Below are 56945 nucleotides of genomic sequence, written 5' to 3'. Positions count from 1 at the left end.
GCGGACGATCGCGATCGGCAGCCAGGTCTCCATCGCTTGCCTCAGCGCCGCTACCGGCTTGCCGGACAGCCGCGCGTATTCGGATTGCGCGGCCGCATTGACCGCAAGCGGCCGCTGCGGATTGTCGGCGACGTCGAGGGCAAACTCGGTCAGGCTGATGTGAGTGAGCCCGTGATCGAGGGCCGCAGGCGCGCGGATCGAAAAGGTCCAGTCGATCAGCCGCGGACCGTCCGCCGTCATGATCACGTTGCCAGGATGGATGTCGCCATGGCACAGCCCGTCCCCCGGCTGCTGCAGGCGGTCGATCAGCGCGAGGATGCCTGAGGCGATGTGCTTGGGCACGATGTCGCCCGAGAGCCTGAAGGCGTTGTCCATCCAGCTGCGCAGATGGAAGGCCTCCAGCGGCGGCGACATTCTGTGAACGGACAGGCCGAGGGATGCAAGGATCGCACCCGCCTGGGCGAACGTCACGGCGCCACTGCGCGTGACCTGCAGCAGTGTCGGTCCGTCGAGGCGGCCGAGCACGATGCCGAAGCGTCCGTCGAGCGTCACATCGCCCAACACCTCCGGCGCCGGCACGCCGGCGACGAAGACTGCCTGGATCATCCGCGCCTCTTGCTGGCCGACCCGCGGCGGGAAACCTCTCCTGAACAGTTTTACGACCTGACCTGGCGCCCAGGCGTGGATGTCCGCCGTGCCGCCCTGGTTGATCTTCTCCCCGAGGGATCCCCGCATCGCATGTACTCCTACCGGTCGCAACCAAATGCCGCGGGCGGGCAAGAGAGAACGCTCCCGTCATCTTGGCTGCCAGCCATGGTCGTGGCTTGTCCGCCGGAGAGGGCGCCGCGCGCATCGCAACCTCGATGCGAGGCGAGGTAGGCGATTTCGCTGCGCGCAATACCGATATCCATCAGCTCCCTGTCACTCAGGGCGCACAACTTGGCCAGTAGAGTCTGGCGTTTGCGCCACTCCTGAAACGCATCCCAATATGGTTCGAGAGGACTGTAGACCTGCCGCCTTGCGGTTAACGCTCCCAGCTCAGTGGTCCCGCGGATCGTGCTCATCAGGGCGTGTCCTGTCTGGACTGTTAGGTTATTGTTTGAGCATGATCTTTTCGGAAAACCGCTGCGCACTTTGCGCTAACGCGGCCCTTCGGGTCCGGACCATGCTCTAGGCAGAAGTTGCCGCAAGATGAGCGGGCGCGCTTAACTGGCGGGTTACATTTCTCTTACCGGCGGCATATTCTTGATGCGCTGGTACAGAGGCGACCCCGAGAAGGAACGGCAGCTTGCGCTATCTTTTCGAGGAATATGCATTCGATACCGACCGGCGCGAGCTGCATCGGGGGACTGAAGCGGTGTCGATCGCACCGCAGGTTTTTGACCTGCTCGATTACCTGATCCGCAACAGGGAGCGGGTTGTCAGCAAGGACGAGCTCATCAAAGCCATTTGGAATGGGCGCAGCGTATCTGACGCGGCGCTGACAACCCGCCTGAACGCCGCCCGGGGTGCAATCGGCGATTCCGGCGAGGAACAGCGCTTCATCAAGACACTGCCGCGCAAGGGCTTCCGCTTCGTCGGACAGGTGCGGGAGGCGCGAGACGTTGCGGGCCCAGACCCGGGCGATGCGCCCGAGAGCGCTCCTGCAGTGCCCGACAAGCCCTCCATCGCCGTGCTGCCGTTCGCGAACATGTCTGGCGATCCCGAGCAGGAATACTTTGCGGACGGGATGGTTGAGGAGATCACGACCGCGCTGTCGCGGTTCAGATGGTTGTTCGTGATCGCTCGCAATTCGAGTTTCACCTTCAAGGACAAAGCCGTCGATATCAAGGAGGTCGGACGCAGGCTTGGAGTCCGCTATGTGCTTGAGGGAGCCGTGCGCAAGGCTTCGGGGAAGGTTCGCATCACGTGCCAGTTGATTGAAGCGGCCACGGGCGCGCACATTTGGGCGGATAGGTTCGAGCGTGACATGACAGATATTTTCGCGTTGCAGGACGAGGTCACGCTCGCCGTTGTCTCAGCTATTCAGCCGAAGTTGTTTCAAGCAGAAATTGCACTGGCGACGCGGCGGCGACCGGAAGACCTCACCGCATATAATCTTTATCTCCAGGCTGTACAGCAAGCCGACCGATCGTCCCGCGAAAGCTTGGTCGAGGCACTTCGACTGGTCCAGCGCGCCCTGGAGCTTGACCCAGGATTTGCGGCTGCGGCCGCTTTGGCAGGTGCCTGTCATATGGAAAACGTTCTTAGGAGCTACGCGACTGACCCACAATTCGAACGCAAGGAAGCCGTTCGGCTCATGCGCCTAGCACTGAGCCTCGACGATCATGACCCAAACACGTTAGCAACTGCTGCATTGATCACCGCTTTGTTGGTCGGCGATTTTGAAACTGAAATTGAGCTGGCCGATCGTGCGGTCGCGCTCAACTCAAATTCATCTCACACATGGAACTGCAGAAGCTGGGTCTACAAGATTGCGGGGCAGCCGGAGGAAGCGATCCGGAGCTTTGAACGCGCCATGCGAATGAGCCCGGTGGACCCGCAACAATTCACAGCGTTAACCGGGATGGGGTATGCCTTTATTGAGCTTCGTCGCTTTGACGAGGCCATCGTTGCAGGAAAGAAAGCCCTGCGTCAGAATCCGTCCTATCCAGGACCATATCGCTGTCTCGCCTCCGCTTTCGCCCATCTCGGGCGTGACGCTGAGGCCCGTGAGGCGGCGGCCGGTATGCTTGAGGTCGACCCCGCTTTTACAATATCGGCGTGGATCGCTCGGAGCCGGCTACCAATAAATGCGAAGCTGATGATTGAGGGTTTTCGCAAAGCGGGGTTGCCCGAGTAGCCTCACATGTAGACGAGGTGATCGAATACCAGCACTCTTCTGCGGCGCATCAGTCCGGAGTTGGCCCTTGATTGTCATTCGTCTCAAGCGCCTGAACGTCGGTTTTCCGGCCGCGAGCGGACCAGCTATAACCCCAGCGCGACCTCGGCCCATTTCAACATGCGCTCGCTGTTGAGGAACGCCAGCACCGCCGGCTCCAGTGACGCGGGCGCGCCCGGTCCAACCACAGCCGTCGCGGCCACCATGTCGCAGCGCTGATTGAAGGCGAGTGAGAGCGCGGTGTTAGGATTTCCCTCGATGCGATAGGCCCGGCTGCGGCCGCGCATCGGGCCGACGATGATCTCTCGACCGGCACCGGTCGGCGTTGCCTTGCCGATCAGCACCAGGTCGCCCATCTGCTCGAGGTCGCCATCGTCGGCGACGCCGGTGGCGCAGTTGCAAAACCCGAGCTTGGCGCGAACGTAGAGCAGGACCTCGCCGCCGCAATCGGCGGCCTTGCAGCGGAACGCCTTGCCTTTCCCCCAGGGATCTGCGGCGAAAGGCCAGTCGGTTTCCGTCCACACCGGGCGGATCTCGCCCGATGCTGCCGTTGCGCGTGCCGGATCGCCGGATCGCGATATCCAGATCGCCGCGGCTGCGCAGAGCAGGAGGGTGGCTGCGCTGATCGCGACGAATTTGCTTGTCAGGCGCATGGAAGCCGCCGCGGCACTTTTGCTAATTGCGAGCCATGAATTGCTAATTCTGAGCCATGAACTTTCGTGCGGCCGCGAGGTCCTCCCGCGAGGAGTCGCCATTTCGTGCCATGTCGACGACCTTTGCGTAGTACTGGCGTGCCTTGGCGGCATCACCCGCTTTCTCGGCGGCGTGAGCGGCGCCAATCGTCGCGCCAAAGCGGTTCGGCTCCTTGCGCATGGTGCTTTCGAACGCGGCCAATGCCTCTGCCGCCATGCCGCGTTCGAGCAGCATGGTTCCGTAGAGCTCGCGTGCCGGGGCGAGCGGTCCCGGCGTCACGATGGACTTTTCGGTCTTGTCCTCGGCATCGGCGGCAAGGCGCATCGCCTCCAACGCCTCCGCCTGTTTTCCCTGGGCATTGAGTTGCCAGGCCGTGGCGACCTGCCGCTGAATGTCGACGATCTCGGCCCAATAGGCGTCCTTGTCCTGCTGCAGCTTGTCCCGCAACTCCGCCAGCTTGGCGATGTCCGGCGTCGCTGCGTCGGCATTGCCGGAGCGCGCGGCGCCGAGGGCGCGGGCGAAATAGGTGATCGCATCGACATAGGCAAACCGGCTCGGCTCGACCTTCAGCGCGGCAGCGCCCTGCCAATCGCCGCGTTCGACCATATAGCGCGCCTGGCTCGCCGCTATCGCGTAGGGACCGGCGCGGACGGCCGGCGCATAGCCCGTGGTCGCAACCATGTCCGCGATGACGTCGCGGGCTCGGCTGTCCTGCGCAAGCTGGAGCAGGGCGTAGACCATATAGTCGTCGGCATGCAGCTGCTCGCTGGGGTCCTTGCCCTCCTTGGCAGCCTTGGCTGAACGGCTATTGGCGTCGATGGATTCGTTCCAGTAGCCGACGCGTGTGAAGATGTGCGAGGGCATATGCAGAGCGTGCGGCGCCGCCGGCGCGATCTCGGAATAGCGCTTGGCGGCGTCGAGACCCTGCGCTGCTATCGCCGGATAGTCGTAGAGGTGGATCAGGTAATGCGCGACGCCGGGGTGCCGCGGCTGCCGCTTGAAGATCGGCTCCAGGATGGCCGCGCCCTTGAGCTGGTTGGCATAGGTCTTGTCGTTCGGTGAGGCCGTGACATTCAGCGTGATGGCGTAGGCGATCTGCGCCTCGTCATCATCGGGATAGCGCGCGGCGACGGCTTCGGTCGCCTTGAGATAGGCCTGCGCGCGTTGGCCAAACGTCGTCTTGTCGTCGCCCGAATAGAAGGCCAGCAGCGCGTCGATATAGTCGCGTTCGCGTTCGCTCTTGGCGCCGAGTGCCTTGGCCTTCTGCAGCGCGGCGAGGCCCTGGGCGAGGTTTTCCTTCGGCGCGGGGAAATGCGGATTGTACAGCAGGCTGAGGGCAATGCCCCAATAGGCGATCGCGCATTCCGGATCGGCCTGCAACGTCTCCTCGAAGATCTCTTTCGCGGGCCGGTACCAGAACGAGTGCTGATAGCGCATCCCGCGGTCAAAGCGCCGCTGCGCCACCTCGTTGCAGGTGGTCTGGAAATGAACCTTGCCAAACTGCTCGTCGGTCCCGTCCTCCGCGCGTGCGGCAGGCGAGGCGGAGATCGAGCCGAGGGTAGCGAGGGCGAGAAGAGAGACTGTTCTCAAGGCGAGCGCACGCATCGGCCCCTCCGCTTCTGTTTCGAAAAAATTTGGTCAGATGGCGCCGATAAAAGCCGGGCGCCGAATTTCGTAACTCTGAGATCGACAATGGCAAATTGCGTTGCTGGAAGGATTTGCCCATTCGCGATGCGAGTCAATAGGACGCGGGCGGATTTGCGTTAGGGAAGCACGCCTGTCTGGCTCTCAGCGCGCGCGATCGCAGCCGAAGCGGGCTTGGATCACGCCACAGGGCTAATGTGAGGGATTGCAGCTCAGTTCCTTGATCCTTCCGGCGGCGTCAAAGGCAAAAAGCGCGCTCATGACACCGGCATTGGTGAGGTAGGAGATAATGGTCCCGTCGGTGTGCGAGGGATTGAGATCGTCCAACTTGCCTGCCGGGTGCTCTCGGAGGCGATCGATCCAATAGGCACGAAGCGCCTCACGGCTCGTAATGGTTCTGACGGCGCAGCCGCAGCCGCAATGAACCACGGCATCTTCGGCATGCATGTCCAGGATCGCCTCGATATCGCCGGCACGGTAGGCATCGAGCCAGTCAATCGCAGCCGCCATCGGGTCAAATGACATATTTTCTCGCCCAAATGCCCTCAAAGCTCGCGGTTCCAATGTAACGTTAACCCCCTAAGCCTCTTTCTTCGTTCGATTAATTGTATTTTAATATCTCGCCCGGTCTCGGCCATATGCCGAAGTACATAGATGGCCGGGCCGAGGCAGTGTCCATGTTAGACGTGTCTGCGAACCAAGGCATATTTCAGCGCAACCGGATTGTGATCGTCGATCGACAGCCGATCGTTCTACAGGGGCTGAAATCGATACTCGGAGCACAGCAGGACTTCGACGTTGTCGCATCATGCCGCGATGCGACAAGCGGTCTCGAAGCCATCAGGAAATTGACACCCGACGTCGCGCTGATTGCCGACACCCTGCCGGACCTGACGGTCACCGAGATCCTGGCGATTACGAAGGCCGAGACTGTTCCAACGCGCCTGGTGTTCTTTACCGAGGGCGAAGCCAACCACGAACTAGCCGCCGCGATTGCTGCCGGCGCCTGCAGCGCAATTTCGAAATACGTCTCCCCCGACACCATGCTGCGACTGCTGCGGCTGTTGACGAAGCATGGTGTGTCGCCCGAGCATTTCGATCTCTCGCCAACCGGCAAGCATGCCGTCGGCGCCGGCAAAATCGAAACGAAGCTGGAGCTATTGACGCACCGCGAACGTCAAATCGTTCGACTGGTGTCAGAAGGAATGTCGAACAAGGAGATCGCGCGCGCGCTAAAGGTTTCACCAGGGACCGTCAAAGTACACCTGTACAATATTTTTCAGAAGCTCGAGGTCACCAACAGGACCGTGCTCGCGGCCCTCGCGTTGTTGAAGCATCCCTCCGGCTTCGGCACGCTCGCGCTGGCTTTTCTGGCGATCGCCATTGCGGACGAACTCAAGGCGTCGGAAGCGAACGATACGCTTCCGGATGACGACAGCATCGGCCACGCGGGAGAGCACGCCGGGCACGAGCACTATGAGCCTTGGAAATATGAGCCCTGGAAAAAAGCCATTCTGCGGCACCTCATCGTCTGGGAAGCCGGTGAGACGCACCTGCTCAGCCAGAGAGACTTTTTGGCCAAGCTGAGCCAGGTCGCGAACGCGCCGGCGGCAATGGAAGCGCTGCGCGCAGCCGAGCAATCTGCGGACTCGAAGCCGTCGAAAATCGACGGCCCTGTTGGATCGGGCGCGCCGCATCTTCCTGCGCCTCTGCAGCGAGCAACCAGCGACACGCAGATGGCCGGTGACCTGACCGCGGATCATCATTTCCCCCGGCTTGCTTCCAATCCGATGTCGATTCCGGGAGGGTATGGCACCTTCGCCACTCTCGCCGGTGCGTTGATCTACGCACTGCACGATCCCCATCACGCCGTGCAGGCGCATGAGCTGGGTCAGGCGTCGATCGAGAGCTTCGTTTCCGTCGCCGGAGAGAATGCGACCACAAAACTGGCCGCGATCCCTCATGTCGACGCCAATCATGTCGACAACTCGGCCCCGGGCCTGCCTTCGCACGATGCCCGCCTGTCTTCCGCGCATGTGACCACTGGAAACGAAAGCGTCGCTGCAGAAGACGCTCGGATCCAAGTGAGTCCTGGCGTGAGTCACGGTGCCGAGGGTGATTCACTCCAGAAACCTGTTGGCCTGGTCGACGCCGGTCACGATGCCAGTGTTGACGGACAAAGCCGCGGTCAATTAATGGGCGGCGGCAGCGTTGATGGAAACGTTGTTCATCGCTCCTCGACCGATTCCAATTCTACCTCGTCTCAATCCGCCTTCGATTTCGCTTCCGGGTCGGGCAGGATCAATCTTGCGGCTTTCGGAGCGCTTGCGTGCCTGCATATGACCGCAGCGAGCAAGTCCATACCGCCACATACCCTCGCCTGGATCTACGACGCCGCAAGCAATGAAACGATCGTCTACGTGAATCCGACCGATCATGTCCTTGATATCGGGGATCGCAGCCTGCTGGAAATCCATCTGCAGGGGATTGTGTCCGTCGCGGAATCGGATGTCGTCGACCAGCGAGACGGCGCACCTGTCGCCATCACCTTGGAGAAGCTCGAAGAAGCGCTGACATCGGCAAGCGCCATCGATGAGGCTGTTCTGAGCAAGGACAGTGCCGAGGCCCGCATCGAGGCGAGCGAGAGCACGCTCGGGACGGCTGGAGTTTGGGCCATGCTGGCCGACCGCGGCTCGATGTTCCAGTTCGCGCACACTCGGACCGGCCCAGAGGGAACGGCAAGGTTCAGAACCTCCACGGGCGAGTCGGCGGAAGCAACGGCAGAAAGCAATGGTGCATCTGCCGAACCGGTTCGCGTATCATCGATCGTGCATGCTCATAGCGCGGCGGCTCCGGCGGTTGGAAACGTCACATCGAACAGTGGTCCGATCAATGCGGACACCGGCGTTTCGTCGCCGGGGTTGAACGTGACCGTCCAACCGGGCGTTGCAGTAGCCGACAGCGCGGACCGCGGTAACTCGCAGCACACTTCGGAGCCAGCACCTGCACAGGCGGCGGCCCCGGAAGCGACTGAAGCTGACTCCAAATCGGGCAATGACGTCGACAATGGCGCCGAGGATGACGCTGCGGCTTCGGACGTTCCGCCAGGGTTAGCGAAGAAGGCAGAATCAAGCGGAGCTGAACACGGCAACTCGCGGCACTCAAAATCGACAGATGCGACTGACGCAGCCGAGAACGTTCCGGACGTCGCAAAGACCGACAGCGCGGAACACGGCAACTCGCAGCACGCTTCGGAGAAGGGGTCTGCAAAGGCGGCAGCCACGGAATCGACTGAGGCTGGCGTCAAGCCGGGCAAAGGGGTCGGCCATAACGCCGAGCATCACGCTGCGGCTTCGGACGTTCCGCGAGGGTTAGCGAAGAAGGCAGACTCAAGCGGCGTCGAACATGGCAACTCGGGGCACTCAAACTCTGCAACGGCGTCGGACGCAGCCGAGATCGATCCGGCCGTCGCAATTGCCGCCACTGCGGGCCATGGCCACTCGCAGCACACTTCGGAGAAGGGGGCGGCAAAGGCAGCAGCCACGGAATCGACTGAGGCTGGCGTCAAGTCGGACAAGGGTGCCGAGCATCACGCTGCGGCTTCGGACGTTCCGCGAGGGTTAGCGAAGAAGGCAGACTCAAGCGGCGTCGAACATGACAACTCGGGGCACTCAAGCTCCACAAACGCGCCTGACGCAAGCGAGATCGATCCGACCGTCGTGACGGCCGCCGGCGCGGGCCACGGCAACTCGCAGCACACGTCGGAGCCAGGGGCTGCAAAGGCGGCAGCCACGGAGTCGACTGAAGCTGACTCCAAGCCGGGCAACGGCGTCAGCAATGGCGCGGAGCATCACGATCCGGCCTCGGACGTTGCGGGGGCGGCAGGAGCAGTGAAGACGGCAGAACCGGTCGCCGTGGAACACGGCAACGCGGAGCACGATCTGCACGCAACCCCTGCAAACGCACCGCAAGCAGCCGAGATCGTCGATCCGAGCGTCGCAACCGGCGGCAACGCCGGACGCGGTAACTCGCAGCACGCTTCGGAGCCTGGGCCTGCAAAGGCGGTAGCAACGGAGCCGAGCCAATCCGACTCCAAGCCGGGCAACGGCGTCGGCAATGGGGCCGAGCAACATGCTCCGGCTTCCGACCCTGCGAGCGCGGCAGCGGCAGTGAAGACGGCAGAAACGGCCGCCGTGGACCACGGCAATTCGGGGCACTCAACCGCCGCGAACACACTGGAAGCAGCCGACATCGTCGATCCGAGCGTCGCAACCGGTGGTAACGCCGAACGCGGCAACTCGCAACACCCTGCGCAATCTGCTGCAATCGCATCTGACGACGCGCAGCCGGCCAAAGCCGCAGCCGTGACAGGCGGTGCAGATCAAGAACAGGTGTTCCGCTTCGATAGCGAGGCAGCTCCATCCACTCTCGTTGCGATCGTCGCGCCTAAGAAACTTGATGACCCGCTCGATCAACACGTTCCGCCCGGTCAGCAAGCGGACCTCGAGGCGATCGCCAAAATGGTCGCGATTGCACCGGACGAACACGCGAACAACCACGGCAATGGTGGTCCGCATCACGCCATTGTACCTGCGCATCATGACCTTCTGGTTTAAATCTGGAAGATGTCTTTGAATCAGGATCCAGTACTTCAGCGCAGATCGGTTGATGGGATGTGAAGGGGCGGATTACATTACGAGCCTTTCTCAATCTTCACCCAGAGTGCACTCCCCAGCTTCGATGAATTCCTGGCGGCGTACGCCCATGCCGGGAAGCGTGTTGGTGACAGCGCAAGTGCAACCAAAGCCTGCGTAATCCGCTGCGCTTTGGCAACGATCAGCAAGAGCTTCGCGATCGGGCAGGCAGGAACGAGGACTGCTCCTCGCTCGAGCGGCAGACGCCTATCGCGGCCACGACGCCATGACGGTCGCCTTCACGGAGACGGTCAGGGGAAGGCGCAGTCCGCGCGCCAACGCCGGGGGTCTGAATGCGGGCTGCCTTTGGGGCAGCTTGCCAAAATGCGAGAGCGTTTGCACCAGCGCGGATCTGACGGCCGGCTCGACCTTCGCGCAAATGAACCAGCAGACCAGGACCAGCATGCCCAGCGCGATCCATACGGCCGCGGTGGCATCCAGGCCGGCCTCGACCAGCGTACGAATGATCGCCGAGCCAATGACGTTGTGGGTGAGATAGAGCGGATAGGTGATCAGTCCGAGCGTTCTCAAGTAAGCCGGTGCTTCAGGGGAAGTGGTGCCCGCAGAGCGCCTGCTCCGGTTCGCGGCACGGGCAATCAGGAGCACCGCAGCCGCCCAGACCATGATCGGCACAAGGGCTGATTGATCCGCGATGGCGGGTATGGACGTCAGGAAGAACGAGGCGAAGAAGTAGATCTCTGCGGCGCCTGAAAGACAGGCGACGGCAATGGCGGCCAGCTCGAGCGCCGTCAATTGCCTGTTCGCGGAAATGAACAGCCAGATCCCCAGCGCAAAGAAGCAGCCGTGGGTCAACAGGAATGCCGCGCACGGCACCCGAAACATCAGAATGATCAGATAGGGCAGATCGGACGGTGTCATGCTCGACAGCACGAGCAGCGCGACGGCGTTGAACACTGCGCTGTAGATAGTGAGACCGAAGGTGAGGTGCCGCAGGGTGATCCTCTTCGTGAGCATCGCGCAAAACACGAGGCCATAAAACGCCGTCTCGGCGGCTAGCGTCCAGTAGACCTCGTCGAGCCATTGACCTGTGACGCCCTTCGGCACCATCAGCATGGCATGGATGTAAGGCAGGATGAGTTCGGATGCCGGTCCACTCCCGAACAGAAGCAGCACGAGGAAGGTCGCGGTGGCGCATATCCAGACCGCGGGATAGAGCCTGAGTGCGCGGCCAAGCAGAAACGCGCCCGGCGAAGACTGGCTCGCCGAGTTCGCGATGACGAAACCGGAGATGACGAAGAAGATCTCGACGCCGACCCAGCCGAACCATGTGAAGGGCGCGGCGGACGGGTACAGCACGTCGGCGGCGACGGTGCGCTCGAAGCCTGGGACGCCGATCGAAGCCCAGGCCCAGGACCAGAACATCTGGTGAAAAATGGCAACTCCGAGCGCGGCTGCGAAGCGCAGCGGATCCAGCAACGGCAAATGGCTTTTCACGGGAATGGACCAGGTTCATGCAACAATCCCGCTGGAGATATTGAATCCCTTCATGACGTTCTTTGAGGTGGGTCACACTTGGTCGGCCGGCGCTGCTGTTGCTGAACCGGCCGCCGCAGCCACTCGCTCCAGTGTCGGAGCCGGCGCGGGGCGCGCGGTCGCAAGCGTCCGCTGAGGATGTTCTGCGGACGCCGTGCTGCCTTGTGATCAAGTCTGAGAGAGGTGTGGACTAGCGACGTCCCGGCCGCTTGAGCTCTGCGACCTTGAACCTGTTGCCGGCCTGCAGGCTGCTGCAAAACCAGTGGGCTCTGTTGCGAAACTCGCCCAGGAACACCTTCGTCTCGACGCAATTCTCGTAGGATGTATGGGTGATGGTGTCTCGGCACGTCGGCGAGAAAGGTCCATAGTTCAGGCCGCCGCCCGACTCGCTGCATCCAACCCAGGGCTCTTTGCCGTGTGGGAAGCTTGATGCACAGCCACCGTTGCAACTGCTGGCGCGTGCCTCGAGGCTGGCAATCCTCCCCATCACAGAACCCGGCGCATACGAAGGCGTCCGTGCGACTGAAGACGTTCTTTGGGCGGTTGACGCAGTCCGGCGCGATGACTGCCCCGTGGATGCCGTTGGCTCCTGCCTATGCGGCCTTGCCGCCTGCTTCGGCGCGTCGACCGTAACAGGAGGAAGCGTGGCGCCGGAGCCTGTTGGAATTTGTGACGCTGCCGGAGCGCATAGCAGGATCGTAGACAAGGCAGCGACGGTTGAAGGCACGACAAGGCTTGATGACAATCTCATGACCATGTCCTTCCCGAACCCGGGCCGGAAATGCCGCCCGGTAAGTGCACGCTAACATACATTTGGGATTGCGCAATCGAGGGTTGCGAGGATGTCAGCTCAATAGTTCACCATCGAATTGTCGCTCAAAAAGCCGGCGCGATGCTCGCCGGTGAAATGCCGGGCGGCTCGCCAGGCTTCGGCGTACCGCTCGATCAGGCGACATCGCTGAGGCGACGGGACAGAAATAAAGCGGGCCCATCGGGCCCGCAAAAGTCTTTCAGCACCGTGCGACCTGCCTAATCCCGGATTCGCAGAATTCGACGCGTCTGCAGCTTGCTGGAGCTACGGACTAGCGACGTCCCGGACGCTTGAGATCGGCGACCTTAAACCTGTTGCCGGCCTGCAGGCTGCTGCAAATCCAGTGGGCCTTGTTTCGATGCTCACCCAGGAACACCTTCGTCTCGACGCAATTCTCGTAGGATGCATGGGTGATGGTGTCTCGGCACGTTGGCGAGAAAGGTCCATAGTCGATGTTGCCGCCCGACTCGCTACATCCAATCCAGGGCTCCTTGCCGCTTGGGAAGCTTGATGCACAGCCACCGTTGCAACTGCTGGCCCGTGCCTCGAGGCTGGCAATCCTCCCCATCACAGAACCCGGCGCATACGAAGGCGTGCGAGTGCCTGACGTTGACCTTTGAGCAGTTGACGCAGTGCGACGTGATGACGCCCCGGCGCTTGCCGTTGGCTCCTGTCGATGCGGCCTTGCCGCCTGCTTCGGCGCGTCGACCGTAACAGGAGGAAGAGTGGCGCCGGAGCCTGTTGGAATTTGTGACGCTGCCGGAGCGCACAGCAAGACAGTTGACAAGGCCGCGATGGTTGAAGGCACGACAAGGCTTAATGATGATCTCATGACCATGTCCTTCCCGAACCCGGGCCGGAAATGCCGCCCGGTGAGTGCACGCTAGCATACGTTCGGGATTGCGCAATCAAGGGTTGCGAAGATGTCCGCTCAATAATCCACCAGCGACCTGTTCGCTCAAAAAGCCAGCGCGATGCCCGGCAAAGCGGGTGATCACCTGCGTCAATCCGAACAGCTCAAAATGGCTGATCAGGAAGGTGCTGTAGAGCACGATAAGCCAGCCTAAAACGCCGCCCGTCATCGCGGTCGCAGCACAAACAGGAGATCCGATGTTCCAGACGACCGCAGGCATCGGCTGCCACTGCAGCAAAATCAGGCTCGGGGATCATCCCGCGCCTGCCGGGCGGCCAAAGCGGCCTGACGAGCGATTGCCGCCGTAGCGCCTGCATTGAACAATCGCCTGAGCCGCGCAGCCAGCCGCAGTATCTTCTTCCTCATGGTCGGCGTCGTCGCCGGCGGGAGGGATGCGAGTGCCCGCAATGAGCCGCGATGGGTTACAACCGCAAACCATCTGGCGGACTGTCGGTAGAGATGAAAATCAGGTGCCCGGATCATGTGGCATCTCCGGTTGAACGATGATTGACCGGTCTCTAAACTCGACTGATCCCTCACGCTTGGCGGAGTTCTTCGGGAGACGTTTGTTTTTCCTGAATTGCAGACTCGACCACGACGCGAAACGGGAGGCGAGCCTCGGTAGGGAAGCGGGTGATGGTAACAAAATACCGATTTTCGGGTTTTGAGGTCGACCTGAGCCAGCAAGAGCTTCGACGTGAAGGTGCGCCCGTCCACATTGAGCCTCAAGTCTTCGATCTCATCGTTCATTTGGTGCGCAACCATGATCGGGTTGTGAGCAAGGATGAGTTGATCGACATCGTCTGGAATGGCCGGATCATCTCCGAGGCCGCGTTCTCCAGCCGCATCAATGGCGCCCGGCGCGTGCTCGGCGACAACGGAACAGAGCAGCTTTTCATCAGGACGCTGCATCGGCGTGGCTTCCGGTTTGTCGCTCAGGTCCAGGCGATCGAGGGGGCTGATGCCGACGCAATCCGACTCGCTCCGCACCACGGCGCGGCCACCGACGTTCGCCGACAAGCGTCGATTTCCACCGACGTGTCGCATCTCGACGACGTCGTCTCGGAAGCGGTGAAGGCAGAAGCCAATTCACGATCGTTCATCGCGGTGCTTCCGTTCGCGAACATGTCGAGTGACCCCGAGAATGACTATTTCAGCTACGGATTGACGGAAGACATCATCCGGCTTCTTGCCCGAAACCGCTGGCTTTCCGTGATCTCGCGCCACTCGACGATCGGATTCCAGGGACGGATCGTTGACGCACGCGATGTCGGCGCGCAGCTGGGCGTCAGCTATGTGATGTCCGGCAGCGTTCGCAAGAGCCGCGATAAGGTGAGGATCACGGCGGAGCTAACCCGGGCCGCGGACGGGATGCAGCTTTGGTCCGACAAATACGAACTTCAACTCGAGAATATCTTCGATATCCAGGAGGAGATGGCAAAGCAGATCGCGGCCACCATCGAACCTGAATTGTCGAAAGTGGAGCAGCAACTCGCCGCGCGCAAGGCGCCGGAAAGCCTCGACGCGTGGGATTGCTACCAGCGCGGCCTGTGGAATCTTTGGCGATTTACCACACCCGGATTCGATTCAGCCGAGGACTATTTCCAGCGCGCGATCGCAGCAGATCCCAAGTTCGCACGTGGGCATGGCGCGCTCAGCTACGTCAATATTCAGCGCTCGCTTTATGATGATCCCAGGGATCGGCCAGCGCGACTGGAAACGGCGTTGCGCCAGGCACGTCTCGCCGTGACGCTCGACGAGCTCGATTGCTTTTGCCATTGCGCCCTCGGAAGAGCACTGTGTTTGACCCGCCAGAACGACGAAGCGCTCGCTGCCATCGACACGTCTTTGGAGCTCAACCCAAGTTTCGCGCAAGGATATTTTGCACAAGGCTTCAATCTGCTGTGGTGCGGGCGGGAGCTCGAAGCAGAAGCGCTGCTCGATCGGGCGACAATGCTCAGTCCGCGCGACAGCCATCTGTGGAGCTTTCACCACGTACGTTCGTGGACGCATTTTTCCCTTGGTGAGTACGATATTGCCGTGGAATTTGCTCGAAGGGCGACGAGGCAACCCAATGCCACGTATCGGGCTTTCGCGACGTTGGCTGCGTCCCTTGGCCGTCTCGACGAAAAAGCCCAGGCCAACGCTGCAGCTGCCGAGCTTCTGCAACGCAAGACGGATTACACAACGCAGACAGCGCGGCAGGAGCTGTTCTTTTGCAACGACCAAGGCTTCATCGATCGTTTCGCCGAAGGACTGGCTGTCGCCGGCATCGCGGGCAGTTGAGGGAAGCAACGCGCGTGGCAAAATAAAACGGGGCCCGAAAGGGCCCCGCAAAAGTCTTCAGCCTCCGCGATCTTACTTGATCTTGGCTTCGCGGAATTCGACGTGCTTGCGCGCGACCGGGTCATACTTCTTCTTGACCAGCTTGTCGGTCATGGTGCGCGAATTCTTCTTGGCGACGTAGTAGAAGCCGGTGTCAGCCGAGGACACGAGCTTGACCTTGATGGTGACCGCTTTGGCCATGTTCTGAACCTCAGAAAATTGGGGAATCTGGAGCCGGCCAAACGGCCCGCGTTGGCCGGCAACCTAGCCAGAAACCGGGGGAAGTCAAGGTTTCGGAGCGTTTTCGAGCGAAGCGGGCACCGGTTCGCGTCAAGAAAACGCGTCAAAAACAAAGAGCTAGAGCCCGGAACGCGGCTCTAGGGCCAAAAACCACTCAAATCGGGCCCATCAGGCCTCAAAGAAGCGGTTTTTCGGCCGCGGAAGGCCGAGATTCTCTCTCAAAGTGGCCCCTTCATACTCTTTCCGGAAAATCCCGCGGCGCTGGAGCTCCGGGACCACCTTGTCGACGAAATCGTCCAGGCCCGCGGGCAGGAACGGGAACATGATGTTGAAGCCGTCGGAGCCGCGCCCGACCAGCCATTCCTCCATCTGATCGGCGATGGTTTTCGCCGTGCCGACGAACGACAGCCCGCCATAGCCGCCGACGCGCTGGGCGAGCTGGCGCACGGTGAGCTTTTCGCGGGTGGCGAGATCGACCATGCGCTGACGGCCGCTCTTGCTGGCGTTGGTCTCGGGGATCTCGGGCAGGGGCCCATCGGGATCGAAACCTGACGCATCGGTGCCGAGGATAACCGAGAGCGAAGCGATGGCGCTGTCGTAATGCACGCGGCTGTCGAGCAGGGCGCGCTTCTCCTTGGCTTCATCGACGCTGTCGCCGACCACAACGAAGGCGCCGGGCAGGATCTTGAGGTGCTCGGGGTCGCGCCCGACCTTCTCCATGCGGCCCTTGATGTCCGCATAGAGCTTCTGTCCGTCGGCGAGGCTGCCGCCGCCGGTGAACACGGCTTCCGCGGTTTCGGCCGCGAGCTGCCTGCCGTCTTCCGACGCGCCGGCCTGCACGATCACCGGCCAGCCCTGCACCGGGCGGGCGATGTTGAGGGGACCGCGCACCTTCAGATATTTGCCGTTGTGGTCGAGCGTGTGCATCTTGGCGGGATCGAAGAACAGGCCGGATTCCACATCGCGTACGAAGGCGTCGTCGGCGAAGGAATCCCACAGGCCCGTGACGACGTCGTAGAACTCGCGGGCGCGCTTGTAGCGCTCGGCATGCTCCATGTGGTCGTCGAGGCCGAAATTCAGCGCCGCGTCCGGGTTCGAGGTGGTGACGATGTTCCAGCCCGCGCGGCCGCCGCTGAGATGGTCGAGCGAGGCGAAGCGGCGGGCGACGTGATAGGGCTCGTCAAACGTGGTCGAGCCTGTCGCGATCAGGCCGATCCGTTCGGTGACGGCGGAGAGCGCCGACAGCAGCGTGAACGGCTCGAACGAGGTCACGGTGTGGCTGCGCTTGAGCGCATTGATCGGCATGTTCAAGACGGCCAAGTGATCGGCCATGAAGAAGGCGTCGAATTTGCCGGCCTCGAGCTTTTGGATCAGCGTCTTGATGTGGCCGAAGTTGAAGTTGGCGTCGGGCCAGGCCCCGGGATAGCGCCAGGCGCCGGTGTGGATGCTGATCGGGCGCATGAACGCGCCAAGCTTGAGTTGCCGTTGTGCCATCGCCCCGTATCCGTTCTGGGTGTCGTTCGCAAAGACATAGGGACGCGGCAGAACTCTGCCATTGGGAGGGCTGGGAAGAATTTTTCGTTTTTCGATCAACTCTCAGCACGTTCGCGTCATTCCGAAGCCCGGCGAAGCGGCGCGCCCGGAATCCATCAAACCGCAGACACTGACGGCGAGGGGGGACTACTGTCCCCGCGCCCTTTGATCGAAGGCGCTCAGCACGGCGAGCGTCATCGCGGTGACGCCGGTCTGGATGGTCGGTTTCGGCACCGGGGCGAATTGCGGCGAGTGGTTGCCGGGAAGCGGCGGGCCGCTGCCGTTACGCGCGGCCGCGACGCGGTCCGGCTCATAGACGCCGATGTTGAAGAACATCGAAGGCACGCCGGCGTTGACATATTCCGAATAGTCTTCGCTGGTCGTGTTCGCAGGGGTGACGTTGAACTTGTCGCCGAAGGCCGCTTTCAGCACCCGCTCGGCCTGGCCGACGACGGCGGCATCGTTCACCACAGCCTTGGTGCCTTCGTCGAGATGGATTTCGGGCGCGGGCGCATCCGCCATCACCGCCACCGCCTTCGCCGTGCGCTCGATCCCGGCCAGCATCCTGGCGCGCACCTGCGGCTTGAAGCTGCGGATCGTGCCGATCACCCTGGCCTCGTCGGGAATGATGTTGCCGGCGGTGCCGGCGTGGATCGCGCCGATGGTGACAAGGCCGAATTCGGTCGGGTCCTTCTCACGGCTGATCACGCTCTGCACGTCGACGACGAAGCGGGATGCCATCATCACGGGATCGATGGTCGCCTGCGGTACCGCACCATGGCCGCCGCGGCCGATAAATCTGATGAAGAGACCGTCGACATTCGACGATCCCACCCCGACCCTGTAGGTCACCGAGCCGTAGGCTCCACTGCTGTCGTGCAGGGCAAATCCCACATCGGGCTTCGGAAAGCGGATGAACAGGCCATCGTCGATCATCGCCCTTGCGCCCGCGACCTCTTCCTCCGCGGGCTGCGCGATGAACATCAGCGTACCGCGCCACTGGTCCTTGATGCCGACCAGGGTCTTCGCCGTGCCGACCCAGCTCGCCATGTGGATGTCATGGCCGCAGCTATGGGCGACGAAGGTCTCGCGGCCCTGCCAGATCTGCTTGTCGCGGCTGGCATAGGGCAGGCCGGTCTTCTCTTCCATCGGCAGCGCATCGAGCTCGGTGCGAACCATGATGGTGGGGCCGTCGCCGTTCCTGTAGATGGCAACAAGACCGGTCTTGCCGACGCGCTCGGTGACCTCGAAACCGATCGCGCGCATCTCGGCGGCGAGTTTCGCCGCGGTCTTCTCTTCCTGGAAGGCGATCTCGGGATGGGCGTGGATGTCCTTGTAGAGCGCATCGAGCTTCGGATAGTCGCTCTCGAAGGAGGTCTCGATCGTCTGCTTCAATCTGGCGACGTCGAGCTCTGCATGGGCAGGCAACGAGAGCAGGCTGCACAACGCGACGGAAGCGAGCAGAGGCCTTGCGAACCGCGTCATCCGACCCTCCCAGTCGTTTAAGCGCCCTTTCCTTCACCTAGCACATCTCGTTGCATCTTGCCGCCATAGAAATGGAAGAACGGCACCGGCGCATCGTGCCGGAGCGGGCCGGTGGCAAGGCGGGTATCGAGCTCGTTGAGCACGTTGCGCGTCATCGGATGCAGTTCGGCGAGCGGCTTCGAGCCGAGCTCGACCCAGACCAGCTCGACCAGCTCCGCATCGGCGTGGATGACGCCCTCGACGCGGTGGGTGATCGCGGAGGCATCGGCGGTGAAGAAGCGCGTATCGAAGCGCTTGACGCGGCCGGGCGGGGTGATCGCGCGCGCGATCAAGAACAGGCTGGAGGGATCGGGCAGCAGGCCTGCATCCGCGAACGGCTTCCACGGACCTTCGAGCCTGGCCTTGCCCTCGACCTTGCGCCCGAGGCAGAGGCCGGTCTCCTCGCAGGCTTCGCGGATCGCGGCGATCGCCAGCGATTTCGCGCGCGAGGCCGGCGTCTTCGGGCTGCCCTTGGCGAGATTGGCTTCCAGCTCCGCGGTGATCGGCGCAGCACACGGCACGCGGTGATCGTCCTTGTCGACGCGGCCGCCGGGGAACACGAATTTTCCGGGCATGAACACCACCTTGTCGTGGCGCTTGCCGACCAGCACTTTTGGAATGGCGCCGCTGCGATCGACCAGGATCAGCGTCGCGGCGTCCTTCGGGCGGAAATAAGGATGATGGTCAGCTTCCTTGCCCTCGTGGATCTTGGCCTTGTCTTCGGCCTGCGAAATATCCGTCATGTCCTCACCCAGAGCGTTTTTTGCTTATTGCTTACACCGGCGGAATACCATCCGGCGGGTTCTCGTCAAACCCGTGCATGCGCAGAGCCCATTGCAAGCCGACCACAGCTCCCTTGACCGGCTGGAGCAGCCCGAGCGAAGCAAAGAACGTGAAGGGCAGATAGGCCACGAAGGTGAGCCAGACCGGCGTCGTGTAATTGGTCTCGATCCAGAGAATCGCCGGCACCGTGACGTGGCCGACGATGACGATGACGAGATAGGCGGGCAGATCGTCGGCGCGGTGCGGCGTGAAGTCGAGGCCGCAGGCGCTGCAATTGTCCGCGGTCTTCAGGAAGGCGCGGAACAGCTTGCCCTGACCGCAGCGCGGGCAGCGGCTGCGAAAGCCGCGCTTCATCGCGGTCCAGACGTCGCGCTTCTCGACGAGACCGGTCTCGCGCGTCCAGATTTTTGGGGCCGTGCTCATCGTCACCACGCGCTGCCCTTCTTGCTCTTACCCTTGTTCTTTCTCTGCTTCTTGCCCTTGCCGGACTTTTGCTTCTCCGGCTTGCGTTTTCTCTCCGGGCTGCGTCCCGGATGCGCCTTGGCGGATTTGCGCTGGGCGCGGAACGGCCGGCGCTCGCGTGGGCTGCTCTCGCTGTCCGAGGACAGCAGCTCGAACCGCAGCGCGCCTGCGATGGGGGCCGCTTCGATCAGGCGGACATCGACGACGTCACCGAGCTGGTACATGGTGCCGCTGCGCGTGCCGACCAGCGCGTGACGGCCCTCGTCATAGTTGAAATATTCCGTGCCGAGGGATCGGATCGGGATCAGGCCATCGGCGCCGGTCTCGGAGAGCTTCACGAACAGGCCGGCGCGGGTGACGCCGGAGACTCGGCCCTGGAAGCTGGCGCCGATGCGGTCGGCGAGGTGATGCGCGATCAGGCGATCCACGGTCTCGCGCTCCGCCTTCATCGCGCGGCGCTCGGTCAGTGAAATATGCGCGGCGACCTCGCCGAGACTTTCCGGCGTCTCGCTGTCGGGCAGGGCGCCTTCGCCAAGGCCGAGCGCGCGGACCAGCGCACGGTGCACGACGAGGTCGGCGTAGCGGCGGATCGGCGAGGTGAAATGCGCGTAGCGGCGCAAATTCAGGCCGAAATGACCGTAATTCTCCGAGGAATATTCCGCCTGCGCCTGGGCGCGCAGCACCACCTCGCTCACCAGCGGGTAATAGTCGTGGCCTTCGAGCTGGGCCAGCACGCGGTTGAACAGGGTGGGGCGCAACGCGCCTGATTTGGTGAAGGGGACGTCGAGCGTCTCCAGGAACTCCGCGAGCGCGTGCACCTTCTCCAGCGTCGGCTCGTCATGGACGCGGTAGATCAGCGGGAGCGATTTCTTCTCCAGCATCTCGGCCGCTGCGACGTTGGCGAGGATCATGAACTCCTCGATCAGCTTGTGCGCATCGAGACGCTCGGGCACGACGACGCGGTCGACCGTGCCGTCGCTCTTGAGCAGGATCTTGCGCTCGGGCAGATCGAGATTGAGCGGATCGCGCTCGTCGCGCGCGCGCTTGGCACAGGCGTAAGCGGCGTAGAGCGGCCTCAGGATCGGATCGAGCAGAGGGCCGGTGGTGTCATCGGTGCGGCCGTCGATCGCGGCCTGCGCCTGTGCATAGTTCAGCTTCGCCGCCGAGCGCATCAGGATGCGATGAAAACTGTGCGAGCGCTTGCGGCCATCGGGGCCGATCACCATCCGCACCGCGAGCGCGCCGCGCGGCTCGCCCGGCACCAACGAGCAGAGATTGTTGGAGATGCGCTCGGGCAGCATCGGCACGACGCGATCGGGGAAATAGACCGAGTTGCCGCGGTCGAGCGCGTCGCGGTCGAGCGCGGTGCCCGGCTGGACGTAGAAGCTGACATCGGCAATCGCGACGTTGACGATGAAGCCGCCCTTGTTGTTGGGATCCTCGTCGGCTTGCGCATGCACCGCGTCGTCGTGATCCTTGGCGTCGGGCGGATCGATGGTGACGAGTGGGATGTCGCGCCAGTCCTCGCGGCCCTTCAGATTTGCGGGCTCGGCGGCTTCCGCCTCGCGCTCGGCGGCGGAGGAGAACTGCAGCGGGATCTCGTGGGCGTAGATCGCGATCAGGCTGATCGCCTTCTCGGATTTGACCGAGCCGAGCTTCTCCTTGACCCGGCCGGAGGCGAGGCCAAAGCCGCGGGTGCGGACGATGTCGACGCTGACGAGGTCGCCATCCTGCGCGCCTGATGTATCGGTCCTGGCGATATTCAGCTCGCGGTCGGCGAACTTCTTGTCGACGGGGACGAGCCGTCCGCCGCCCTCGGGAAGGCTCCGAAACACGCCGAGGATGCGGCTCTTGGCCTTGTCGATGACCTTGATGATGCGGCCGCGATAGGCCGGGTCTTCGTCCTCGTCGTTGCGTTCGACGCGCAGCAGCGCGCGGTCGCCGACACCGGCGGCGGTGCCGGGCTTGGCCCGGCGCGGCATCTCGATGATGATTTTGGGCGGCTCGCCGCTCTCGACCTCGTCCCATTCGGCGGGGGAGGCGATCAGCTCGCCGTCGGAGTCGCGCCCCGTGATGTCGGCGAGCAGCGTCGGCGGGAGCGCGTCCGGCTCGGACACAGTGTGGCGTTTTTTCTTGATGATCCCGTCGTCGGCGAGCTCGCGCAGCATGCGCTTGAGCTCGACGCGATCGGCGTTCTTCAGGTCGAACTCGCGCGCAATTTCGCGGGTTCCGACCTTTCCGTGATTTGCCTTGATGAAGGCGACGATGGCTTGCCTGTCGGGAAAGCCATGGTCATGCTTGCGTTTCACTTAACCTCTAATTCTTGATCTAAGTCTTGCCGGCACTCTTCTTGGCCGGAGCCTTGGCGGCGGCGGTCTTGGTCGGCGACGTTTTGGCGGTCGACGACACGGCAGCGCGCGCCTTGCTGGTGGATTCGGTTTTCGATTTGGCCGCGGCTTTCTTCGCGGCCGGCTTCTTCTTCGGCGCGGCGTCCTCGCCGTCCGTGGCCTTCTCTGTGGTCTTCTCTATGGTCTTCTTGGCCTTAGCCGGCTTGGCCGCCTTCTTGGCTTTCGCCTTGCCGCCGCCCTTGGCGGCGCGCTCGTCGATCAGAGCGATTGCCTGCGGCAGCGTGATCGCGTCCTTCTCGATCTCGGCCGGGATCGTCGCGTTGATGCCGCCTGCGGTGACATAGGCACCGTAACGGCCGCTCTTCACGGTGATCGTGCCGAGCGTCGGGTGATCGCCGATCGCCTTGCCGGGATCGGCGCCGAAGCGCCGGCTCGGGCCCTTGGCGACCTTCTCGGCAATCAGCGTGACCGCGCGGTTGAGGCCGATGTCGAAGACCTCGTCGCCGCTCTCGAGACTGGCATAGGTCTTCTCGTGCTTCACGAACGGCCCGAAGCGGCCGAGGCCGGCCGTGATCGGCTGGCCGGTTTCCGGATGCTTGCCGATCTCGCGCGGCAGCGACAACAGCTTCAGCGCAAGCTCGAGGTCGACATCGCCGGGCGAGGTGCCCTTCGGGATGCCGGCGCGCTTCGGCTTCTCGCCTTCCTCATAATCCTTCTGCTCGCCGAGCTGGATATAGGGGCCGAAGCGGCCAGCCTTGACCCAGACATCGCGGCCCGTATCGGGATCCTGGCCGAGCGAACGGTCGGCGGTGGTCTCGCTGTCGGCGGCGAGCTGACGGGTGTAGCGGCATTCCGGATAGTTCGAGCAGCCGACGAAGGCGCCGAACTTGCCAGCCTTCAGGTTCAGCCGGCCGCTGCCGCAGCTCGGGCACTGCCTGATATCGCCACCGTCCGCGCGAGGCGGATAGATGTGCTGGCCCAGCATGTCGTCGAGCACGTCGAGTACCTGCGCGACGCGCAGATCCTTGATATCGTCGACGGCGCCGATGAAGCCGGTCCAGAAATCCTTCAGCACCTGCTGCCAGGAGATCTCGTTGTTGGAGATGCGGTCGAGCTGCTCTTCGAGGCTGGCCGTGAAGTCGTATTCGACGTAGCGGGCGAAGAAGCTTTCGAGGAAGGCGACCACGACGCGGCCCTTGTCCTCGCCGTGCAGGCGCTTCTTCTCCAGCTTGACGTAGCCGCGGTCTTTCAGGACCTGGAGGATCGAGGCATAGGTCGAGGGCCGGCCGATGCCGAGCTCTTCCATGCGCTTGACGAGCGATGCTTCCGAGAACCGCGGCGGCGGCTCGGTGAAATGCTGGGTGACGGCGAGCGACTGCCGCTTCAGCGCGTCGTTCGGGCTCATCGCCGGCAGGCGGCGGGAGTCTTCGTCCTCCTCGTCGTCGCGGCCTTCCTGGTACAGTGCGAGGAAGCCGTCGAACTTGACGACCTGGCCGGTGGCGCGCAGCTCCAGCGTGCGGCCGCCAGCCTTCGCCGTGATGTCGACCGTGGTGCGCTCCAGCTCGGCCGATTCCATCTGGCTGGCAATGGTGCGCTTCCAGATCAGCTCATAGAGCCTGGCCTGGTCGGCATCGAGCTTGCGGCTCATGCTGTCGGGGCGGCGGGAGAGGTCGGTCGGGCGGATCGCTTCGTGCGCTTCCTGGGCGTTCTTGGCCTTGGCCTGGTACTGGCGCGGGGCATCCGGCACGTAGGCGTTGCCGTAATCCTCGCCGATCACCTTGCGCGCCTGGGTGATCGCCTCCGGGGCGATCTGCACGCCGTCGGTACGCATATAAGTAATGAGTCCGGTGGTCTCGCCGCCGATGTCGATGCCTTCATAGAGGCGCTGGGCGATGCGCATGGTGTGCGCCGGCGCAAAGCCGTATTTGCGGCTGGCTTCCTGCTGCAGCGTCGAGGTAGTGAAGGGCGCCTGCGGATTGCGCCGGGCCGGCTTGGCATCGACCGCGGTGACGGCGTAGCTCGCCAGTTCCAGCGCCTTCTTGAAGTCCTCGGCTTCCGCGCCGGTGCCGATGTCGAGACGCTGGATCTTCTTGCCGTCGGCGCCGACGAGGCGCGCCTCGAAGGCGTCGCCGCGCGGGGTGAGCAGGGTCGCGATCAGCGACCAGTACTCGCGCGGCACGAATTTCTCGATCTCGAGCTCGCGGTCGCAGACGAGGCGCAGCGCCACCGACTGCACGCGGCCGGCCGAGCGGGCGCCCGGCAGCTTGCGCCACAGCACGGGGGAGAGGGTGAAGCCGACGAGATAGTCCAGCGCGCGGCGCGCCATATAGGCGTCGACCAGCGCGCCGTCGATCTCGCGCGGGTTCTTCATCGCCTCCGAGACCGCCTGCTTGGTGATGGCGTTGAACACCACGCGCTCGATCTTCTGATCCTTCAGCGCGCGCTTCTCCTTCATCACCTCCAGCACGTGCCAGGAGATGGCCTCGCCCTCGCGATCAGGGTCGGTGGCGAGAATCAGGCGGTCGGCGCCCTTCAGGGATTTGGCGATATCGTTGAGCCGGCCGGCCGCCTTGGGGTCGACCTCCCAGATCATCTTGAAATTGGCGTCGGGATCGACGGAGCCGTTCTTCGCGGGCAGGTCGCGGACATGGCCGAACGAGGCCAGAACCTCGTAGGACGAGCCCAGATACTTGTTGATCGTCTTGGCTTTCGCCGGCGACTCCACAATGACGATATTCATGTAGTTCCAGTAACTTACGGGAAAATCTTAGGCCGAAAACGAAAGGACTCGGGTCGGCCGTTTCGATCCGAACATGGGTGGTGAGGCCCTCGCTGTCAAATCGAGGGGTGTTGAGAGGGTTCCAAATGGGAAAAGTTTCATATCGAGAAAGTTGCAAAATACCACCTTGGAGTTGCGCGGGATCGGCGTAAAGTTCCTCCGGGGCATGGATTCGGGGTGGGGTCGGGTGACGAAGCCGGGACGGAAACGGGCGCGCGCCGCATCGCGCGCGCCGACACGCACGCGCAACGAGGAGCCGGGGGAAGGCGGGGCCGATGAGGCGGTCGCCTTCATCTCCGAGCAGGCCGGCGCTTTGCGCAAGCTCGCCGAGCGCCACAAGCTCGACGTGCTGCATTATCTCCTGGGGATGACCAAGCTGGAGGCCGACGAGCATTTGCGCCTGCGGAGCAAGCGCAAGCTGTCGTGAGGGTGGCTCACTTGCGGCCCCGTCATCCTGAGGTGCGAGCGGCACGATGCGGAGCATCGCGCCGGGAGCCTCGAAGGATGAGCGGCCCCGCCGCTGCAGCAGGGCCGTCGCCCTTCGAGGCTCGCCGAAGAGGCGAGCACCTCAGGGTGACGGAGAGAGATACGGGGCGCTGCTCTAACCCCGTCATTGCGAGCACAGCGAAGCAATCCAGAAGTCTTTCCGCGGCCGGCAGTCTGGATTGCTTCGTCGCAAGGGCTCCTCGCAATGACGGTGCGGCTAGCAGTTGCGGCTTGCCATTTTGGCCAGTCTTCGGCCGAGATACTCGGCCGTGCTGAGGTCGCTCGGCGGCAAGTCGTCGTCGATGAGGTGTGTCGCTAGGCCGAGTTGGCTGCCCAACCGATTGCGACCACCCGGATCCTCCCCACCCGGGATATCCAGTCCGCACCAGAGCATGCCGTGCTGAGCAGCCAGAATGGAAAAGTAGGTCAGCGTGTGCAGTTGATCGCCGCTCGCGCAGGCACCCGTCGTGAAGCCGCCTGCGATCTTGTTGGTCCAACGGTGCTGGCTCCAGCGGTCACTTGAAGCGTCGGCGAAGGCTTTGAATTGAGCCGCGGCTCCGCCCATGTAGGTCGGGCTACCAAATGCAACTGCGCTGGCGTGGTCGATCGTTTCAAATAGGCTTTCATTCTGGAAGCGGCCTGACACGATGTCGTCGCCCGTGATGCGACAAAGCGCGACGTCCGCTATGCCATCCGCTCCACGCGCCACCGCATGCGCGAGCTTCTCGGTGGTGCCGGTGATGGAGAAATAGACGATGGCGAGCAGAGGCATGGCGGTGCCGCGTTGCGGTATTCAGGCATCTTTGACGCTGACCGTATTTTGTACAAGCCCCTCCGCATGGTCATTACGAGCTTAGCGAAGCGTTGCAGTTTGCCATCATTACGCCGAGCGCCTTCGCGGCGCCGGCCGCGGCTTCAGCGTGGTGTCCGCGGGGCTGAGCAGGCGGCCGTCCTCGGCGCGCATTTCGAGCTTCTTCACCGGGCGGCCCTTCTCGCGGTCGACCAGGATGGTTGCGATCTCTTCGGGATGGTCGTCGAACTCCTCGCTCCATTGGCGCAGCGCCACGAGAACCGGGAAGACGCCGCGGCCCTTCGGCGTCAGCACATACTCTTGATAGGCGCTGCCGTCGGAGGCGGGGGCGGTGGCGAGAATGCCGTGGTCGACCAGCGACTGTAGCCGCACCGACAAGATGTTCTTGGCCATGCCGAGCTTGCGCTGAAATTCGCCGAAGCGGCGCAGGCCGAACAGCGCCTCGCGGATGATCAGCAGCGACCACCAGTCGCCGATCGCCTCCAGCGACCGTGCGATCGGGCAGGCATCCCCCGCAAAGCTGGTTCGTTTGACCATGGTCTGTCGTCCTGTCGCGTTCGCACGATTTCGGCGCTGATCACGTGCTTGTGTGGTTGCATCATAAAACCATATGCCCTAGATGGCAACGTAGTTTCATTATGCAACCACTGGAGGCGAGCGTGAGACTGAAGAACAAGACGGCACTCATTACTGGCGGCAATAGCGGCATCGGACTTGCGACGGCAAAGCTGTTCGTGGCCGAGGGTGCGAAGGTGGTCATCACCGGGCGCAACAAGGAGACGCTGGAGGCCGCAGCAAAAGAGCTTGGCCCGAACGCGCTTGCGCTCGTCGCCGATGCCACCGACGTCGCCGCGACGGAAGCCGCGATCAAGAAGGGCGCCGACAAGTTCGGCAAGTTCGACATCGTGTTCGCCAATGCCGGCATTCCCGGCGGCACGCCGCTGGGTTCGGCGACGCTCGAGGTGTTCGAGAAGGTCATCAGCACGAACCTCACCGGCGTGTTTTTCACCGTGCAGTCGGCGCTGCCTTATCTCAACGACAACGCCTCGATCATCCTCAACGGCTCGGTGATCTCCGTGCTGGGCATTCCCGGCTACTCCGCCTATGGCGCCGCCAAGGCCGGCGTGCGCGCGATGGCGCGCATCATGGCGTCGGAACTGTCGCCGCGCGGCATCCGCGTCAACGTCGTTGCGCCGGGCGCGATCCGCACGCCGATCTGGGGCGCGGCAATCGCAACGCCTGAAGCGGAGAAAGCATTCGAGAAGCGCATTGCGCTGTCGACGCCGCTGGGGCGCATTGGTGAACCAGATCACATTTCGAAGACGGTGCTGTTCCTCGCCTCCGATGATGCCGCGCACATCCAGGGCCAGGAGATCTTCGTCGACGGCGGCGCAGTGGCCTCGCCGAGCGGCGCGCCGATCTATCGTGGTTGATCAATCTCGATGAAAATCGAATCGGTCGGCGCTCGTCGCACGCGGTTGCGCCGGCCGGTTCCTACATCTGGAGGAATGTATTTGTTGAACCTTATGTGAGGCGTTGAACCTTGGCGCACGCTGCCAAGACCTTTCTACGGGCGGGGGTCATAAGACTCATTTCAAAGGAGCCCGTGATGCCAAAGGCAGCTCGCATTTTTTTCGTCGATTTCAGCACCGCGTATTTACACCGAACGTTCCAGCATCTCCACCAAGCGCTCCGACACGTCCGAATTCATCGGGGTGGCTCTGTTCTCGGGCATCGGGCTGTTCATCTCGCTTGTCGCCGTCATCCTGGGAATCCAGGGCGCCTGGTTTTAGGTCGATCTGTCAGCCGCCGCCGAAAGGCCGGCAGCGGCTGTTGTCGGCGTGAGCCTTACGCCGCGCGCAGGCTGGTGGCCGCCGCAAGCGCGCCGGCGAGCGCCTTCTCGCGATGCTCGGGGCCAACCTGGATGCCATCGGCAACGATGAATTCGGGGCTCGTGATGCCCATGAAGGCGAACACACCGCGCAAATAGGTTTCGAGATGCTCCAGCGAGGCGGCCGGGGTGCCCGGACCGTAATAGCCGCCGCGAGAGATCGCCACGATCACGCGCTTGCTGCCGGCAAGGCCCTGCGGGCCGTTGGCGTCATATTTGAAGGTCTTCCCAGCAACGAGGACGCGGTCGATCCAGGCCTTGAGCTGGCTCGGAATGGTGAAATTGTACATGGGCGCGCCGATCACGACGATGTCGGCGTCGAGGAACTCGTTCAGCACCGCCGCGCTCGCGGCAAGGTCGGGTCCGAGTTCCGCCGGCGCCGGCGCGCCTTGCGCGGCCGCGAGGTGCGAGCCGGAGAGGTGGGCGAGCGGGGTCTGGGTCAGGTCGCGATAGGCGATGTCGAGCGAAGGCGTCGCCTGCCGGAGCCGGTCGACGATGGCGGCGGAAACCTGCCTGGAGACAGAGTGGGGGCCGAGGACGCTGGAGTCGATATGGAGGAGTTTCATTGGGGTCACCCATGGTATAGATTTGTAACCCGGACTACATGAGTGACTGTCAAAATCCCCGCAAGAACGCACTTTTTTGAGCCATGGGCACATCATTGAAACCTGCGCACACCGATTTGCCTGCGCCGCCGCGGCCGCATCCCGACCATGCCGACTGCCGTGGCGTGGCGTCGGTCCTGTCCCGGGTCGGCGACAAATGGAGCGTGTTCGTCATCATGAACCTGAGCGACGGGCCAAAGCGCTTCAATGAACTGAAGCGCATGATCAGCGGCATCTCGCAGCGGATGCTGACATTGACCTTGCGTGGCCTTGAGCGCGACGGCCTCGTCACGCGCACGATCTTTCCGACCATTCCGCCGCGCGTCGATTACGAGCTGACCGATCTCGGCCGCGGGCTGCAGCAGCCGGTGAAGGCGCTCGGACAGTGGGCCATGGACCATCTGATGCAGATCGAGGCTGCGCGTAGGCAGTTCGATCGGCGCAACGACGGCGACTAAAGAAGCGAAACGAGACCACCCCCATGGCGCTCGAGGCGGCCGGCGAGCTCGAGCTCCAGCAGCACGGTCCGCACGATCGCGGGCGAGGCGCCGGACATCCGGACGAGATCGTCGATCGAGATTGGGGCAGGGCCGAGCAGGCCGGTGATCTGGTCGCGGTCATGGCCTTGTGGATCGCTCTCGAACGGCTCGCTGTCCGGCTCGCTCGCAGGACTCATCAGCGGCCGCTCCATGATCGGCTGAACCGCGTTGATGATGTCGGCAGCCTCGGTGACGAGGGTTGCGCCCTGCTTGATCAAATCGTTGGTGCCGGCGGCACGCGGATCGAGCGGCGAGCCGGGGACGGCGAACACCTCGCGGCCCTGTTCGGCCGCCATGCGCGCGGTGATCAGCGAGCCCGAGCGGTGCGCCGCCTCCACCACGATCACGCCGAGCGCGGCGCCCGAGATCAGCCGGTTGCGACGGGGAAAGTCGCGGGCGCGCGGCTCGTGACCGAGTGGCATCTCCGAGATCGCTGCGCCGCTCTGGTCGAGGATCGCCGTGAGTAGGTCGCCATGCTCGGGCGGATAGATGCGGTCATGGCGCCGGCGAGCACGGCGATCGTGCCGCTCTCGACGCTCGCGCGGTGCGCGGCCTGGTCGACGCCGCGCGCGAGCCCCGAGATGATGATGAAGCCGGCTTCGCCGAGCTCGCGCGCAAGCTGGCCGGCGAATTTCAGACCTGCACCGGACGAGTTGCGCGAGCCGACGATGGCTATCATCGGACGCATCAAGCTTGCGTCATCGCCGCGCACGGCGAGCAGAGGCGGTGCATCGTCGATCATCGCCAGCCGCGCCGGATAGCCGTCCTCGCCGGGCGCGAGCCAGGCAATGCCGAATTTGCGGCTCGCGGCGAGCTCGGCCTTTGCCTCATCCGGGCTGCAGATGCGTCCCGACCGCTGCGCCCCGCCGCGGCGCGCCAGATCAGGCAGCCGCTCCAGCGCGGCGCGCGCACTGCCGAAATGATCGACCAGCGAACGGAAGGTGCGCGGCCCGACATTGTCGGAGCGGATCAGCCGCAGGCGGTCAGTCCGCTCGGCTTCAGTCAGCTCCACGCTGGGATTGATGGCGTCCACGCCCATCTCCTTGTGGGAACAGCATGGAACAACCTGAGGGCGTTGCGCAACAGCGACGTGCGCTTGCGCGACCTCGCCCCGATGCTAAAAGCGATCCCAATAAGAAGGATTTTGCCATGATCTCACTCGCCGACCTCCAGCGCCGCATCGAAGCGGGGGAGCTTTCGTCCGACGCCGCCATCGCCCAGTCGCTCGCGGCGATCGAGAGCAAGGAGAAGGACGTCCGCGCCTTCGTCCGCTACGACAAGGCCGCGAAGGCGCAAGCCTCCGGCCCGCTGCGCGGTATCGCGGTCGGGATCAAGGACATCATCGACACCGCCAATTTCCCGACCGAGATGGGCTCGGAGATCTATCGCGGCTGGCAGCCGCGCTCGGACGCGCCTGTGGTGATGATGCTGAAGCGGGCAGGCGCCACCATCATCGGCAAGACCACGACGACCGCGTTTGCCTCGCGCGATCCGACGCCGACGCTCAATCCGCACAATCTCGGCCATTCGCCGGGCGGCTCGTCCTCCGGCTCGGCGGCAGCCGTCGGCGCCGGCATGATCCCGCTGGCGCTGGGCACCCAGACCGGCGGCTCGGTGATCCGGCCCGCGGCCTATTGCGGCACGGCCGCGATCAAGCCGTCGTTCCGGATGCTGCCGACGGTCGGCGTGAAGTGCTATTCGTGGGCGCTGGACACGGTCGGCCTGTTCGGTGCGCGCGCGGAGGACCTTGCGCGCGGACTGCTCGCCATGACGGGCCGCAACGAGTTCTCGGACATCGTGCCGGCGAAGTCGCCGCGTATCGGCGTGGTCAGGCAGGAGTTCGCGGGCGCCGTCGAGCCGGCCGCCGAAGAGGGCTTGCAGGCCGCGATCAAGGCGGCCGAGAAGGCCGGCGCCAGCGTGCACAACATCGACCTACCTGAAGCGGTGCAGGAGGCCTGGCGCATCCATCCGGTGATCCAGGAGTTCGAGGCGCATCGCGCGCTCGCCTGGGAATTTTCCGAGCGCCACGACGAGATCGCGCCGATGCTGCGCGCCAGCCTCGATGCGTCGGTCGGGCTGACGCCAAAGGACTATGACGAGGCCAGGCGGATCAGCCGCCGCGGCCGCCGCGAGCTCGGCGAATTGTTCGAGGGCGTCGATGTGCTGCTGACCTATTCGGCGCCGGGCACGCCGCCGGCCAAGGAGCTCGCGACCACGGGCGATCCCCGTTACAACCGGCTCTGGACGCTGATGGGCAATCCTTGCGTCAACGTGCCGGTGCTGAAGGCGGGTGGCCTGCCGATCGGCGTGCAGGTGATCGCGCGTTTCGGCAACGACCCGGGCGCGCTGGCCGCAGCGTGGTTCCTGGAGAACGCGCTGGTGAAATCAGGCTAGCGCAGGTTCTGCGACGGAAAGGGTGCGTTGGGCTTCGGCGCCTGTCGCGTCCTGTCCGAGCCAGCGCTCGGCGGCCTCACGGCCGCTCCGGTGCAGCGTGCGGATGAAGCCGCGGCCGAGATCGGTCGATGAGCGCTGCGCGAGGCCATCAACGGAATCTTCGGCCGCGATCCGGGAGAGCCGCAGCGCAGGTGTTGTGTGCGATTGCGCCCATGCGATCGCGGCGATCTCGGCATTGAGCGCGGCGTTGGCGGCGATCTGGTCGAGCCGGCGGTCGATCGCGGCGAGCGTGATCGGCACGTAGCTGTCGCGCGCCGGCGTGACTTGGACCAGCAGCAGGTCGGACGTCGCCGATTCCTGCACCAGCCGCACCAGCGGCGGGTTGCCACCAAAACCGCCGTCCCAATAGGCCTCGCCGTCGATCTCGACGGCACAATGAACCAGGGGCGGACAGGTCGAGGCCAGCGCGACGTCGGCGGTGATTGCCTCGTTGCGGAAGACCTGCTGCTGGCCGTCGCGGATTCGGGTCGCTGCGATCAAGAGCTTTGGGCAGGCCGCATCGCGCAAGATGGCGAAATTGATGTCGCGCGACAGCGCCTGCCGCAGCGGATCAAGGTCGAACGGGTCGAACTGGCCCGAGCGCAGCGTCGGGCCGAACGCGACCGAGCTTCCCGCCGGCGAGAAGCCACCGACCAGCATCAGCGAGCGGAACGAGGCCTCGTGCATCAGGCGGACCCAGAACCGGTTCAGCCGTGAACGGGCGCCTTCGCGTCCGCCTTCGGCAAGGCCAGTGGCGAGCAGGAGCGCATTGATGGCGCCGGCGCTGGCGCCGCTGACGGTGTCGAATGCGATGGACGGCTCTTCCAGGAGTCGCTCCAGCACGCCCCAGGTGAACGCCGCAAAGGTGCCGCCGCCTTGAAGCGCCAGCGACAGTTTTCGGGGCGGCCATTGTTCGGAGCGGACCTGATCGCGCACGACGGGTGCGGCCGCGGTCGTGACCTCGACTGCAGCGACGGCTTTCGCGACGGGAGCAGGCGGCGGTGGTGGAGGGACAGGTGCCGGCTCGGGCTCAGGGGGCGGCAAGGGCGCATCGGACCAGATATTGGTCATCGAGAGCAGCCGGCTTGCCGCGGTGCTGGAAGCACCTCGCAAACCGACCCCGTCATGCGTGCCGTCAATCTTCTCGCTCATTCTGAGCAACCGCGTAACGCCATCTTATCTGTCAGCATGACAGGCCTGGAACTCGTTCGCCACTCCGGCCGCGAGCAGCTTCGGAGTTGCGAACAGAATTTGGCATATAATGCGGAGGTGGTGCGGCGGTATCCGTACTTTTTCCGGATGTTGATTATAGTGTGAGCATGATCTCTACGGAAAACCGCTGCACGCTTTGCGCTCACGCGGCCCTTCGGGTCCGGATCATGCTCTAGGCCTTTTCTCCGATCCGGCTTTCCTTGCCCGCTTGCAACCGCTTGATGTTCTCGCGGTGCGCATAGAACAAGAGCAGCGTCAGCACCGCGAACAGCGAGGCGAGCGCGAGGTGGCCGAACCACCACAGGAATATCGGCGTGATGAAGGACGCCACCAGGGCCGAGAGCGAAGAATAGCGGGTGGTGAAGGCGGTCGCGAGCCAAAGCAGGCAGAACACCAGTGCGGCCGGCCAGAACAGGCCGAGCAGGATGCCGATATAGACGGCGACGCCCTTGCCGCCCTTGAACTTGAGCCAGACCGGGAAGAGATGGCCGAGGAAGGCGCCGAGCCCGGCCACCATCGCGGCATTGGGCCCTGCGATGTAGCCGGCGATCACGACCGCGACGGTGCCCTTGAGCGCGTCGAACAGCAGGGTGCCGGCGGCAAGGCTCTTACGTCCCGTGCGCAGCACGTTGGTGGCGCCGATGCTGCCGGAGCCGATCGAGCGGATATCCTGTGTCCCGGCGAGCCTGGTCAGGATCAGCCCGAACGGGATCGAGCCAAGAAGATAGCCGATGACGAAGGCCACCGGCAGAAATGCTTCAAGCCCCATGGTTGCAAAGTTCCTGGCCGCAGCTGCGCACGTCAGACATGCTCGTACACCGTCCGTCCGCCGACAATGGTGCGCACCACGCGGCCTGTAAAGCGGGCCTCGTCGAACGGGGTGTTCTTGCAGGGCGATTTGAGATCGGCGGGATCGACGATCCAGGGCGTATCCGGATCGATCACGATGAGGTCGGCCGGGGCGCCCGTGCGCAGGGTTCCGCCTGGGAGGCCAAGCAGATCGGCGGGCCGGGTCGACATCGCCCGGATCAGCGTCGCCAGTTCCATCTCGCCATTGTGCACGAGCCGAAGACCTGCGGGCAGCATGGTCTCCAGGCCGACGGCGCCGGGTGCGGCTTCCGCGAACGGCAGGCGCTTGACCTCGACGTCCTGCGGATTGTGGTCGGACATGATGACGTCGACGAGGCCTGAGGCCATCGCCTCCACCAGCGCGCGGCGGTCGTCCTCGGTGCGCAGCGGCGGTGACAGCTTCAGGAAGGAGCGGTAGGGGCCGATGTCGTTCTCGTTCAGCGCAAGGTGGTTGATCGACACCGAGGCGCTGACGGCGAGGCCGGCGTCGCGGGCGCGCTTCAGGATCTCGAGCGAGTCGATGCAGGTCAGCGATGCCGCGTGATAGCGGCCGCCGGTGAGCGCGACGAGGCGCATGTCGCGCTCCAGCATCACCGCTTCGGCTGCCTTCGGGATGCCCATCAGGCCGAGCCGCGAGGCGAACTCGCCTTCGTTCATGACGCCTTCGCCGACGAGGTTGGGGTCCTCGGTGTGGTGCACGATCAGCGCGTCGAAGTCGCGGGCGTAGGTCAGCGCGCGGCGCATCACCTGCGAATTGGTCACGCTCCGGTCGCCGTCGCTGAACGCGACCGCGCCGGCGGCTTTGAGCAGGCCGAACTCGGTCATCTCCTCGCCGCGCATGCCCTTGGTCAGCGCCGCCATCGGCTGGATGTTGACGATCGCGGTGTCGCGGGCGCGGCGCATCACGAAGTCGACGGTCGCCGAATTGTCGATCACCGGAGAGGTGTCGGGCTGGCAGATGATGGTGGTGATGCCGCCGGTCGCGGCCGCCTGGCTCGCGGAGGCAAAGGTCTCGCGGTGGCTGAAGCCGGGCTCGCCGACGAAGGCGCGCATGTCGATCAGGCCGGGCGCGACGATCTTGCCGGAGCAGTTGACGATGTCGGTACCCTCGGGGACGCCGGCCGCGCCAATGCCGCGGCGGGTCTCGCGGATGATGCCGTCGGCAATGAGGACGTCGCCGACGCCGTCGAAGTCGCGGCTGGGGTCGACGACGCGGGCGTTGGCGAGCAGGACGGGGCGGCGGTCGGTCAGCATCGGCATCACGCGTTCGGCAAGTTGCGGGCGAGCGCTTCCAGCACCGCCATGCGCACGGCGACGCCCATCTCGACCTGTTCGCGGATCAGGGACTGCGCGCCATCGGCAACCGCAGTGTCGATCTCGACGCCGCGGTTCATGGGACCTGGATGCATCACGAGCGCGTCCGGTTTGGCGTAGGCGAGCTTCTTCTGGTCGAGCCCGAAGTAATGGAAATATTCGGAGGACGACGGCACGAAGGAGCCGTTCATGCGCTCGCGCTGGAGCCGCAGCATCATCACGATGTCGGCGCCGTTGAGGCCCTCGCGCATGTCGCGCGCGACCTCGACGCCCATCCGCTCGATGCCGGGCGGCAAGAGCGTTGAGGGGCCGACGACGCGGACGCGGGCGCCCATGGCGTTGAGCAGGATGATGTTGGAGCGGGCGACGCGCGAATGCAGCACGTCGCCGCAGATGGCGATCACGAGCCCCTCGATCCGGCCCTTGTTGCGGCGGATGGTGAGCGCGTCGAGCAGCGCCTGGGTCGGATGCTCATGCGCGCCGTCGCCGGCATTGATCACGGAACCGTCGACCTTGCGCGCCAGCAGTTCCACCGCGCCGGAGGCGTGATGGCGCACCACCAGGATATCAGGGTGCATGGCGTTCAGCGTCATCGCGGTGTCGACCAGCGTCTCGCCCTTCTTGATGGACGAGGAGGACACCGACATGTTCATGACGTCCGCGCCGAGCCGCTTGCCCGCGAGCTCGAACGAGGACTGGGTCCGGGTGGAGGCCTCGAAGAAGAGGTTTACTTGCGTCCGTCCACGCAGGACGGTGCGCTTCTTGTCAACCTGGCGGTTGAGCTCGACATATTCTTCGGACAGGTCGAGCAGGCCGGTGATGTCGGCCGCGGAAAGGCCCTCGATGCCCAGCAAATGCCGGTGGCCGAGGACGAAGGTCGATTTCGATGTCATTAAAAGCAGAGCTATAGGCGGGGATGGCGGGGTGGGCAAGGGCCAATCGGCGGGACGGGAGTTATCCCCTGATCTGTCGGTCGCGAAGTCATTCCAGGATGGCGCGCAAGCGCCAGACCCGGAATCTCGAGATTCCGGGTTCGGCTCGTCGAGCCGCCCCGGAATGACAGGGGAGAGCGAATGCGCTTGATCAGAACGTCTTTGATTTCATTTGTCGCGATCGCCTCAATCTCACCCACCCACGCCCAATCGCTCCCCGGCGGCTTCGTCTATCTCCGCGACGTCGATCCCAGCATCATCCAGGATATCCGCTACGCCACCGCCAATAATTTCGTCGGCCGTCCGCTTGCCGGCTACGGCGCCGGCGAATGCGTGGTAAAGCGCGAGGTCGGGCTGCGACTGAAGGCGGTTCAAGCGGAGCTGGCGGCGCAAAACCTTTCGCTGAAGATGTTCGACTGCTACCGGCCGGCGCGGGCCTCGCTCGACATGGTGAAGTGGTCGCAGAACGGCAACGAGACCGCCGCCGAGCGGCGCTACAATCCGAAGATCCCGAAGACCGAGCTGTTCCGGCTCGGCTACATCGCGAGCCGCTCGCAGCATTCCACCGGTGCGGCGCTCGACCTCACTTTGGTCGATCTCAAGGCCGACAATTCCGCAAGAATCGATCCGTCCAAGACCTATGCGGATTGCACGGCGCCGGTCGTGGCGCGGCTGCCGGAAGGCAGCGTCGACATGGGCACCGGCTATGACTGCACCGACGCGAAAGGCCATACCGCGGCACCGTCGATCACGGCCGATCAGCGCGCCTGGCGCAAGCGGCTGGTGGCTGCGATGGCGAGGCAAGGCTTTGTGAACTATTCGAAGGAGTGGTGGCATTTTTCCTGCCGGGGGCGGGCGGGGCGGCCTATGATTTCCCGATCCAGCCGCGGCGGAACTGAATCCGCGCCGAGGACGCAAGATGACCCAGCCCAGCTTTGCGACCCATGAGGTCTTCAACCAGTCGCCGCCGTTCGAGGACGTCGATCTGTTCGCCGTCGACCGGCCGCTGGTGGAAGCCGTGAAGGCCAATGGCGGCGCTGTGGCGGAGCGGGAGCTGTCCGAGTTCGGCAAGCATTGGGGCTCGGCGGCGATGGCCGATCGCGGGCGCGCGGCGAACGAGAACACGCCGAAGCTGCGGACCTTCGACGCCAAAGGCAACAGGCGCGACCAGGTCGAGTTTCATCCTGTTTATCACGAGCTGATGGCGCACAGTGCGCACGCCGGCGTGCACAATTCGACGTGGACGGCCGACGGCAAGCCGGCGGGCGATGCTGCCGAGGTCATCCGTGCGGCAAAATTCTATATGGCCGCGCAGGTCGAGACCGGCCATCTCTGCCCGATCACGATGACGCGCGCCTCGGTCGGCGCGCTGGCGATGCAGCCCGATCTGCTCGCGCGTGTGATGCCGGTGCTGTCGACCAAGAGCTACGATCCGCGCTTCGTGCCGTGGTCGGAGAAGCGCGGCATGACCCTCGGCATGGGTATGACCGAGAAGCAGGGCGGCACCGACGTGCGCGCCAACATGACGCGCGCGGAGCGCGACGGAGACGCCTATCGCATCACCGGCCACAAATGGTTCATGTCGGCGCCGATGTGCGATGCGTTCCTGGTGCTGGCGCAGGCAGATGCCGGGCTCACCTGTTTCTTCATGCCGCGCTTTGCGCCGGATGGATCAGTCAACGCGATCCAGTTCCAGCGGCTGAAGGACAAGCTCGGCAACCGTTCCAATGCGTCTTCCGAGGTCGAGTTCGTCGGCGCTTATGCGGAACGGGTCGGCGAGGAGGGCAAGGGCATTCGCACCATCATCCAGATGGTGCAGCTGACGCGGCAGGATTGCGCGATTGCCTCGGTCGGCCTGATGCGCTCGGGGCTCGCACATGCGCTGCATCACGCCCGTCACCGCAGCGTGTTCCAGAAGCATCTGGCCGACCAGCCGCTGATGCAGGCCGTGCTCTCGGACATGGCGCTGCATGTCGAGGCGAGCACGGCGCTGGTGATGCGGCTCTGCCGCGCCTTCGACCGCACGCCGCACGATGCGGCGGAGGCCGCGTACATGCGGCTGCTGACGCCCGCGATCAAATACTGGACGTGCAAGAGCGCGCCAAGCTTCCTCTATGAAGCCATGGAGTGCCTCGGCGGCAACGGCTATGTCGAGGACGGCATCCTGGCGCGGCATTACCGGGAGTCGCCGGTCAACGCGATCTGGGAAGGTTCCGGCAACGTGATGTGCCTCGACGTGCTCCGCGCGCTCTCGCGCGAGCCGGAGGCGGCAATGGCGGTGATGCAATCGCTCGCGGCCGAGGCGAAAGATTTGCCCGGGGCAGGCGAGGCCGCCACCTTCATCGGCAAGACGTTCCGCCGTGCCGACGGCGAGCGCGTTGCGCGGCTCGCGGTCGAGAAGCTCGCGCTGCTTGCGGCTGCGGCCGCGCTTAACGGCGTCTCGTCGCGCCACGCCGAACTCTTCGCCGCCACACGCCTCGCGGCCAATCACGCCAGCATGTACGGCGCGGTCGAGCTGGACAGCGGCGACGTCCGCGCGCTGCTCGCGAGGGCGCTGCCGTGAGTGGGCGCGGTCTCTCCACAACGTCATGGCTGGGCCTGACCCGGGCATGACGATCTCTTGATAGTTTGCGTTACCCAACGAAAGCCCTCTGATGGACTCCCTCAATCCCGACCATCCGCCGCTGATCGAGACGCCCGCGCCGCCGCGCGTCTGGAAGTTCTGGGGCACGGCGCTGTGGGGCCTCCTCATCTTCGTCGCGATGTTCGTCGGGCAGATCGGCGCTATCGTTTTGCTGGTGGTGCTGCGTGGCCTGCCGATGGACCTCGCCTCGCTCCAGTCGATCGGTCACGAGCCCCATGCGCTGGCGCTCTCGGTGATCATGGGGCTGCCGGCGACGCTGGCGGCGGTGTGGCTTGCCATCCGCATCAAGAAGGCGTCGTTCACCGACTACCTCGCGCTCTATTGGCCGTCCTGGAGGCAGCTGCTGTTCGGCGCGGTCGGTCTCGTCCTGATCGTGCTGGCCTGGGAGGTCGTGTCGCGATCGCTCGGCCGCGAGGCGACGCCGGGCTTCATGACCGATCTGTTGAAATCCGGCCGCGACAAGGGCGCGGCACTCATGCTGCTGATCGCCTTCAGCGTGGCGGCGCCGATGTCGGAGGAAGTGCTGGCGCGCGGCTTTCTGTTCCGCGGCTGGTCGGCGAGCTTCCTGCGCGTATCAGGCGCGATCGTCCTGTCGTCGCTGGTGTGGACGATCGTCCATCTGCAATACGACATGTACTTCCTCGCCGAGGTCTTCAGCATCGGCCTGTGGTTCGGCTACATGCGCTATCGCGCGAACTCGCTCTGGCTCACGATCATCCTGCATGCGCTGAACAATCTGACCGCGGTGGTGCTGACGATGTGGCTGGGGAGCTAGGCAACCAGCGCGATCGTGACCGGCATCGTGATTGCGGCCAGGATCGTCTGTAGTGTGATGATCTGCGCCAGCAGCGGCGCATCGCCGCCCATCTGGCGGGCCAACACATAGGCGCTGGGCGATGTCGGCACCGCCGCGCAGATCGCGACGATCGCAAGGCTGTTGCCTGTCAACCCGAACCAGGCGGCGAGCACCAGCGCGAGCACGGGCATCAGCACCAGCTTGAACGCCACGCCGATACTCGCGCCCATGCTCGGGCGGAGCAGGCCGCTGAGCTGCAATCCCGCGCCGGTCACAAGCAGGCCGATGGCGAGCGAGGAGCGGCCGAGCGCATCGGCCACCTCGTGCCAGATTTTCGGCAGCGGCAAATGGATGACGTTGATGACGAGGCCGATGACGCAGGCCCAGATCAGGGGATTGCGGATCACCGTCATGACGATCGCACGCGCGGACTGCTTTTCCGGCGCGGCATAATGCGCGAGCACGGCGACGCTGAAGACGTTGACCAGGGGGATGATCGCGACCATCGCCACGGAAGCCAGCGCCAGCCCGACATCGCCGAACATATTGGCGGAGACGGACAGCGCGACATAGGTCTGCCAGCGCGTTGCGCCCTGGAAGATCGAGGTGAAGGCCGGGCCGTCGATGTCGAGCCGCGACAGGGCCGGGCGGAGCGCCAGGCACAGCAGCGACATCGCGAGCGCCGACAGCAAGAGCGCGCCGCCGACGCCGGCGACCGGCACTTTCGACAGGTCCGCCTTCACCAGCGTCTGGATCAGCAGCATCGGAAACAGCACGAAATAGGTCAGCCGCTCCAGCCCGTGCCATTGCGTGTCGAGCCGCATCAACGTGCGTTTCAGCACGACGCCCAACACGATGAGGATGAAGACCGGCAGCAGCGCCGCGATCACGACGGCCATGGGGTCAGCCGGCTCCGTTGCGCAAGTTCGCGAGGCGGTCGAGCGCGCCTTGCAGGATGAAGATCGCGGCGTGCTCGTCGATCACCTCGGCGCGCTTGGCGCGGCTGACATCCATGCCGATCAGCTCGCGCTCGACCGCGGCGGTCGACAGCCGCTCGTCCCAGAGGCCGATGGGAAGGGCGGTCAGGCCGGCGAGGTTGCGGGCGAAGGCGCGGGTCGATTGCGCGCGCGGGCCCTCGCTGCCGTCCATGTTGATGGGCAGGCCGAGCACGAAGCCGGCCGCCTTGCGCTCGGCGGCGATCGCGAGCAGCCGGGCGGCGTCCTGCTTGAACTGCTTGCGCTGGATGGTCTCGACGCCGGTCGCCAGCCGCCGGTCCGGGTCGGACACGGCCACGCCGATGGTTTTGGTGCCCAGATCAAGTCCGACCAGCGCGCCGCGTTCGGGCCAGTGGGTTGCAGCATCGACGAGAGGCAGGATAAGAGCCGGCATGGATTTAGCGCATATCACGCGCAACGCTTCCGAGTGAACCCTCGACGATGGACGCACTGACACTATTCGGCCTGTTTGCCGTGACGGCGATGCTGGTCTGCTATGCCCTGGAGGACCGCAGCCACTGGTACGTGCTGCTGTTCGCCGGCTCCTGCGCGCTCGGCTCGGCCTACGGCTTTCTCCAGGGCGCCTGGCCGTTCGGCCTGGTCGAGGCGATCTGGGCCGTCGTCGCGCTGCGACGCTGGAATCTCAGGCCGCGGTGATGGAGGGATCGGGCGAGGGGCCTGCCTGATGGCAGGCGGATCCTCGCCCGGGTCTTGGATCAGCGGATCGCAATCGAGATCAGCGGATCGCGATCGGGTTGATCATCGCCTGCACGCCGCCGGTCCAGCGCGGCTGGCCCAGCACGAACAGGAACTCATAGCCCTTGTCCCGCGCAAGCGCCGCGGTGTCCATGTTCTCGAGGATGTAGGTTCCGTTCATCGCGAGCAGGATCTGATGCACCTCGAACACGTTCTTGGACTCGAACGGCAGCACCTCGAGCGCCCAGGTATCGGCGCCGATGGCGACGACGCCCTTGCCGGTGAGATACTTCGCGCCTTCGACGCCGAGGCCGGGCTCGCCCGCCGAGTAGCGCTTGTCGTCCTTGCCGATCAGGCTGAGCCAGCCGGTGTGGAAGATGACGACGTCGCCCTGGCGGATCTCGACGTTCTGCTGCTTGGCAGCTTCCTCGATCTCCTTGACGTTGAAGGCGGTACCTTCCTTCACCACGTCGGTCTTGAAGTAGGCGGCCATGTCGAGCAGCACGCCGCGGGTGACCATCGGCGGCACCTTCTCGATGCCGAGCTTCTTCAGCCCGTTCGGGTCGGCGAAATCGGCGAGCTTGTTGCCGTTGTAATAGACGTGCTCGACGCCGAGATGGCCGAGACCGTCGAGCTGGCTGCCGATGCCGACCCACGTGTCGAGGATGTCGTCATTGTAGGTGGCCTTGTTGGGACCGAGACCCGGGCTGCCGGCCTGTCCCGGCTGCACGATGGTGAGCTTGAAGGTGCGCGGCGGATAGGCCGGCGTCTGCGGCGTGACGGGGATGCCGAGGGCGTAGGTCTTGCCGGTCTTCACCAGCGAGGCTGCCTTTACCACCAGGTCGGGCGTCATGTAGTTGGCGGCGCCGATCTCGTCGTTGGGCCCCCATTTCGATTTGGTCCAGTCCTGAGCGCTTGCAGTCCCTGATATCGCCGACAACGCGGCGACGCAGCACAACACGAGCGTATTGCGCATCGATAGTCCTCCCAGTGTTTCTTGCCGATGTTTTGGCTTCGATTATGGTTTCGCGCTGGCCAGTCGCTCATCCTAACGTAGAATGATCGCGGGCTTCAAAGCTTTTCGATGTGCTGCGATGCGGCGGCTGAACGCAGCGCGGATTGATTCAAGCGCGATGGATTTGTGACGAATTTCGTCGCGTGGAACGTTCGCGCCGCGTCAGGCCGCGATGACGTCGTCGTCCTTCTTCAGGCAGGCGATGAAGCCTTGGAGCGCGCTGTATTGATGCCCAGCGCGGCGCTGGACGAAGAGCGTCTCGACCCGCGCATGCGCGGCGCTGAGCGCGTGGATCGACACGCTGCCGTTCATCGCGCTGCGTTCGACGACCGCCCGCGGCAACAGCGTCACGCCCATGTCGGCGGCGACACAGCCGATCATTCCGTCGAGCGTGCCGAGTTCGAAGCGTGCGGCCGACGGCCAGCCGAACTCGACGAACACCTGCTCTAGCCGCTGACGATAGGTGCAGCCGGTGCGGAACACCAGCGCGGTGGGACCCGACTCCGGCGTGCCGGCGCGCAGCTCGGCAAGCGAGGCCCAGCGCCGCGCGCTGACCAGCACCAGCTCTTCGCGGAACGCGCTGGTCGTCGTGAGGTCGGCATGCGCGATGGGACCTGCGACGAAGGCGCCGTCGAGCGCGCCTTCGAGCACGCCGGCGACGAGGTCGGCCGTGGTCGCGGTGCGCAAGGAGAGCCGCACGGCTGGAAAGCGGCGGTGGAAATCAGCCAGCAGCGGCGGCAAGCGCACCGCTGCCGTCGTCTCCATCGAGCCGATCGCCAGCGGCCCTTTCGGCTCGCCGTCGTCGCGGGCGGCGAGCAGCGCTTCGCGCGACAGCGCCGCCATCCGTTGTGCATAGGGCAGGAGGCGCTTGCCGGCGCCGGTCAGCGTCATGCCGCGGCTGTGGCGCTCGAACAGCGCCGTGCCGATCTCCGCCTCCAGGGCCTTCACGCGCTGGGTGACGTTGGACTGCACGGTGTTCAGCTCTTCCGCGGCGCGGGTGATGCCTCCGGCGCGAGCGACCGCGGCGAAGGTCTGGATGTCGCTGAGTTCCATGGCGTCGTTTCGCTTTCGAGATGGCTACGTTCGCAACAATTCATTTTTCGAGAATGCTAGTCGGCCCTAGTCTTGCTGTCCAGATCGGAGGAAGCGCCGTGCCAATGACGACCTCGCTGACCACGCTGCTGGAGATCAGGCATCCCATCCTGCTGGCGCCGATGGACATCGTCGCCGGCAGCCGTCTGGTGACGGCCGTGAGCCGCGCCGGCGGCTTCGGCATTCTCGGCGGCGGCTATGGCGAGCGGCGTGGCTGGAGCAGGAGACGGCGAAGCTCGCGCGACTGTCGGCACCGTTCGGCATCGGCTTCATCACCTGGAGCCTCGCGAAACGGCCGGAGCTTCTCGATGTCGCGCTTGCCGCAAAGCCATCCGCGATCATGTTATCGTTTGGCGATCCCGCGCCGTTCGCACGCAGGATCAAGTCATCAGGCGCGCGTCTGATCTGCCAGGTGCAGGACGAAGCGATGGCGCGGCAGGCGCTCGATGCCGGCGCCGACATCGTGATCGCGCAGGGGACGGAGGCGGGCGGTCATGGTGCCTCCCGCACCACCGTCGATCTCGTGCCCGCAATCGTCGATCTCGCCGCGGGCCGCGTGCCCGTGGTGGCGGCCGGCGGCATCGCCGATGGACGCGGGCTCGCTGCGATGATGATGCTGGGCGCGAGCGGCGTGCTGCTCGGTACGCGGTTCTATGCGAGCCAGGAGGCCGATGGTGCCGAGGAAGCCAAGCGGCGCATCTGCGCGGCGAACAGCGGCTCGACCGTACGCGGCATCATCTTCGATCTCTCCCGCAACAATGTCTGGCCGGCGCCGTTCACGGGACGGTGTCTGGTCAACGATCACGCCAGGCGCTGGATCGGTCGCGAGGTCGAGCTGATGCAGAATGTCGCCGCAGTCGCGGCGGAGTATGCCGCGGCGAAAGCCTCCGGGAATTTTGATGTCGCCGCCGTCATCGCGGGCGAAGCGGTCGGACTGATCCATGATATTTCACCGGCGGCCGAGATCGTCGAGCGGATTGCGGTGGAGGCGGAGCAGCTGCTCGCTGGGCGGCGCAATTCAATAGTCGCGGCACAGAATTCTTCCCCCTCCAGGGGAGGGTAAGGACCAACGAGAGAGAACAACCATGTGGCCTGACCGTCGACTGATCGACCTCTTCAAGACCGAATTCCCGATCGTGCTGGCGCCGATGGCCGGCGTGATGGATGCGGAGCTGGTGATCGCCGTGGCACAAGGCGGCGGGCTGGGGTCGCTGCCGAGTGCGCTGCTGTCGCCGGAAAAGGCGCGCGAGCAGGTCCACATCATCCGCCAGCGGGTGAAGGCGCCGCTGAACATGAACTTCTTCTGCCACACGCCGGTCGATCTCACGCCCGAGGCCGAAGCGCGCTGGAAGCAGCGGCTCATGGGTTATTACACCGAGCACGGGCTCGATCCGGCGGCGCCGGTCGCCGCTGCGAACCGCGCGCCGTTCGACGCCGCGTTCTGCGAGGTCGTCGAAGAGCTGAAGCCGGAGGTCGTCAGCTTCCATTTCGGCCTGCCGGAGTCCGCGCTGCTCAAGCGCGTCAAGGCGGCTGGTTGCCTCGTCATCTCCTCCGCGACGACGGTGAAGGAAGCGGTCTGGCTGGAACAGCGCGGCGTCGATGCCGTGATCGCGCAAGGCGCCGAGGCGGGCGGCCATCGCGGCATGTTCCTGACCGACAAGATCGCCGAGCAGCCCGGCACATTTGCGCTGGTGCCGCAGGTCGCCGATGCCGTGAAGGTGCCTGTCATCGCGGCCGGCGGCATCGCCGACGGGCGCGGCATTGCCGCAGCCTTCGCACTCGGGGCATCCGGCGTGCAGATCGGCAGCGCCTATCTGCGCTGTCCGGAATCCAAGGTCAGCGCAGGCGGGCGCAAGGCGCTCGCTGAAGCGCGGGACGATTCCACCGTCATCACCAATGTCATGACCGGGCGCCCGGCGCGCGGTGTGCAGAACCGCCTGATGCGCGAAGCCGGTCCGATCTCGCCGGATGCGCCGCCGTTCCCCCATGCCGCGACGGCGCTCGGGCCGCTCAAGACGGCTGCCGAAAAGCAGGGCAGGGTGGATTTCACCAATCTCTGGGCCGGCCAGGCCGTCGCCCTCGGCCGCGAGGTCCCTGCGGCCGAATTGACCCGGGATCTCGCCAAATCGGCCTTGGCCCGCCTAAAAGCGGTGGCTGGATAGGGCGCCAGGGCCGGTTGCGGCGCAAAAGCGGCCTCTGCTATACGGCACATAGGTTTTGCCGTGAGAGGCCTTATATAATGTCCGTCGACGCCGCTACCGTCCGCCGCATCGCGCATCTGGCGCGCATTGCGGTTTCCGAGGGCGAGGTTCCGCATCTTCAGGGCGAGCTCAATGCCATGCTCGCCTTTGTCGAGCAGCTCTCGGAGGTCAATGTCGAGGGCGTGGAGCCGATGACCTCGGTCACCCCGATGCAGATGAAGAAGCGGCAGGACGTGGTCAATGACGGCGAGATCGCCGACGATATCGTTGCCAACGCGCCCGCGACCGAGGGGCATTTCTTCCTGGTGCCGAAGGTCGTCGAGTAGCATAGCGTTTTCGAGCGAAGTGGAGCCCGGTTCGCGTGAAGAAAACGCGTCAAATAAAGAGTCTCAGGACGTGGTCCGATGTGCCTGCTTTGCGACGATGAGAAGGCCTATCAGGCCTACATGAACTACCTCGACAAGATGGAGCGGCAGGGCAAGGCTGCCGATCCCAATGTCGCCGTCAATGCCGTGCTCGATGAGCTCGAGGCCGCCGCCAATGCGGCCACCAAAAAAGACGACCCGGCCAACGACAAGACCCTGTCTCCGTTCTTCTGCAGCCCGATCAATAAATGACCGATTTGACATCGCTGACGCTCGCCGAGGCCCGCAAGGGTCTCGCCGACAAGACTTTCACGTCGCTCGAACTGACCGACGCGCATCTGAACGCGATCGAAGCCGCGCGCGTGCTCAACGCCTTCGTGATGGAGACGCCGGACCAGGCGCGCAGCATGGCGCGCGAGGCGGACGCAAAGCTCGCCAACGGTGATGCGGGCCCACTCGCGGGCATCCCGCTCGGCATCAAGGACCTGTTCGCGACCAAGGGCGTGCGCACCACGGCTTGCTCAAAAATCCTCGGCAATTTCGTGCCGACCTATGAGTCCACCGTGACCTCGCAGCTCTGGCGCGACGGCGCGGTGATGCTCGGCAAGCTCAACAATGACGAGTTTGCCATGGGCTCGGCGAACGAGACCTCGTGCTTCGGTCCCGTCGGCAATCCCTGGCGGCGCGAGGGAAGCAACACGACGCTGGTGCCGGGTGGCTCGTCCGGCGGCTCGGCCTCGGCCGTGGCGGCGCTGCTCTGCATGGGCGCGACCGCGACCGACACCGGCGGCTCGATCCGCCAGCCGGCGGCGTTCACCGCAACTGTCGGCATCAAGCCGACCTATGGCCGCTGCTCGCGCTGGGGCATCGTCGCCTTTGCCTCCTCGCTCGACCAGGCAGGTCCGATCGCGCGCACAACGCGCGATGCCGCGATGCTGCTGCGCTCGATGGCCGGCCACGATCCGAAGGACACGACCTCGGTCGACATCCCGGTGCCGGACTACGAGGCCGCGATCGGCAAGTCCGTGAAGGGCATGAAGATCGGCATCCCCAGGGAGTATCGTCTCGACGGCATGCCGGCCGAAATCGAGAAACTTTGGGAAGCGGGCGCGGCCTGGCTGAAAGCCGCGGGGGCAGAGCTCGTCGAGATATCGCTGCCGCACACCAAATACGCGCTGCCGGCCTATTACATCGTGGCCCCCGCGGAAGCCTCCTCCAACCTCGCGCGCTATGACGGCGTTCGCTACGGCCTGCGCGAGCAAGCTAAGAACATCACAGAGCTCTACGAGAACACCCGCGCCGGAGGTTTTGGCGCGGAGGTACGCCGCCGCGTCATGATCGGCACCTATGTGCTGTCGGCCGGCTATTACGACGCCTATTATTTGCGCGCCCAGAAAGTGCGCACGCTGATCAAGAAGGATTTTGAGGATTGCTTTGCCAAGGGCGTCGACGCGATCCTGACGCCGGCGACGCCGTCGGCCGCCTTCGGCATCGGCGAGAAGGGCGGCGCCGACCCCGTCGAGATGTATCTCAACGACATCTTCACGGTGACCGTGAACATGGCGGGCCTGCCGGGCATCGCCGTGCCCGCCGGCAAGGACTCGCAGGGTCTGCCGCTCGGGTTGCAGCTGATCGGCCGCCCGTTCGACGAGGAGACGCTGTTCTCGCTCGGCGAGGTGATCGAGCAGGCCGCCGGCCGCTTCACGCCCGCGAGGTGGTGGTGAATGTCGCTGATTTCATCGCGAGCCTCGACGGCGCGGCGCCCGCGCCGGAGCTGAGCGCGCCGCTCACGGGTCTCTGGTGGGCGGCGAAGGGCGACTGGGACCAGGCGCACAAGATCGTTCAGGACGAGAGCAGCCGCGAGGCGGCCTGGGTTCATGCGTACTTGCACCGCGTCGAAGGCGATCTCGGCAACGCCGGCTACTGGTATCGCCAGGCCGGCCAGCCCGTGGCAATGGACTCGCTCGAAGCAGAATGGCAGCGCATCGCCGTTGCGCTGGGTGGGAGTGCGCGGACATGAGCGAGCTAGGTTTCAAGGGAGCCAAGGCGAAGCCGGAGGACCTGTTCGGCCGCTTTCGCGAGATCGTTTCCGATCCGCTCAACCTCCTGATCGAGCGCGTCCCGATGGCCGGTCTCATCGATGGCGACCAGGTTTATCTACATAACGGCCTGAAGGTCCCGGGCATCGGGCCGGGGGCGTATTACGGCCCCTTCAGCAGTGTGCTCATCATCAATCGCGGCGTCCACGAGCCGCTGGAGGAATACGTCTTCCAGGAGTTGCTGAAGCGGCTCGGCGAGGCGCCGGCGATGATCGAGCTCGGCGCCTATTGGAGCCATTATTCCATGTGGCTGAACAGGACGCGGCCCAAGGCAGAGGTCATCCTGGTCGAGCCCGACCCCGCTTGCCTCAAGACCGGTCAGGACAATTTCGCGCGCAACGGACTGAAGGGCGAGTTCATCAAGGCCTTCGTCGGCACCGGCAAGTTCGAGGTCGACGCCTTTTTCCGGGACCGGAAGATCAAGCGCCTCGACATCCTGCATGCCGATATCCAGGCTTTCGAGGTCGAGATGTTGCAGGGCGCGGAGAGCGTGCTGAGCAAGCGCCGCGTCGATTATCTCTTCGTTGCAACTCATTCGCAGGCCCTCCACTACGACGTCGTCGATCGCCTCAAGGCGCACGGCTACCGTGTCGAGATCTCCAGCGATTTCGAAGAGCAGAGCACCTCGTTCGACGGCTTCGTGTTTGCGTCTTCGCCGGAGGTCGACGCGCTGTTCGGAGAGATCGAGGTGATGGGCCGCGGCGAGATCGCGCAACGCCGGCCGGCCGACGTGTTTCAGTCGCTGAACGGGCTTCTCGAAGCAAGCGACCGGCGCGCAGCCAACAAACGAGTTATGCCATGAACGCACCTGCCACTTCCCACAAGCTCCTCAAAGGCTCAACCGGCGATTGGGAGATGGTCATCGGCATGGAGATCCATGCCCAGGTGACCTCGAACGCGAAACTGTTCTCGGGCGCGTCCACTGCCTTCGGCGGTGAACCGAACAGCCACGTGTCGCTCGTGGACGTCGCGATGCCGGGGATGCTGCCCGTGATCAACGAGGAATGCGTCAGGCAGGCTGTCCGGACCGGGCTCGGTCTCAACGCAAAGATCAATCTGCGTTCGGTGTTCGACCGGAAAAACTATTTCTATCCGGACCTGCCGCAGGGCTACCAGATCAGCCAGTACAAGTCGCCGATCGTCGGCGAGGGCGAGGTGATCGTCGAGCTCGAGGGCGGCAGGACCGCTACCGTTGGCATCGAGCGGCTGCATCTGGAGCAGGACCCCGGCAAGATGCTGCACGACCAGTCGCCGTCGCTGTCCTTCATCGATTTCAACCGCTGCGGCGTGGCGCTGATGGAGATTGTCTCAAAGCCGGACATCCGCGACGCCGAGCAGGCCAAGGCCTATGTGGCCAAGCTGCGCTCGATCATGCGCTATCTCGGCACCTGCGACGGTGACATGGAGAAGGGAAACCTGCGCGCCGACGTCAACGTCTCCGTGCGCAAGCCCGGCGGGCCGCTCGGCACGCGCTGCGAGATCAAGAACATGAACTCGATCAATTTCATTGGCCAGGCGATCGAGTACGAGGCGCGGCGCCAGATCGAGATCATCGAGGATGGCGGCGTGATCGCGCAGGAGACGCGTCGGTTCGACCCCAACAAGGGCGAAACGCAGTCGTTGCGGTCCAAGGAAGAGGCGCACGACTACCGCTACTTCCCCGATCCCGACCTGCTGCCGCTTGAGTTCGGCCAGGAGTTCGTCGACGAGCTGAAGGCGAAGCTGCCGGAGCTGCCGGACCAGAAGAAGGCGCGCTTTGTCGCAGACTTTGGCCTGTCGGCCTATGACGCGAGCGTGCTGGTCGCCGAGCGTGAGAGCGCGGTGTTCTACGAGACGGTGCTCGACAAGCTCGCCAACCGCGCGCGCGACGGCAAGATGGCGGCGAATTGGGTGATTAATGAGCTGTTCGGCCGCCTCAACAAGGAGGGGCGGGATATTGCGGGCTCTCCGGTTGGCGCCGAGCAGCTCTCTGGGATCATCGACCTGATCGGCGAGGGCACGATCTCCGGCAAGATCGCCAAGGATCTGTTCGAGATTGTCTGGCAGGAGGGCGGCGATCCCCGTGCGCTGGTGGAAAGCCGCGGCATGAAGCAGGTGACGGATCTTTCGGCGATCGAAAAGGTTGTCGACGACATCATCGCGGCCAATCCCGACAAGGCCGCGCAGGTCAAGGACAAGCCGCAGTCGCTCGGCTGGTTCGTCGGTCAGGTGATGAAGGCGTCCGGCGGCAAGGCCAACCCGCAGAGCGTCAACGACCTGCTCAAGTCCAAGCTCGGCGTCTAGCCTCACGCGCTCGAACGAGGTGACGACATGCTTCGTCACCTCGCTTCACCTTGCGATGCGACGCTCGCGCGCGTCGTCGACGGCAATCATCATCCGCTCAAGGGCGCGCAGCGCCGCCGAATCGCGGCCCGCGCGATTCGCGCAAAACGGCGGCTTGCGCACGCTCTGACGAGCGCTCCCGCCGTTAAGCATGAAAATAATTTCGTTGCCAAAAATCGCGACTCAGAGTCCGCGACTCTGCCCTGCGACGCGATCGCGCGCGTTGCAGCGCGCATCATCGCACCGATCACGCGTGATGTGCATGCGCAGAATATTACTTGCTGCATAGGGTTTTCTTGCAATCGCTGCGCTCGTCGACGTCGATGCTGCGCGAAGCATTTGCGATTGCGGACACGTGTCTCTGCGCGCCGGCAAATCAGGCGGGGCTGGCGCACGCGCACTGCGCCGTCAACACTTCCTTAAGTCAGAAGATGTTTTTTTTCGTCGTGTTGGTGTATTCGGGGTGAGTGCATTCGATCCCCGAATGCGCGCAGCGATTAAAGCCATCTCACACATCGGAGGGCAACATGGCCAAGAAAGCGAAGAAGGCGAAGAAGGCGAAGAGCGCAGTGAAGAAGACTGCGAAGAAGACCCGCAAGGTCGCGAAGAAGAAGAAGTAACTTCGCTTCTGAAGTTGCCGGCTCTTAAAGCGGCCGGCACGTCATCAGCGCCTCCCAGAGGTTCTGGTCGACGATAGAGGGTGTCGGCGAGACATCAGGTCAACGGTCGGATCGTTCTCCTTGACGATCCGGCAGAAGAAACAAGTTTTCTTCGTTCGGTGCGGTTCTCCGTAAGGGGCTCCGCAATTTCACAAGCGCCCTTCGGGCCAACGTGAAATCTGATCCTGACGTGTTCGCCGACGCCCTCGTTCTGTTGAGGCCGGGGTATTGCCGGCATTCCCTTTCCCTCACATTGCTGATCTGACCGCGACGTCGTCGCGCTGCCTCGGCCGCACTGCATGGCCGCACTGCCTTTGGGGCGGGTGAGGGCTGCGGCGAGCTGTCGCTGCGACGGCCTTCGCGCGGGCTCGGTGCAAAGCCACTGCGATCGATTCTCGCGCCTCGATCTGCGCCGGTCGGGATGACGGGCGCCGGTGCCGCCGCACGCGGCGGTGACCCGCGCCTTTCCAGCGATCCGCTCCCACAAATTGTAACCGCAGCACGCGCGCCACTGCGCGCGATGGTTATCGATGTCCCAAAATCCCAAGGTAAACCGAATCTGACGAATCGCAGAAGTGCCTGCAAAACGGGGACTTCTTGAATTCAGCGCGCGGATGGCGCGCGCTCGCGTTTACGTCTGCTTCATCGCGATACTTAAACTGCCATTCAAATTTGCCCGCCATCATCGCCTTCAACAAGCCGGCAAACGGCATTGGGGATGAGTTGAACAGTGCACGATCCCGGGAAGGGTCATGCACATCAGAGTTGGACGGGAGCCGCGCTCGGGGGAACGAGGCGGCATAACAAAAAGGGGATGCGTTATGTTTCAGGGTACTTTCGATATCGAGACCGCGACGCCGATCGATGCGAGCGCGCTGTCGGACGTGCTGTTCGAGCGCGGGATCTATTGGGCGAGCGGCCGCTCCGGCCTCGTCGATCTCGTCGCCGCGCACAAATGGTTCAATCTCGCCGCGCTGAAGGGCCGCAAGGACGCCGTGGCGCTGCGCCAGGAAGTCGCGGGCCAGATGTCGGATGCCGAGATCGCGGCCGCCCAGCGCGATGCGAGGGCGTGGGTTTCGGCTCACTGAGCCGGGCATCGCAGCCGGCCCGTGTTCTCACGGGCGATTTGGTTGCGCTGAATCAAGCCCAGCATCGTGCCGCCGCTTCAGAACTCGTACGGCATGAACAACCCCGACAAGAATGACTCGGTCACGGGTCACTGGCTGCCGATTCAGATCGCGCCCGACGATTGCGATCTGGAACTCGGACGGCCGCACAAGACCGGCATTTTGCCGCTCACCTTTCCCTGCCGGCGCAGAGCCGGCGTCTGGTTCAATGTCTGGGCCGGCGAGGCGGTGCTGATCGCGCCCTCGCATTGGCGGATCTGGCGATCCGGCACCTAGGTGTGGGCACACATATATAAGAGAACGCGAATCGGCTGAGCTCAGCCGCGCGCATCCTTGCGCCAAGCTTTCTGCGCCGGCGCCACGAGCTCTTCAGGTGAAAGAACCGAGCCGGGCTAGATTCTGCTGGTGGATGGCGGAGAGGGAGGGATTCGAACCCTCGATACAGCTTGAGACCGTATGACGCTTTAGCAAAGCGTTGCCTTCAGCCACTCGGCCACCTCTCCGGTGCGAGCCTTATGTATCGATTTTGTAGGCACGGTCAATTTGGAAGGGCGTGTTTGCGCTCGATTATTCCCAGCGATGTCGTAGCGGTCGGGATGAGCCATTAGAATGGCTGCCCACGGGCTGAGGATAGGCGTTCAAAAGAACGGATGCTGAACAGAGCGTTTGGCGCCTGGCGCAGGGCGATTTCTCACCTTCAATCGTCTTTGATAGAGGCAAGGATTTGATTTTATTCGCAAAATTTCATTGGGGTGCCTAGTCGGCCATGGGCATTGCCCCGCTTCACTCTTTCGCCTTCGAGGCCCGAGCTGCTGACCCGAAGGACTGTTGTGCATCAGGGCAGGCCCGCGCAGAGCAAGGGACCGGGAAAGCTCCACCTCTGACAAGTGCAACGGTGCTCGGGAGCGTGTACAGGCAGCTTCTTAGTCAGGTTCCGGTTGCGCGGCGCAAGCTGTTGGCTGAGAGGTCGACGACGCGAGGACGACGCGCCTTGCCAATTGGACTGGACGAGCGCCGGCCCGGCCGGTTGCTATGCCTTCACCGGAGCGGTTGTTATGATTGAGCGGATGATCCGAGGGAGGAATGGGCTTAGCGAATGAACTGCAGGCCAAATTTCGACGTGCTGTCGAGGCCTTTTACGCCAACGATCTGGTCAAAGCGGAAAGAATACTGCACCAGATCGCGAAATCCTCCAGGAACATTTTCGAGGTCGAACATCTCTTGGGTGTGGTGAAGCTCGTCCAAGGGCGGTTCCCGGAGGCCGAGGTCCATCTCAGGGCGGCGGTCGCCCTGAATGGAAGCAACGACGAAGCGCTCAGCAACTATGGTTATGTGCTCAGATCCCTGAATCGCCCCCAGGAGGCGCTGACCTATTTTTCGCGCGCCTTGGCGGTGAATCCGCGCAATCCTCTTTCGTATCACAACCGGGGCTCGATCCTCGCCGAGTTTGCGAGAGACTATTCGAATGCGATCGATCAATTCGACAAGGCGATCGCCTACAATCCGAACTTCGCCGATGCCTATGTGAGCAAGGGCAACTGCCTCGAGAAGCTGACACGCTACGAAGGCACTCTCGTCGCCTACGACAAGGCGCTGGCAATCAAGCCTGATCTCGAGAATGCCTGGCTCGGCCGCGGCAATGCCTTGCGGAACCTCAAGCGCCATGACGAAGCATTTGCGACCTACGGCAAGGCGCTGTCGCACAAGCCCGCCTTCGGGGATGCATGGATTGGCCGAGGTGACGTCATGGCCGATCTCAAGCGCCAATGACGACGCGCTTGCCGCCTACGACAAGGCGGTGTCGATCAAGCCGGATCTGGAGGGCGCGTGGCTTGGCCGCGGCAATGTTTGCTGCGATCTGAAGCGCTACGACGCAGCATTCGCGGCGTATGACAAGGCGCTCTCGATCAGGCCTGATCTGGCGGAGGCGTGGCTTGGCCGGGGCAACGTTCTTACCGAGCTCAAGCGCTACGATGACGCGTCTGCAGCGTATGAGCGGGCCCTGTCGATCAAGCCTGACCTCGCCGAAGCATGGCTTGGCCGAGGCAACGTCGCGTGGGCTCTCAAGTGTTATGAGGATGCCCTTGCTGCGTTTGACAAGGCGCTCTCGATCCAGCCCGACCTGGAAGGAGCCTGGATCGGTCGGGGCAATGTCTTCACCGATCTGAGGCGCTTCGACGAGGCTCTTGCCGCCTATGACAAGGCCGTATCGATCAAGCCCGACCACGAGGGCATCGAGGGGCTGCGCCTCTATGCCAAGATGAACCTGTGCAACTGGGATGATCTCGATGAGGAGATCGGTCATCTGACAGGAGCAATCCGGGCGGGGAAGGCCAACAGCTCTCCCTTTGCGTTGCTGTCCTTGACGGATTCTCCTGACGATCATCTGCGATGCGCCAGAGCCTGGGTCGCCGCAAAGCTTCCGCATATCTCCAAGCCGAGTTCGAGAGCAGAGACCAGCAGCCACGACAAGATCCGGGTCGGATATGTGTCCCCCGATTTGCGCGAGCACCCGGTTGGCTACATGACCGCCGGCATTTTCGAGAGCCACGACACCCATCGCTTCGAGACCTACGCCTTTTCGATTGGCCCGGGAGATGACAGCGATCTGCGCAAGCGGCTGGAAGGCTCCTTCCACCGCTTCCTCGATTGTCAGCACAAGACCGACAGTGACATCCTGCAGGCGATCAACGATGCGCAGATCGACATCCTCGTCGATCTCGCCGGGCATACGCAGAATGCCAGGCTGTCCCTGTTTGCCTCCGGCCCGGCGCCGATCGTCGTCAATTACCTCGGATTCGCGGGAACGTTGGGGAGCAAGGACCTCTCGCATTACATCATCGCTGATCGCGTCGTGGTGCCGGAATCGAACGACCGGTTCTTCGAAGAGAAGGTCGTGCGCTGCCCGGCAGTTTCATGCCGCGCGATGTCAGGGGGCAGGCCGTCGACCAGATCACCTGCGACAGGGCCGATCACGGTCTGCGGCCGGAATGGACGGTGTTTTGTGGCTTCAACAATGCCTACAAGATCAATCCATCCGTCTTCGGAAGCTGGATGAATATCCTCAAGCGCGTGGACCAGTCGGTGTTGTGGTTGTCCGACATGGCGGAAAACGCAAGATCCAACCTGAGAAAGGAAGCGGGACGCCGCGGTATCGATCCAGATCGCCTGGTGTTTGCAAGGCGTCTTCCATCGTCATCGGAGCATCTGGCGCGCCATCGCCTTGCCGACTTGTTCCTGGATACGCTGCCATACAACGCGCATACGACGGCCAGCGATGCGTTGTGGGCCGGTCTGCCGGTCCTGACGCAAATCGGAAATGGTTTCGCAGGCCGCGTCGCCGCGAGCTTGCTTGACGCCGCGGGCCTACCTGAACTGATCACGCGGACACGCGAGGGCTATGAGGCGCTCGCGATCGAGCCGGCGCTCGACAAGCAACGGCTTCAGCTCATTCGCGACCGGCTGCGAGAAAACCGCGCGAAAACATCGCTGTTCGACGCGTCTATACCAAGCATTTAGAGGCGTCCTACGAGGCGATGTATCAAAGACACCAGGCCGGATTGCCGCCGGAGCCTATCGAAATTCAGGCGCTTGGATGAGCAAGCCGGCGTACGCCGCCATTGCTCACGCGAATGGCCGATCTGGGTTCCCCGCTGCCGGGGCGGGCTTCGAGGACGCTGACGGTAAGGAGAGGGCGTTGCCTGGATGCCGGCCGTTTCGGCGGGCCGCCTGTTAGCCCAGCATCGCCTCGAGCCACTTATATGAATGTCCATCTGCTGGTGACTGGCGCCCTTTGGGCGGCTGCTGTCTCGGCCGTGCCATGCCCAGTTCGCGGCCGACCGTGTCCCGCCTTGAGTCCCCTGCCGATTCCACGATTCGACGGCGTCGTAACCGCGAAGTCGCGTTGTTCCGCGCGCGCCGCCTCAGGTGAGGAATTTCGAGGGCAAACGGAACCGGTTAAAAAAATATCAATAAAAACAATGACTTGTAGAAGCCGTCGCGATCACATCTGCGTGTTATTTGTGCAACACTCTCCGGGAAACGCGCTGCATATGCCCGTTTCGGTGCGTTCTCTTGTTGTGTGTGCAAGGTCGTTCGGTAATTGTGACCGAGCGACGGAGGGGGGCATCCCGAGGTCGTCCCGTTTAGGTCATTCGCTTAAGTCCCTCGCGTTCATGCGGGTGTGTCCGAAGGCGCGAAGGAGCCGAAAGCGGTGATTTAGAGGGGGTTGGGGCATTGGCCGTCCGGTCAGTGACCTTCCCTGAAGAGCAACTTGGAGGTTTAACATGAAGTTGGTTAAGAGCCTTTTGCTCGGCTCAGCGGCGGGTCTGATCGCCGTGGGCGGAGCGCAGGCGGCTGATCTGCCCGTGAAGGCCAAGGCGGTCGAATACGTGAAGATCTGCTCCCTGTACGGTGCCGGATTCTACTACATCCCGGGCACTGACACCTGCATCAAGCTGGGTGGTTACCTGCGCGCCGAAGTCGCGCTGGGCACCAACTCGGACTTCACCCTGAACCAGAACGTCTCGACCCAGGGCGCCAACGGTGCACGCAACCGTCTGACGAACTACTACACGATGCGCGCTCGTGAAGACCTCAACATCGACACGCGCACCGCGACCGAGTACGGCGTTGTCCGTACCTTCTTCGACGGCGTGTTCTCCTGGACCACCGGCAACTACGTCGGCACCGGCAGCGCGACCGGTGGCACCCAGTACAGCGGCACGCTAGGCATTAA

Annotated in this window: 49 protein-coding genes, 1 tRNA gene and 4 pseudogenes (2 of these 54 cut by a window edge); 26 read left to right on the top strand and 28 right to left on the bottom strand. The window is 63.9% G+C overall.

Annotated elements, in window-relative coordinates; genetic code table 11:
- Together FOM02_RS40360 and FOM02_RS40355 are read right to left on the bottom strand one after the other, a co-directional pair.
- Positions 1-735 carry the 5' portion of a phosphotransferase gene (locus tag FOM02_RS40360; protein WP_027559653.1) on the bottom strand. It extends 87 nt beyond the left edge of the window, so 735 of the gene's 822 nt are visible here — the first part of the coding sequence; it begins with the start codon at positions 733-735; its stop codon lies beyond the left edge, outside the window.
- Between the two features lie 11 nt (positions 736-746).
- Positions 747-1064 (bottom strand): DUF1127 domain-containing protein, encoded by a 318-nt coding sequence (locus FOM02_RS40355; protein ID WP_063617177.1) that lies wholly within the window; start codon positions 1062-1064, stop codon positions 747-749.
- A gap of 224 nt (positions 1065-1288) precedes the next feature.
- Here FOM02_RS40355 and FOM02_RS40350 point away from each other — a divergent pair, with 224 nt between their 5' ends.
- Positions 1289-2842: a winged helix-turn-helix domain-containing tetratricopeptide repeat protein gene (locus tag FOM02_RS40350; protein WP_027559652.1), complete on the top strand. Its 1554-nt coding sequence runs from the start codon at positions 1289-1291 to the stop codon at positions 2840-2842.
- Between the two features lie 125 nt (positions 2843-2967).
- Here the strand turns inward: FOM02_RS40350 and FOM02_RS40345 are convergent, their stop codons facing one another.
- From FOM02_RS40345 to FOM02_RS40335, 3 genes are all read right to left on the bottom strand, one after another.
- Complete coding sequence (locus FOM02_RS40345) at positions 2968-3534, bottom strand: hypothetical protein (RefSeq protein WP_027559651.1); 567 nt, start codon at positions 3532-3534, stop codon at positions 2968-2970.
- A gap of 43 nt (positions 3535-3577) precedes the next feature.
- Positions 3578-5179, bottom strand: a complete 1602-nt coding sequence (locus FOM02_RS40340; protein WP_027559650.1) for a hypothetical protein — start codon at positions 5177-5179, stop codon at positions 3578-3580.
- Between the two features lie 231 nt (positions 5180-5410).
- Positions 5411-5743, bottom strand: coding sequence for a nuclear transport factor 2 family protein (locus FOM02_RS40335; protein WP_027559649.1), 333 nt, complete (start codon positions 5741-5743; stop codon positions 5411-5413).
- A 152-nt stretch (positions 5744-5895) separates the two neighbouring features.
- On the opposite strand from FOM02_RS40335, the gene FOM02_RS40330 reads away from it, so the two are divergent.
- Positions 5896-9834, top strand: coding sequence for a LuxR C-terminal-related transcriptional regulator (locus FOM02_RS40330; RefSeq protein WP_265441015.1), 3939 nt, complete (start codon positions 5896-5898; stop codon positions 9832-9834).
- A 285-nt stretch (positions 9835-10119) separates the two neighbouring features.
- Here FOM02_RS40330 and FOM02_RS40325 read toward each other — a convergent pair whose 3' ends face one another.
- Positions 10120-11367, bottom strand: coding sequence for an acyltransferase family protein (locus FOM02_RS40325; RefSeq protein ID WP_027559648.1), 1248 nt, complete (start codon positions 11365-11367; stop codon positions 10120-10122).
- 1758 nt (positions 11368-13125) lie between these two features.
- The gene (locus tag FOM02_RS40320; protein ID WP_141263023.1) at positions 13126-13350 is read right to left on the bottom strand and encodes a hypothetical protein; all 225 of its coding nucleotides are present in this window, start codon (positions 13348-13350) and stop codon (positions 13126-13128) included.
- A gap of 416 nt (positions 13351-13766) precedes the next feature.
- Between FOM02_RS40320 and FOM02_RS40315 the strand changes: the two genes are divergently transcribed.
- On the top strand, positions 13767-15416 hold the full coding sequence (locus FOM02_RS40315) for a winged helix-turn-helix domain-containing tetratricopeptide repeat protein (RefSeq protein WP_084334339.1): 1650 nt from the start codon (positions 13767-13769) through the stop codon (positions 15414-15416).
- Positions 15417-15488: 72 nt separating this feature from the next.
- On the opposite strand, the gene rpmG is transcribed toward FOM02_RS40315, so the two are convergent.
- From rpmG to topA, 7 genes are all read right to left on the bottom strand, one after another.
- Positions 15489-15656 (bottom strand): 50S ribosomal protein L33, encoded by a 168-nt coding sequence (rpmG, locus tag FOM02_RS40310; protein WP_007603295.1) that lies wholly within the window; start codon positions 15654-15656, stop codon positions 15489-15491.
- Between the two features lie 207 nt (positions 15657-15863).
- Positions 15864-17189, bottom strand: a complete 1326-nt coding sequence (locus FOM02_RS40305; protein WP_027559647.1) for an LLM class flavin-dependent oxidoreductase — start codon at positions 17187-17189, stop codon at positions 15864-15866.
- A 186-nt stretch (positions 17190-17375) separates the two neighbouring features.
- Positions 17376-18713, bottom strand: coding sequence for an amidohydrolase (locus FOM02_RS40300; protein ID WP_027559646.1), 1338 nt, complete (start codon positions 18711-18713; stop codon positions 17376-17378).
- 17 nt (positions 18714-18730) lie between these two features.
- Positions 18731-19495: an NUDIX hydrolase gene (locus FOM02_RS40295; RefSeq protein WP_027559645.1), complete on the bottom strand. Its 765-nt coding sequence runs from the start codon at positions 19493-19495 to the stop codon at positions 18731-18733.
- A 31-nt stretch (positions 19496-19526) separates the two neighbouring features.
- The gene (locus FOM02_RS40290) at positions 19527-19967 is read right to left on the bottom strand and encodes a DUF983 domain-containing protein (RefSeq protein WP_027559644.1); all 441 of its coding nucleotides are present in this window, start codon (positions 19965-19967) and stop codon (positions 19527-19529) included.
- Positions 19961-22306, bottom strand: a complete 2346-nt coding sequence (rnr, locus tag FOM02_RS40285) for a ribonuclease R (protein WP_027559643.1) — start codon at positions 22304-22306, stop codon at positions 19961-19963. The genes FOM02_RS40290 and rnr overlap by 7 nt, the downstream gene beginning before the upstream one ends.
- A gap of 19 nt (positions 22307-22325) precedes the next feature.
- Positions 22326-25085, bottom strand: coding sequence for a type I DNA topoisomerase (gene topA / locus FOM02_RS40280; RefSeq protein WP_027559642.1), 2760 nt, complete (start codon positions 25083-25085; stop codon positions 22326-22328).
- Positions 25086-25311: 226 nt separating this feature from the next.
- Here topA and FOM02_RS40275 point away from each other — a divergent pair, with 226 nt between their 5' ends.
- A complete protein-coding gene (locus FOM02_RS40275; RefSeq protein ID WP_027559641.1) occupies positions 25312-25551 on the top strand; it encodes a hypothetical protein in 240 nt (79 codons plus the stop codon).
- A gap of 276 nt (positions 25552-25827) precedes the next feature.
- On the opposite strand, the gene FOM02_RS40270 is transcribed toward FOM02_RS40275, so the two are convergent.
- The gene (locus FOM02_RS40270; protein WP_027559640.1) at positions 25828-26382 is read right to left on the bottom strand and encodes a flavodoxin family protein; all 555 of its coding nucleotides are present in this window, start codon (positions 26380-26382) and stop codon (positions 25828-25830) included.
- A gap of 108 nt (positions 26383-26490) precedes the next feature.
- Complete coding sequence (locus FOM02_RS40265) at positions 26491-26958, bottom strand: winged helix-turn-helix transcriptional regulator (protein WP_027559639.1); 468 nt, start codon at positions 26956-26958, stop codon at positions 26491-26493.
- A 122-nt stretch (positions 26959-27080) separates the two neighbouring features.
- On the opposite strand from FOM02_RS40265, the gene FOM02_RS40260 reads away from it, so the two are divergent.
- Positions 27081-27854 carry a glucose 1-dehydrogenase gene (locus FOM02_RS40260; protein WP_027559638.1) on the top strand — a complete coding sequence of 258 codons (774 nt, stop codon included), beginning with the start codon at positions 27081-27083 and terminating at the stop codon, positions 27852-27854.
- A gap of 176 nt (positions 27855-28030) precedes the next feature.
- A pseudogene (locus FOM02_RS40255) lies at positions 28031-28214 on the top strand (hypothetical protein).
- Between the two features lie 55 nt (positions 28215-28269).
- Here FOM02_RS40255 and FOM02_RS40250 read toward each other — a convergent pair.
- Positions 28270-28878, bottom strand: coding sequence for an FMN-dependent NADH-azoreductase (locus FOM02_RS40250; RefSeq protein WP_027559636.1), 609 nt, complete (start codon positions 28876-28878; stop codon positions 28270-28272).
- Positions 28879-28961: 83 nt separating this feature from the next.
- Between FOM02_RS40250 and FOM02_RS40245 the strand changes: the two genes are divergently transcribed.
- Positions 28962-29375 carry a winged helix-turn-helix transcriptional regulator gene (locus FOM02_RS40245; protein WP_027559635.1) on the top strand — a complete coding sequence of 138 codons (414 nt, stop codon included), beginning with the start codon at positions 28962-28964 and terminating at the stop codon, positions 29373-29375.
- Here FOM02_RS40245 and dprA read toward each other — a convergent pair.
- Positions 29372-30489: pseudogene (dprA, locus tag FOM02_RS40240) on the bottom strand (DNA-processing protein DprA). The gene FOM02_RS40245 and the pseudogene dprA overlap by 4 nt on opposite strands.
- Before the next feature lie 116 nt (positions 30490-30605).
- Here dprA and FOM02_RS40235 point away from each other — a divergent pair.
- Positions 30606-31850, top strand: coding sequence for an amidase (locus tag FOM02_RS40235; protein WP_027559633.1), 1245 nt, complete (start codon positions 30606-30608; stop codon positions 31848-31850).
- On the opposite strand, the gene FOM02_RS40230 is transcribed toward FOM02_RS40235, so the two are convergent.
- From FOM02_RS40230 to FOM02_RS40215, 4 genes are all read right to left on the bottom strand, one after another.
- A complete protein-coding gene (locus tag FOM02_RS40230; protein WP_027559632.1) occupies positions 31842-33041 on the bottom strand; it encodes a patatin-like phospholipase family protein in 1200 nt (399 codons plus the stop codon). The two genes, FOM02_RS40235 and FOM02_RS40230, sit on opposite strands and share 9 nt — an antisense overlap.
- A 232-nt stretch (positions 33042-33273) precedes the next feature.
- Positions 33274-33870, bottom strand: a complete 597-nt coding sequence (gene plsY, locus FOM02_RS40225; protein ID WP_027559631.1) for a glycerol-3-phosphate 1-O-acyltransferase PlsY — start codon at positions 33868-33870, stop codon at positions 33274-33276.
- A 32-nt stretch (positions 33871-33902) separates the two neighbouring features.
- Positions 33903-35204, bottom strand: a complete 1302-nt coding sequence (locus FOM02_RS40220) for a dihydroorotase (RefSeq protein WP_027559630.1) — start codon at positions 35202-35204, stop codon at positions 33903-33905.
- Between the two features lie 5 nt (positions 35205-35209).
- A complete protein-coding gene (locus tag FOM02_RS40215; protein WP_027559629.1) occupies positions 35210-36157 on the bottom strand; it encodes an aspartate carbamoyltransferase catalytic subunit in 948 nt (315 codons plus the stop codon).
- A 180-nt stretch (positions 36158-36337) separates the two neighbouring features.
- On the opposite strand from FOM02_RS40215, the pseudogene FOM02_RS40210 reads away from it, so the two are divergent.
- The 3 genes and pseudogenes from FOM02_RS40210 to FOM02_RS40200 all read left to right on the top strand — a co-directional run bounded on the left by FOM02_RS40210 (position 36338) and on the right by FOM02_RS40200 (position 39615).
- Positions 36338-37095, top strand: a pseudogene (locus FOM02_RS40210) (M15 family metallopeptidase).
- 20 nt (positions 37096-37115) lie between these two features.
- Positions 37116-38759 carry an acyl-CoA dehydrogenase family protein gene (locus tag FOM02_RS40205; RefSeq protein WP_027559627.1) on the top strand — a complete coding sequence of 548 codons (1644 nt, stop codon included), beginning with the start codon at positions 37116-37118 and terminating at the stop codon, positions 38757-38759.
- A 91-nt stretch (positions 38760-38850) separates the two neighbouring features.
- Complete coding sequence (locus FOM02_RS40200; protein WP_027559626.1) at positions 38851-39615, top strand: CPBP family intramembrane glutamic endopeptidase; 765 nt, start codon at positions 38851-38853, stop codon at positions 39613-39615.
- On the opposite strand, the gene FOM02_RS40195 is transcribed toward FOM02_RS40200, so the two are convergent.
- Entirely contained in the window at positions 39612-40535 is a 924-nt protein-coding gene (locus FOM02_RS40195) for an AEC family transporter (protein ID WP_027559625.1), read from the bottom strand. The genes FOM02_RS40200 and FOM02_RS40195 overlap by 4 nt on opposite strands.
- Before the next feature lie 4 nt (positions 40536-40539).
- A complete protein-coding gene (ruvX, locus tag FOM02_RS40190) occupies positions 40540-41025 on the bottom strand; it encodes a Holliday junction resolvase RuvX (protein ID WP_027559624.1) in 486 nt (161 codons plus the stop codon).
- Between the two features lie 47 nt (positions 41026-41072).
- On the opposite strand from ruvX, the gene FOM02_RS40185 reads away from it, so the two are divergent.
- Entirely contained in the window at positions 41073-41288 is a 216-nt protein-coding gene (locus FOM02_RS40185; RefSeq protein ID WP_027559623.1) for a hypothetical protein, read from the top strand.
- 79 nt (positions 41289-41367) lie between these two features.
- Here FOM02_RS40185 and FOM02_RS40180 read toward each other — a convergent pair whose 3' ends face one another.
- On the bottom strand, positions 41368-42303 hold the full coding sequence (locus FOM02_RS40180; protein WP_027559622.1) for a cyclase family protein: 936 nt from the start codon (positions 42301-42303) through the stop codon (positions 41368-41370).
- Between the two features lie 201 nt (positions 42304-42504).
- Positions 42505-43395, bottom strand: coding sequence for a LysR family transcriptional regulator (locus FOM02_RS40175; RefSeq protein ID WP_027559621.1), 891 nt, complete (start codon positions 43393-43395; stop codon positions 42505-42507).
- A gap of 98 nt (positions 43396-43493) precedes the next feature.
- Between FOM02_RS40175 and FOM02_RS40170 the strand changes: the two are divergent.
- The 8 genes and pseudogenes from FOM02_RS40170 (at position 43494) to gatB (ending at position 50382) form a co-directional block, all read left to right on the top strand.
- Positions 43494-44497: pseudogene (locus FOM02_RS40170) on the top strand (NAD(P)H-dependent flavin oxidoreductase).
- A gap of 22 nt (positions 44498-44519) precedes the next feature.
- Positions 44520-45596: an NAD(P)H-dependent flavin oxidoreductase gene (locus FOM02_RS40165; RefSeq protein ID WP_027559619.1), complete on the top strand. Its 1077-nt coding sequence runs from the start codon at positions 44520-44522 to the stop codon at positions 45594-45596.
- A gap of 77 nt (positions 45597-45673) precedes the next feature.
- On the top strand, positions 45674-45961 hold the full coding sequence (gene gatC, locus FOM02_RS40160; RefSeq protein WP_007611211.1) for an Asp-tRNA(Asn)/Glu-tRNA(Gln) amidotransferase subunit GatC: 288 nt from the start codon (positions 45674-45676) through the stop codon (positions 45959-45961).
- A gap of 78 nt (positions 45962-46039) precedes the next feature.
- Positions 46040-46252 carry a hypothetical protein gene (locus tag FOM02_RS40155; protein WP_027559618.1) on the top strand — a complete coding sequence of 71 codons (213 nt, stop codon included), beginning with the start codon at positions 46040-46042 and terminating at the stop codon, positions 46250-46252.
- Entirely contained in the window at positions 46249-47724 is a 1476-nt protein-coding gene (gatA, locus tag FOM02_RS40150; RefSeq protein WP_027559617.1) for an Asp-tRNA(Asn)/Glu-tRNA(Gln) amidotransferase subunit GatA, read from the top strand. The genes FOM02_RS40155 and gatA overlap by 4 nt, the downstream gene beginning before the upstream one ends.
- Positions 47715-48020, top strand: coding sequence for a hypothetical protein (locus tag FOM02_RS40145; RefSeq protein WP_027559616.1), 306 nt, complete (start codon positions 47715-47717; stop codon positions 48018-48020). The genes gatA and FOM02_RS40145 overlap by 10 nt, the downstream gene beginning before the upstream one ends.
- The gene (locus FOM02_RS40140; protein ID WP_027559615.1) at positions 48017-48901 is read left to right on the top strand and encodes an FkbM family methyltransferase; all 885 of its coding nucleotides are present in this window, start codon (positions 48017-48019) and stop codon (positions 48899-48901) included. Before FOM02_RS40145 ends, FOM02_RS40140 begins: the two co-directional genes overlap by 4 nt.
- On the top strand, positions 48898-50382 hold the full coding sequence (gene gatB / locus FOM02_RS40135; RefSeq protein ID WP_027559614.1) for an Asp-tRNA(Asn)/Glu-tRNA(Gln) amidotransferase subunit GatB: 1485 nt from the start codon (positions 48898-48900) through the stop codon (positions 50380-50382). The genes FOM02_RS40140 and gatB overlap by 4 nt, the downstream gene beginning before the upstream one ends.
- A 45-nt stretch (positions 50383-50427) precedes the next feature.
- On the opposite strand, the gene FOM02_RS40130 is transcribed toward gatB, so the two are convergent.
- Entirely contained in the window at positions 50428-50574 is a 147-nt protein-coding gene (locus FOM02_RS40130) for a hypothetical protein (RefSeq protein ID WP_156950855.1), read from the bottom strand.
- Positions 50575-51901: 1327 nt separating this feature from the next.
- Here FOM02_RS40130 and FOM02_RS40125 point away from each other — a divergent pair.
- Positions 51902-52168 carry a hypothetical protein gene (locus tag FOM02_RS40125; protein ID WP_027559612.1) on the top strand — a complete coding sequence of 89 codons (267 nt, stop codon included), beginning with the start codon at positions 51902-51904 and terminating at the stop codon, positions 52166-52168.
- Positions 52169-52261: 93 nt separating this feature from the next.
- The gene (locus tag FOM02_RS40120) at positions 52262-52483 is read left to right on the top strand and encodes a hypothetical protein (RefSeq protein ID WP_028146272.1); all 222 of its coding nucleotides are present in this window, start codon (positions 52262-52264) and stop codon (positions 52481-52483) included.
- A gap of 134 nt (positions 52484-52617) precedes the next feature.
- On the opposite strand, the gene FOM02_RS40115 is transcribed toward FOM02_RS40120, so the two are convergent.
- Positions 52618-52710: transfer RNA gene (locus FOM02_RS40115), tRNA-Ser, on the bottom strand.
- Between the two features lie 580 nt (positions 52711-53290).
- Between FOM02_RS40115 and FOM02_RS40110 the strand changes: the two genes are divergently transcribed.
- From FOM02_RS40110 to FOM02_RS40095, 4 genes are all read left to right on the top strand, one after another.
- Positions 53291-53977, top strand: coding sequence for a tetratricopeptide repeat protein (locus FOM02_RS40110; RefSeq protein ID WP_027559610.1), 687 nt, complete (start codon positions 53291-53293; stop codon positions 53975-53977).
- Positions 53946-55265, top strand: coding sequence for a tetratricopeptide repeat protein (locus tag FOM02_RS40105; RefSeq protein ID WP_231164383.1), 1320 nt, complete (start codon positions 53946-53948; stop codon positions 55263-55265). The genes FOM02_RS40110 and FOM02_RS40105 overlap by 32 nt, the downstream gene beginning before the upstream one ends.
- Complete coding sequence (locus FOM02_RS40100; RefSeq protein WP_231164043.1) at positions 55205-55726, top strand: hypothetical protein; 522 nt, start codon at positions 55205-55207, stop codon at positions 55724-55726. The genes FOM02_RS40105 and FOM02_RS40100 overlap by 61 nt, the downstream gene beginning before the upstream one ends.
- 767 nt (positions 55727-56493) lie before the next feature.
- Positions 56494-56945: the 5' end (the start) of a porin gene (locus FOM02_RS40095; protein WP_027559609.1), read on the top strand. Its footprint extends 1147 nt past the window's final position; only the first 452 of its 1599 coding nucleotides appear in the window; the start codon lies at positions 56494-56496; its stop codon lies off the right edge, out of view.

The organism is Bradyrhizobium sp. SEMIA, from assembly GCF_014844175.1.
GTDB lineage: Bacteria > Pseudomonadota > Alphaproteobacteria > Rhizobiales > Xanthobacteraceae > Bradyrhizobium > Bradyrhizobium arachidis.
The sequence above is the reverse complement of the archived record's forward strand: the minus strand, read 5'-3'. Positions and strand labels throughout refer to the sequence as shown.

What these genes read in the sequence shown, in the direction of transcription:
- FOM02_RS40235 (WP_027559633.1), top strand. Translation starts at nt 30,606, where the DNA reads ATGATCTCACTCGCCGACCTCCAGCGCCGCATCGAAGCGGGGGAGCTT.
- FOM02_RS40245 (WP_027559635.1), top strand. Translation starts at nt 28,962, where the DNA reads ATGGGCACATCATTGAAACCTGCGCACACCGATTTGCCTGCGCCGCCG.
- FOM02_RS40330 (WP_265441015.1), top strand. Translation starts at nt 5,896, where the DNA reads ATGTTAGACGTGTCTGCGAACCAAGGCATATTTCAGCGCAACCGGATT.
- FOM02_RS40180 (WP_027559622.1), bottom strand. Translation starts at nt 42,303, where the DNA reads ATGCGCAATACGCTCGTGTTGTGCTGCGTCGCCGCGTTGTCGGCGATA.
- FOM02_RS40270 (WP_027559640.1), bottom strand. Translation starts at nt 26,382, where the DNA reads ATGCCTCTGCTCGCCATCGTCTATTTCTCCATCACCGGCACCACCGAG.
- FOM02_RS40120 (WP_028146272.1), top strand. Translation starts at nt 52,262, where the DNA reads ATGAACAACCCCGACAAGAATGACTCGGTCACGGGTCACTGGCTGCCG.
- FOM02_RS40175 (WP_027559621.1), bottom strand. Translation starts at nt 43,395, where the DNA reads ATGGAACTCAGCGACATCCAGACCTTCGCCGCGGTCGCTCGCGCCGGA.
- FOM02_RS40215 (WP_027559629.1), bottom strand. Translation starts at nt 36,157, where the DNA reads ATGACATCGAAATCGACCTTCGTCCTCGGCCACCGGCATTTGCTGGGC.
- FOM02_RS40140 (WP_027559615.1), top strand. Translation starts at nt 48,017, where the DNA reads ATGAGCGAGCTAGGTTTCAAGGGAGCCAAGGCGAAGCCGGAGGACCTG.
- FOM02_RS40195 (WP_027559625.1), bottom strand. Translation starts at nt 40,535, where the DNA reads ATGGCCGTCGTGATCGCGGCGCTGCTGCCGGTCTTCATCCTCATCGTG.
- topA (WP_027559642.1), bottom strand. Translation starts at nt 25,085, where the DNA reads ATGAATATCGTCATTGTGGAGTCGCCGGCGAAAGCCAAGACGATCAAC.
- FOM02_RS40335 (WP_027559649.1), bottom strand. Translation starts at nt 5,743, where the DNA reads ATGTCATTTGACCCGATGGCGGCTGCGATTGACTGGCTCGATGCCTAC.
- FOM02_RS40340 (WP_027559650.1), bottom strand. Translation starts at nt 5,179, where the DNA reads ATGCGTGCGCTCGCCTTGAGAACAGTCTCTCTTCTCGCCCTCGCTACC.
- FOM02_RS40130 (WP_156950855.1), bottom strand. Translation starts at nt 50,574, where the DNA reads ATGCTTAACGGCGGGAGCGCTCGTCAGAGCGTGCGCAAGCCGCCGTTT.
- FOM02_RS40125 (WP_027559612.1), top strand. Translation starts at nt 51,902, where the DNA reads ATGTTTCAGGGTACTTTCGATATCGAGACCGCGACGCCGATCGATGCG.
- FOM02_RS40250 (WP_027559636.1), bottom strand. Translation starts at nt 28,878, where the DNA reads ATGAAACTCCTCCATATCGACTCCAGCGTCCTCGGCCCCCACTCTGTC.
- FOM02_RS40320 (WP_141263023.1), bottom strand. Translation starts at nt 13,350, where the DNA reads ATGCCTGCGGTCGTCTGGAACATCGGATCTCCTGTTTGTGCTGCGACC.
- FOM02_RS40315 (WP_084334339.1), top strand. Translation starts at nt 13,767, where the DNA reads ATGGTAACAAAATACCGATTTTCGGGTTTTGAGGTCGACCTGAGCCAG.
- FOM02_RS40205 (WP_027559627.1), top strand. Translation starts at nt 37,116, where the DNA reads ATGACCCAGCCCAGCTTTGCGACCCATGAGGTCTTCAACCAGTCGCCG.
- plsY (WP_027559631.1), bottom strand. Translation starts at nt 33,870, where the DNA reads ATGGGGCTTGAAGCATTTCTGCCGGTGGCCTTCGTCATCGGCTATCTT.
- FOM02_RS40220 (WP_027559630.1), bottom strand. Translation starts at nt 35,204, where the DNA reads ATGCTGACCGACCGCCGCCCCGTCCTGCTCGCCAACGCCCGCGTCGTC.
- FOM02_RS40265 (WP_027559639.1), bottom strand. Translation starts at nt 26,958, where the DNA reads ATGGTCAAACGAACCAGCTTTGCGGGGGATGCCTGCCCGATCGCACGG.
- gatA (WP_027559617.1), top strand. Translation starts at nt 46,249, where the DNA reads ATGACCGATTTGACATCGCTGACGCTCGCCGAGGCCCGCAAGGGTCTC.
- FOM02_RS40295 (WP_027559645.1), bottom strand. Translation starts at nt 19,495, where the DNA reads ATGACGGATATTTCGCAGGCCGAAGACAAGGCCAAGATCCACGAGGGC.
- FOM02_RS40300 (WP_027559646.1), bottom strand. Translation starts at nt 18,713, where the DNA reads ATGACGCGGTTCGCAAGGCCTCTGCTCGCTTCCGTCGCGTTGTGCAGC.
- gatC (WP_007611211.1), top strand. Translation starts at nt 45,674, where the DNA reads ATGTCCGTCGACGCCGCTACCGTCCGCCGCATCGCGCATCTGGCGCGC.
- ruvX (WP_027559624.1), bottom strand. Translation starts at nt 41,025, where the DNA reads ATGCCGGCTCTTATCCTGCCTCTCGTCGATGCTGCAACCCACTGGCCC.
- FOM02_RS40345 (WP_027559651.1), bottom strand. Translation starts at nt 3,534, where the DNA reads ATGCGCCTGACAAGCAAATTCGTCGCGATCAGCGCAGCCACCCTCCTG.
- gatB (WP_027559614.1), top strand. Translation starts at nt 48,898, where the DNA reads ATGAACGCACCTGCCACTTCCCACAAGCTCCTCAAAGGCTCAACCGGC.
- FOM02_RS40230 (WP_027559632.1), bottom strand. Translation starts at nt 33,041, where the DNA reads ATGAGCGAGAAGATTGACGGCACGCATGACGGGGTCGGTTTGCGAGGT.
- FOM02_RS40185 (WP_027559623.1), top strand. Translation starts at nt 41,073, where the DNA reads ATGGACGCACTGACACTATTCGGCCTGTTTGCCGTGACGGCGATGCTG.
- FOM02_RS40305 (WP_027559647.1), bottom strand. Translation starts at nt 17,189, where the DNA reads ATGGCACAACGGCAACTCAAGCTTGGCGCGTTCATGCGCCCGATCAGC.
- FOM02_RS40110 (WP_027559610.1), top strand. Translation starts at nt 53,291, where the DNA reads ATGGGCTTAGCGAATGAACTGCAGGCCAAATTTCGACGTGCTGTCGAG.
- FOM02_RS40355 (WP_063617177.1), bottom strand. Translation starts at nt 1,064, where the DNA reads ATGAGCACGATCCGCGGGACCACTGAGCTGGGAGCGTTAACCGCAAGG.
- FOM02_RS40165 (WP_027559619.1), top strand. Translation starts at nt 44,520, where the DNA reads ATGTGGCCTGACCGTCGACTGATCGACCTCTTCAAGACCGAATTCCCG.
- FOM02_RS40200 (WP_027559626.1), top strand. Translation starts at nt 38,851, where the DNA reads ATGGACTCCCTCAATCCCGACCATCCGCCGCTGATCGAGACGCCCGCG.
- rpmG (WP_007603295.1), bottom strand. Translation starts at nt 15,656, where the DNA reads ATGGCCAAAGCGGTCACCATCAAGGTCAAGCTCGTGTCCTCGGCTGAC.
- FOM02_RS40155 (WP_027559618.1), top strand. Translation starts at nt 46,040, where the DNA reads ATGTGCCTGCTTTGCGACGATGAGAAGGCCTATCAGGCCTACATGAAC.